This window comes from Erythrobacter sp. (genome assembly GCF_035194505.1).
Taxonomy (GTDB): domain Bacteria; phylum Pseudomonadota; class Alphaproteobacteria; order Sphingomonadales; family Sphingomonadaceae; genus Erythrobacter.
Genome location: NZ_CP136573.1, coordinates 506901 through 563264, shown reverse-complemented (window position 1 = coordinate 563264; position 56364 = coordinate 506901). Strand labels below are relative to the sequence as shown.

The following is a 56364-nucleotide window of genomic DNA, read 5'->3' as shown; positions in this document are numbered from 1 at the left end:
CTTGCGGGTCCCCTTCCGCCAGAGCGCGGAAGGCCGCGGCGACGGCGCGGTGATACTCCGCCGGCCGGCCTTCGATGGCATCGGCGTCATTGCCGCGTGCGGCAAGGCGTGCGGCGAGTGCTTCCTCGCTGCCTTCGAGCAGGATGACCGCATCGGGCCTCATCCCCTCGCTGCCGAACTCGTGGAGCGCAAGGATCGCGTCGTCCCCCAGTCCGCCAGCCCCGCCCTGATAGGCGCGGCTTGAATCGACGAAGCGGTCGCAGACCACCCATGTGCCGCGGGCGAGCGCCGGACGGATCAGGTGCGCGAGGTGATCGGCCCGGGCGGCAGCGAACAGCAGGGCTTCGGCCTGCGGCATCCAGCCTTCGGCACCTGGCGGGGCGAGCAGAAGCGATCGGATCGCCTCGGCCCCCGGGGTGCCGCCCGGCTCGCGCGTGACGACGACATCGATCCCGCGCGCACGCAAGGCTTCGGCCAGCAGCCGTGCCTGCGTGGACTTGCCCGCCCCCTCCCCGCCCTCGAAGGCGATAAAGCGACCCCGCGCGCTGCTCACGAGAACAGACCTGCCACAGCATTGATGACCCGGTCAAACGGCCCGGCCACGCCCACCGCTTCGGCCGCGTAGAGCGGGATGCGCGCTGGCGATAGGCCGGGGGCGGTCACTTCCAGCACCGCGACTTCCTGACCGGCAGCGATGGGCGCGCGCAGCGGCCCGTCATAGCGGATGCGAGCTGCGAGCTTTCCCGAGGCATCGCGCGGCAGGTTGATCGCCACCGCGCCCTTGCCGACCAGCGCCACGCTGCGCGCATCGCCGTTCTGCACCCGCGCCGCGCCGACTTCGGCACCCGGATCATACAGCCGCCGCCGCTCGAAGGCGGAAAAGCCCCATTCCATATAGGCCCTGGCGACTTTCGCACGCAGTCGCCCGTTGTCGACCCCGCCCAGCACCAGAACGAGCCGTTTCCCGTCGCGCCGCGCAGTGCCGAGGTAGGAGAAGCCGGATTCATTGGTGAAGCCGGTCTTGATCCCGTCCGCTCCCGCAAGGCGGCCCAGCAAGGGATCGTGATTGACCTGCGCGATGCCTTTGTAGTCGAAGCCCGGGCGGCCGATGTAATAGGCGAACTTGTCCGGATGGCGGGCGATCATCGCGCGCGCCAAGGTCACCAGATCGCGGGCGGTGGTGAAGGTTCGCCCCTCGTCGGGAAAGCCGTTGGGGGTGCCGAAATGGCTACCGCTCATGCCGATCCCGCGCGCGGTCGCATTCATCTTCGCCGTCCATGCCGCAACCGATCCGGCCTGTCCTTCGGCCAGCACCGCCGCGCCATCATTGGCCGAGACATTGGCGATGCCGAGCAGGAGATCATCCACCCGCACCCGCTCGCCCTGCACAAGGAACATGGTCGAACCCTTGCGCCGCCATTCACGCGCGACAACCGGGCTCATGCTGAAGATCTGCGCCGGATCGAGCTTGCCCTCTTCGATCAGATCGAAGGCGAGATAGAGCGTCATCACCTTCGTCACCGAGGCGGGCATGAAGCGCCGATCGGGATTACGGGCGTGGAGCACCTGCCCGCTGGTGATGTCGACCAGCATCGCCACCGGCGCTTCTTCCGGCGTGGGAACTGCCGGAATCACCCGCTCGCCAAACCGCTGCGCATGGGCAGGGCTGGCCAACAGACCGAGAAGAATCAGGGGCAGCAGCAAGCGGTGTTTCAGAGCCATCATCACGCGCGCGGCTATACCCGTGCACCTGTCCCTTGGCGAGGCGCGCAAGGGGCTCAGTTCACGATTTCGTCGGCCAGCAGCCCCACGCTCAGGGCATAGTAGCTGGAGCAGTTATATTCGAGGATGACGCGGTAATTGCCGGTCACCAGCCAGGCGGGCGAGCCGGGGCCATCGGGCTGGAACAGCGAGACCATCACGTCATCGGCGAGGCCTCGCTGCGCCACAACGCCAAGGCTGCGCCATTCGGCCACGGTCTTCCACATGGACAACCGCTCGTGCACGCGCGGACACTGGGGTGCGGCAATGCGGGTCTTGTAGGCTGCGGCATTGAACCCGTCCGGCACCGCCGCGCGCACGCCCCAGGGCTGGCCAGCGCGCCATCCGGCATCGCGGAAGTAATTGGCGACCGAGGCGAAGGTATCGGCGCGGTTGGCGAAGATATCGGCCCGCCCGTCTCCGTCCCCATCCACTGCAAGCCGCAGATAGACGGTGGGGAGGAACTGCGGATTACCGAAAGCCCCGGCATAGCTGCCCACGAGGCTGGCGCGCGGGTAGCCCTTGTCCGCAATCTTGAGCAGCGCGACGAATTCGCCGGCGAAAAGCTCGCGCCGCCGCCCTTCCCATGCCAGCGTGGCGAGGCTGCGGGCGAGATCGAAGTCGCCCTTGACACGGCCATAGCTGGTCTCGTGCCCGAAGATCGCGATGATAATCGCACCCGGCACGCCGGTCTCGGCCTCGATCCGGGCAAGCTGGTCGCGATGCTGGGCATAGACAGAGCGTCCGCCGCCGATCCGCGCAGCATCGACATGGGTGGCGATATAGCCCGACATCGGCGGATAGCCGCGGGTGGTGGCACTGCCGGGCTGGTTCTGGTCAAGCGCGATCACGCGCATATTGGGCGTGAGACCCGCCGTCATCCGCTCGATCGTACCCGGGCTCACGCCTTCGCCCCGCGCGCGGGCCTTGAGGAGTTCGAGATAGGCCACAAAGTCGATCCCGTCGCTCGGCGATGCTTGCGCGGCCGCAGGCGCGCTCGCGGGCGGCAGAGCGCCCAGCACCAGCGCGGCAAGGCCAAGCACAAGGGCAGAAGAGATGCGGGGAATCATCTGCCTAGGGATGTCACACCTTGGCCGAATCCCCAACAACCGGATCGGCGTTCTCCCCCTCTGGCGGGGTGAACTGATGACAAGAGTGGTGACAATGGCCTCGTCTGGCGCTAGCCGCTTGGCACAAGGACAGGTGGCCGAGTGGTTTAAGGCAGCGGTCTTGAAAACCGCCGTAGGTGCAAGCCTACCGTGGGTTCGAATCCCACCCTGTCCGCCAATCTCATCTGTAACTCTTGGGCTTTTTCTCTCAACCGCCGCCTGTTACCATAACCGCTCCCCGATAGGGAGCTGACTTGAATGGGCCGCCGCCTTCACGGTTCTATGGTTAGGCCGATGGGCCGCATAGGATCCCAGCCAATTGCTTCGTTTCTCGATTTAGCCCGCGCCATACCCCCCCGGGGGTGGGGCCGAGCGCATCGTGACTGTCACGGGCTACCCCAGCGCGAAATTTTTTTTAGATGAACTGGAAAAATCCGAGCCGGCCGAACGCATGACCGCGCCGGTCCATCGAAATGCTTGATCAGGAGCGCGACAGGCTCGCAATTCTGACCCCAGCGCTACGCCCGTGGAAATGTCGTGTTTGCCTCAGGGCGCCCGATGCATTGTGTGGTGTTCGTTGGCGACAAAGCGCACCTCTTCGGAATGTTCACCTAGCTTTGGCGCGTGATCGAGAACCGGACGCTCATAGTCGTCGAAGCGGATCGGTGGCTGTGTCTCGAAATAGTCACCTTCCGTCGGATGGGTGCGGCGTTTAAAGAAGCCGGTAGCTTCGAGATGGGGATCATTCTTGATTTCGGAGATATCACGCGCTGCTTGAGCTGGTATCTGTGCTCCGTGGCAAAGCACGAGTAACTCCGCTGTAGTGAAGTTCTGCGTTAGTCGCGCAATCTCCTGATAGAGAGCCGCTATATTGATGGACCGCAGCTTAAAGGTTGCGAACCGCTCATCCGAGAGAAAGCTCGGATTCCCAAGCATCTCAAAGATGCGCGGCCACGCTTCATCGGTATAAGCGACGATACTGATATAGCCGTCTGAGGTAGGAAAAGGCTGCCGATCGGGATCGACCTGACGGCCATAGCAGGTCGGAGCATTCGGCGGGTCGAATGTTTCACCCGCAAGGTGCTCAAGCAGCATGAAGCTGGTGAATGCCTCGAACATCGGGACTTCGACACGTTGGCCGTGACCGGTGCGTAGCTTATGTATAATTGCTGCTAAAACGGCATAGGCTCCATGCAGGCCAGCAACCTTGTCCGCAATGAGCGAAGGAAGGTAACGCGCACGCGGATCGCCATCTACCCGACTCAGCAAACTCGTGGTGCCGCTAGCTGCCTGGATCACGTCGTCGTAGGCCTGTAGATCGGCATAAGGCCCATCTTGAGCGAAGCCGAGGCAATGGACGTAGATGATCTCCGGATTGATCGCCTTCACACTGGCGTAGTCGAGTCCTAACCGCTCGGCTGCCTTGCCGCGGATGTTCAGTATGAAAACGTCTGTGACGCGCAGGAGGCCCTTCAAGATTGCATTATCATCAGGCTCTTTGAGGTTCAGGACCGCAGATTTCTTGCCGCGGTTGATCGTCATGAACCCCGGGCTCATCCCCTTAGTCGCGACCGCCTTGCCGGACCATCTGAACGAATCCCCGCTTCCAGGTGCTTCGATCTTCGTCACTTCAGCCCCAAGGTCGGCGAGCAATTGGGTGCAGTAGGGCCCGAATACCACGCTGGTCAGGTCGAGGACCTTAACCCCTTCGAGCATTGCTTTTCCGTCTGATGTAGCGATCATGAGCCTGTTCACCTCGTTTTGCGCTTTTCGACTAATGCGGTGACCCCTAGCGCTGTCCCCCGTCAGCACCAATGGCACAGATTTGAGGTTGTGATTTAAGGAGGGTTGGGGCTTCGTCGTAGTGACGAAGGAACGAAGATGAAGACCCAATCCTCCTTGAAAAAATCGGCACCCAAAAAGCCCCCCGCTGAGCGGGTTGTGAAGGACATCCGGCGGCAGACCTGTCGTCATTTCTCGGCTGAAGACAAGATCCGGATCGTGCTCGATGGGCTACGCGGTGAAGACAGCATCGCCGAGCTCTGCCGCAAGGAAGGCATCGCCCAGAGCTTGTATTACACCTGGTCGAAGGAGTTCATGGAAGCGGGCAAGCGCCGACTTGCCGGTGATACTGCTCGTGCCGCAACCACCGGCGAAGTGCAGGATCTGCGCCGCGAGGCCCGTGCCCTCAAAGAATGCGTTGCGGACCTGACGCTCGAAAACCGTCTGCTGAAAAAAAGCATGATCGCGGATGGGGAGGGCGAAGAATGAGGTATCCCGCATCCGAGAAGCTTGAGATCATCAGGGTCGTCGAGCAGTCCCACCTGCCCGCCAAGCGGACGCTCGACAAGCTGGGCATCGCCCGTCGGACCTTCTACCGCTGGTATGACCGCTATCTCGAGGGCGGGCCGGAGGCGCTGGAAGATCGCCCTCCGCGCCGAGCCGGGTGTGGAACCGCATCGCGCCTGAGGTGCAGGATCAGATCGTCGGACTCGCGCTGGATTACAGCGAGCTGTCCCCACGCGAACTGGCCGTGCGATTTACCGATGAACGCCAATACTTTGTGTCCGAAGCCACGGTTTACCGCCTGCTGAAAGCACACGACCTAATCACCAGCCCGGCCTATGTCGTGGTGAAAGCGGCTGATGCGTTCCATACCAAGACCACCCGGCCAAACGAGATGTGGCAGACCGATTTTACCTACTTCAAGATCATCGGGTGGGGCTGGATGTATCTCTCCACCGTGCTCGACGACTTCTCGCGCTATATCATCGCCTGGAAGCTGTGCACCAACATGCGGGCCGAGGATGTGACCGACACGCTGGACCTCGCCCTGGCAGCTTCCGGCTGCGACAGCGCCACGGTGCTGCACAAGCCAAGGCTGCTCAGCGATAATGGTCCCAGTTACATCGCGGGAGAACTGGCGGAATACATCGAGGCCAACAAGATGAGCCACGTGCGCGGCGCCCCGATGCACCCGCAAACCCAGGGCAAGATCGAGCGCTGGCACCAGACCCTGAAAAACCGCATCCTGCTGGAGAACTACTTCCTGCCCGGCGACCTCGAGGCCCAGATCGAGGCCTTCGTCGAGCACTATAACCACCAGCGTTATCACGAAGCGCTGTCCAACGTGACACCCGCCGACGCCTACTTCGGCAGGGCCCCAGCCATCATCAAACAGCGTGAAAGGATCAAGCGACAGACCATCGAACATCGGCGCTTGCAACACCGCAACCTCGCCGCGTAACATCAACCCCCGGACGAGGCCCGCACTCCGCTAATTTACGCCCCGTGTTGTGCCGAATGTTCTGACGACGGACAGACGCGCACAGTAACGGTGTTGGAATTGATCGTGCGCGGCCCTGCACCATCATCGTAGCTGGCAACCGCCGTATTCTCGATCAGCGTGCCGGCCGAAACACCTGCCGCCAAGGCAGCGTTGTGGGACAAAGCAAGCATGCCGTAACGGCAAGCGAGGCTGCGAAGGGGCGGCGCGAGAGAAACTGCGTAGTCATACGCAGGGTGAGTTAGGCGTTAATGGTTAATTCTAGGTAGTTTGCCGGAGGCTTAAGCCCTCAAATGCGCCACATTCGTCCCCGGGCGCGTTAACCAGGGGAGTTGCCGCGGTGCTAGACGCGCTTCGCAATGCGTCTGGCTGGAGCGAGATATTCAAACGTTTGCACGCACCAACCACGCCTTTGCGCCCATCATCACGCCTTCGCCTTCAATGTGGCGATCGGTGAAGAGGGCGATGAGATCGGCGCGCGCTGCGTCCCGCACATCCGCGCCCGCCTCATCAAGGACGCGTCCGACCGCCATGGCTGCAAGGACGAAATCGGTCGCCGCCACCGGCGAAGTTCCGGGCCCACCGATTGGTTGCAGACCTTCGTATGCGGTCACATCCATGCTGCCGAACCCCGCGCCCGTCAGCACTTCTTCGAGATAGCCGAGATCCTCGAAAGCGAAGGGCCCGGGCGCACGCGGCACCGCCGGCGGTATCTCGACATGACGGCGGGCGACGCCCATCACTTCCATCATCCAGAGGTTGTCACGCGGGTTGGCCCAGACGGCGAGATCGATCCGCGCGCCCGGCTTCAGCATCGTCTTGAGGTTGGCAAAGGCGGGCACGGGCGCATCGAAGAACATCGAGCCGAAGCGCGAGAACAGCCGGTCGAAGGGCGGCGTGTCGAGGTGCGCCGTTGCGGCATCGGCGCAGACGAAGCGCGCAGAGCTGGCGGCGGCGCTGGCCCGGTGGCGCGCTCGCTCGATCAGCATCGGCGCAACATCGAGCCCGAGCGCAGCGCCCTGCGGGCCGACCCTTTCGGCAATCGCCAGTGTGGTCGCCCCGCCGCCGCAGCCGAGATCGAGCACCCGCTCGCCCGCGTGATACTCAGCCCGGGCCAGCAGGGCCGCGCCAATCGGGGCAATCATGCCTTCGAAGCGATCGAGACTGGCGAGCCACCGCGCGCCCATCTCGCCGGCCCAATCCTCGCCCTTCAGCGCCTCGGGTGCAGGCCCGGCCATCAGAAGTGCAGCGCCCGCCCGTACGCGTCGAGCACGCTTTCATGCATCATCTCGGACAGCGTCGGGTGCGGGAAAACGGTCTGCATCAGCTCGGCCTCGGTGGTCTCCAGCGTCTTGCCGACGGTGTAGCCCTGGATCAGTTCGGTCACTTCCGCGCCGACCATGTGCGCGCCGAGCAATTCGCCGGTCTTCGCATCGAAGATCGTCTTGATGAAGCCCTCGGCCTCGCCAAGTGCGATGGCCTTGCCATTGCCGATGAAGGGGAAGTTGCCGACCTTGATGTCGTAACCTGCCTCTTTCGCCTTGGCTTCGGTAAGGCCGACCGACGCGATCTGCGGGTGGCAGTAGGTGCAGCCCGGGATGTTGTTGCGATTGAGCGGGTGCGGGTGAACCTCGGTGTTGCCGAGATCTGCCGCAATCGCCTCGGCACAGGTGACGCCCTCGTGGCTCGCCTTGTGCGCCAGCCACGGCCCGGGTGTGCAGTCGCCGATCGCCCACAGGCCGGGTGTCTTGGTACGGCCATAGGGATCGATCTGGATGAAACCGCGATCCATCTCGGCAAGGCCCTCAAGCCCGACATTCTCGGTGTTGGGCACGATCCCGATGGCGACGATCACATGGGTGAAGTCGTGGCTCGCGCTGGTGCCCGCCTTGTCCTTGATGGTGGCCTGAATGCCGCTTTCCGAGACCTTGATCGCCTCGACACCCGCACCGGTCATGATGGTGATGCCCTGCTTCTTCAGTGACTTTTCGAGGAAGCTGGAGACGTCGGCGTCCTCCACCGGCACGATCCGGTCGAGCATTTCGACGACAGTCACTTCGCTGCCGAGATCATTGTAGAAGCTAGCGAACTCGATCCCGATCGCGCCCGAGCCGATCACCAGCAGCTTGGCGGGCAGTTCCGAAGGGGTCATGGCGTGGCGATAGGTCCACACGCGTTTGCCGTCGGCGGGCGCAAAGGGCAGGTCGCGTGCGCGCGCACCGGTGGCGACGATGATGTGCTTGGCGGTGAGGGCCTCGGTGCACTTCTCGCCTGTGACGGTGAGGCTGTTCGCCCCCGTCAGCGTGCCGGTGCCCATGTGCACGGTGATCTTGTTCTTCTTCATCAGGTGGCCGATGCCCTGATTGAGCTGCTTGGCGACCCCGCGGCTGCGCTTGACGATGGCGGCTAGGTCGGCCTCGATCCCCTGCGCCACAAGGCCGTAATCGCCCGCGTGCTGCATGTAGTGGAAAATCTCGGCCGAGCGCAGCATTGCCTTGGTCGGGATGCAGCCCCAGTTGAGACAGATGCCGCCGAGGTTCTCGCGCTCCACGATGGCGGTCTTGAGGCCGAGCTGCGCGCAGCGGATCGCCGCTACATAGCCGCCGGGGCCGGAGCCTAGCACGATCACGTCATAGTCATTTGCCATTGGTATCATCCTTGGGGAGGAGGAGTTGGGGATTGGCGACCAGCGCCCGCGGGCGGCCGTCCTCGCCGATCAACACGAATTTGAAGGTGCCGCGCGCGACAGTCTGCGTTGCCTCGCCATTGCGCTCGCGGGCGATGGCCTCGGCCGCGATGGTGAGCGAGGTGGTGCCGGTGGCTAGACACTCGCAGTAAACGCTGAGTTCGTCCCCCACCGCCATTGCGCCGGGGAAGGCGAAGTCGTTCGCCGAGACGACCACCGCCTTACTCTGCCCTACGCGGCTCGCAAGGGAGCCCGCACCCAGCGCCATCTGCGCCATCAGCCAACCGCCAAACACCCCACCATAGGGGTTGGTATCGGCGGGCATCGCCGTGGCGCGGATCGTCAATTCACCCGATGGCATCGGGCTAGACCACCAGCCCCATCGGGTTCTCGCACAGCTGCTTCAGCGCTTCCATCAGCTGCGCCCCGTCAGCGCCGTCGATGGCGCGGTGGTCGAAGCTGCCGGTGGCGCTCATGACCGTGGCGGGGACGATCTGGCCGTCCTCGACCCACGGACGCTGCTCGCCCGCACCGACGGCGAGGATCATCGCTTGCGGCGGGTTGATCACTGCGTCGAACTGCTTGGTGCCGAACATGCCGAGGTTGGAGAGGCTCGCCGTGCCGCCCTGGAATTCGTGCGGTTGCAGCTTGCCGTCCTTGGCCTTGTTCGCGAGCGCCTTCATCTCGGTGCTGATCTCGGCAAGGCCCTTGCGGCCAGCGTCGCGGATGATCGGCGTGATGAGGCCCGAAGGCGCTGCCACCGCGACCGAGATATCCTGCCGCGTGAATTGCAGCAGCGTATCGCCCTGGAAGCTGACATTGCACTTGGGCACGCGCTGCAATGCGCGGGCGAGCGCCTTGATCAGCAGATCGTTGACCGACAGCTTCACTCCGTCCGCCTCAAGGCTCTTGTTCAGTTCGCCGCGCAGCTTGAGCAGCGCATCGAGGCGGATGTCGACCGTGAGGTAGATGTGCGGGATGGTCTGCTTGGCTTCGGTCAGGCGGCGGGCGATGACCTTGCGGACATTGTTGAGCTTCTGCACCTCGTAAGGCGCATCGAGATCGCCGCCGAGGCTGGGGACGGCCACCGGAGCGGCGGGCGCAACGGGTGCAGCGGGTGCCGGAGCAGCAGCAGGCGCGGGAGCCGCAGCGCCGGGGGTGAAGGCCTCGACATCTTCCTTGACGATCCGGCCATTGGGGCCAGTGCCCTTCACCAACGCCAGATCAATGCCCTTGTCCGCCGCGATCCGCTTGGCGAGCGGCGAGGCGACAATGCGCGCGCCGGAGGCCGCAACGGGCGCTGCCGCAGGCGCGGGAGCCGGTGCCGCTGCCGGTGCCGCAACCACCGCAGCGCCGCCCTTGAGGATTGCAGCCTCGACATCTTCCTTGGTGATCTTGCCCTTGGGGCCGGTGCCGGTGACGCCGGCGAGATCGATCCCGTTCACCTCGGCGAGCTTCTTGGCGGTCGGAGTCGCGGCAGGGCCATCGGCGGCAGCGACCGGTGCAGCCGCAGCGGGCGCTGCTGCCGGAGCAGCCTCCTCGCCTTCCACCGTCAGCCGCGCGATCACCGCGCCGACCTTCACGCCCTCGCTGCCTTCCGCGATCAGGATTTCGGCGATCACGCCTTCATCGACCGCCTCGAACTCCATTGTCGCCTTGTCGGTCTCGATCTCGGCCATCACGTCGCCCGAGGAGACCGTGTCGCCAACCTTCACCAGCCAGCGTGCGAGCGTGCCCTCTTCCATGGTGGGCGACAATGCCGGCATCTTGATGTCGAGGGCCATGATCCGTTGAAACTCCCGTAAACGATCCTTGGCTTTCCTCTGGCCAATTCCCTTACGTCGGGCAAGGCCCAGATTGGCGGAAGCTTGCGGGGACTTGCCAATCCATACGAATGCATTGATATCCTCAAGGCCAACGGGGCTGAGACAATGCGCACATTTCTGGTCATCATCGACGAGAGCGAAGAGGCGCTGGCCGCCTTGCGTTATGCCGCGCGCCGGGCCGCCAATGTCGGCGGTGCGGTGCATCTGCTGGCGCTGGTGCCGCAGCAGAATTTCAGCGCTTTCGGCGCGGTGCAGGCGACGATCGAGGCCGAGGCGCGTGACCGGGCAGAGATGCTTGCGCATGGCGTTGCGGGCAGCCTGCTGGCCGAAAGCGGGATCATGCCGACCATCTCGGTGAAGATCGGTCAGGGACAGAAGATCGTCAGCGAATTCCTTGCCGACCATGCCGAAGTCGCCGCGCTCGTGCTGGGCGCAGCCAAGGGAGCGGCGCCCGGCCCGCTTGTGACGCACTTCTCGAGCCTCGCCGGCACCCTGCCCTGCCCGGTCTACATCATCCCCGCCGATTACGACGAGACGACGCGCGACCATCAGGCGTAGTGGAACGCTATTTCTTGCGGCCCTGATGGCGGATATTGCCCGGCCGTCCGCGCTTTCCCACGATAAACTTGCCCGCCTTTTTGGGCGGACCACCTGCACCCCGCCGTCGATCTTCCGGTCGGCTCCCACGCGGTTCGATGGCCCCGGCATCGGCATCGGGCAGCACGAATTTCAGCGATCCGGTGAGCGCATTGGCCTCGCCCAGTCGCAACTTCAGCCGGTCGCCGGTCGCATAGACCGTTCCGCTGTCGCTGCCGACCAGCGCCTTGGCCGCCTCGTCATAGCGGAAATATTCGCCCCCCAGCGTCGAGATCGGGACGAGCCCGTCCCCGCCAAGCCCGACGATGGTGGCAAAGAAGCCGAAGCTCTGGACCCCGGTGATGCGGGTGTCGAACACCTCGCCCACGCGGCTCGAAAGCCAGGCCGCGACATAGCGGTCGATGGTGTCGCGCTCGGCCTCCATCGCGCGCCGCTCGGTCTGGCTGATCGCGTCGGAGACCTGTTGCAGGCTCGCGCGGTCGCGGTCCGATAGCCCGCTGGTGGCCGGGATCGAGCCCGGCGGGGCAGGTTGCTCCAGCTTGTAGGCATCGACCAGCGCGCGGTGCACGAGCAAATCGGAATAGCGCCGGATCGGCGAGGTGAAGTGGGCGTATGATCCAAGCGAAAGGCCGAAATGCCCGGCATTGGCGGGGCCGTAATAGGCCTGGGTCTGGCTGCGCAGCACCGCCTCCATCACCAGCGCCTTTTCGGCCTCGTCCGCAATGTCCTTGAGCATCCGGTTGAACAGGCCCGGCGTCACCACCTGTCCCAGCGCCAGCTTCTTGCCCAAGGTTGCAAGGTAGTCTCGCAAGGCAATCAGCTTCTCGCGGTTCGGCGGCTCATGGATGCGGTAGACCACCGGCGCGGTTTTTGCCTCCAGCGCCTTGGCCGCCGCGACATTGGCCGCGATCATGAAATCCTCGACCACGCGGTGCGCATCGAGCCGCTCGCGAATGGCGATCGAGGCGATCCGGCCCTGTTCGTCGAGCACCACGCGGCGTTCGGGCAGTTCGAGCTCAAGCGGATCGCGGGCATGGCGCGCGGCTGCCAGCGCCTTCCACGCCGCCCACAGGTTGGCGAGGAATTCGGGCGGATTGCCCTCGTCCACCGCCTTCTGCGCGTCCTCGTAGGCGATGTTGTGCGCGATGCGCACAGTTGCGCGCGTGAAACGGAAACTCGAAACCTTGCCATCAGCGTTGATGTGCAGGTGGCAGGCCATGGCCGCGCGGTCCTCGCCCTCTTTCAGCGAGCAGACATCGGCCGAGAGCACTTCGGGCAGCATCGGCACCACCCGGTCGGGGAAATAGACCGAATTGCCGCGCTTTCTCGCCTCGCGGTCAAGCGCGGAGCCGGGGCGGACGTAGAAGCTGACGTCAGCGATCGCGACGAGCGCATTGAAGCCGCCCTGCCCGTCCGGCTCTGCCCAGATCGCATCGTCATGATCGCGCGCGTCAGCGGGGTCGATCGCAACGATCGGCAGATGGCGCAGGTCCTCGCGCGCCTTTTCGGAGAGCTTCAATTTGGCCGCGCGCGGGGCTTCCTCAAGCACCTCTTCAGGGAAGATGTGCGGGATGCCGTGCTTGGCAATGGCGATCAGGCTGAAGGAGCGCGGGGCGAGCGGATCGCCGACCACCTCGACCACTTTGACCCCGGCCCGTTCGGACCGGCCGACCCTTTCGGCGATCACCAGCTGGCCTGCCTCGGCAGAGCCACGATCCGCGATTGGAGCGGACTGGCGCACGCGCTTGTCCACCGGCGCGAGCCAGGCCTTGCCGGTCTTGTCGATCTCGACAATCCCCATCAGCCCTTCGGTGCGCGCCGGGAGCTTTTTCATCACATGGGCGATCCAGCCCCGCTCGGTCTCCTCGGTACGGGCCAGCACGCGGTCCCCGCGCTTGAGCGCAGGCGGACGTTTTGCACCCCGCATCTTGGGTTCACGAATGATGAGGCGCGGCGGCTTGCCGGGAGCCTCCGGGTCCCAATTGTCCGGTTCGGCAACCAGATCGCCCTCGTCGAGATCGACGATCTTGAGGGTGGTCACTTTGGGCACTCCGCCCATACGGTGGAAGGCGCTTTTCGAGCCGTCGATCAGCCCTTCTTCGGCCATGTCCTTGAGCAGGGCCTTGAGCTTGATCTTCTCCTGCCCCTTCAGCCCGAAAGCCTTGGCGATCTCGCGCTTTCCGGCGGGGATGTCGGAGGACTGGATGAAATCGAGCACCTGAGCAGGCGTCGGCATGCCCTGCGGCAGCTTGGGTGGTTTGGCCATGGACATGGCCCTAACCCATAAGCCTCGTCATTGCGAGTGGAGCGAAGCAATCCATGGACAGACATTCGCCTTAGCCACTAGGCCGGATCATGGATTGCCGCGGCCCTGACGGGCCTCGCAATGACGAATGGCTACTCCTTCGCCACCGGTTCGAACGCCCCGCCCGGGACCGCGCTGGAGACAGGCGAGCAGAACATGCCCGCGCAGGCTGCAACGCCAAACATCCAGTCATCGCCGCGCAACTTGCGGACATTGGTGAACTCACGGCCCTCGGCTGCGGCTGCCGCGTTGTCGGCCTGCGAGCCGTCGATATAGACGAGCACCATGTCCTTGCTCCATTCCGGCGCATCGGTTGCCCGCGTGGCGACCGAATAGACCTGCGCGCCCGGAACGGCTTTCCACTTCAATTCGGTATCCACCCGCACCGCCGCGTCCACCGTCACCTTGGGCGGCATCGGCGCGCGGGCGAGCGCATCGAGCGCGCGGACGTTGAGCTTCGTCACTCCGGCGAGATAGGCGAAGTCCATCTCCTCGATCGTGTCACCATAGAACACGCCGCCTTCGGTGCGCAGATCCTGATGCTGGTGATCGTAATCCTCGACCCCGACGGTAAAGCGGATCGCGGGGAAGCCCTTTTGCAGGAACGGCACCTGATCCCCGCCGCGGCCCATGCGGTCGGTGCGCCAGATCTGGCGGACCTGCATTTCCTCGGGGTGCTTGGCCGAAAGCGCTGCCACCCAGCGCGAGAGATTGCGCGAGGGCGTGTCATTCTCGCCGCCAAAGCGGGTTCCCGCCGCACGCAGGGCATCGGTCAGATCGGCGCGCGGGCCTTCTGAAAAGACGCGCACGACCCTAGGCTCGCAATAGCCGTCCTTGCCGCAGGAATTGCCGACGATGTCGTTGTTGAGCACGGCCTTGACGGTGTAGCCCTGTGCCGCCGCCCAATCGGCGAGGATGCGCCCGCCAAACAGCCCCTGCTCCTCGCCCGAAAGCAGGGCGTAGATGATGGTGGTGGGATATTTCGTGCCGCTAAGCACCCGCGCCGCTTCCAGCACCAGCGCGGTACCGCTGCCGTCGTCATTCGCGCCCGGCGCATCGCGGGTGAAATCGAGCGGATCGGAGACGCGGCTGTCGATGTGGCCCTGGACGATCACGACTTCATTGGGCCGCTCGGTGCCGCGCTGGATCGCGACCGCATTGCGCACCAGGGTGGCGACCGGAATGCGGCGCGCATCGGGCTGGATCACCTCGCCCACCGGAAGAACCTCAAGGCAGCCGCCGCACTTGGCGCCAATGCGCTTGAATTCGGCCAGCCCCCAATCGACTGCCGCGCCGATGCCGCGCTTGGGATCGGTCTGGGAGGAGAGGGTGTGGCGCGTGCCGAAGCTCACCAGCTTTTCGACATCGCCCTTGAGCCGCTCGGCCGAGACAGCATCGGCAGCGTGGTCTTGAGCGGCGAGCGGAGCGGCGGCGACGAGCGCAGCCAGCAGGAGGGCAGGTTTGATCATGCGCCCTGTCTGCCCGCGCCTTAGCCTTGGTGCAAGTCTAGTAAGAGCGGGCGATCAGGATCCGCTCGGTCGCCGGCGCGCCGGTGAAGATGCAGGTGCCGCTCGCCGGCTCGGCGCCGCGCGGCACGTTGCGGATGGTAAGCTTCACCGCCTTGAGCTTCTCGACCACGGCTTCGAGCGCCGCGCCGGTGGGCTTGGACCATTCGACCTCGACCCAGCCCGGATACTTGCCGCCCTGCTCGAAGTGATCGACCACCGCCTGCCACTCGGTCACCCCGCGGGTGATATTGGCATCGCGGCGCGCGCGGGCTTCCTCGAACAGGGCCGATTGGATGGCTTCGATAACCGAGCCCGCCTGAGCCACGAAATCGCCGTGGGCCGGATAGGTGAAGGCAGGCTTGCCGTTGGCAGCATTCCACAGCTGATCGCGGCGCAGGACCGCGAGCTTGCCTTCGGCCATGTCGCGCGGGCCAACCTCGATGATGACGGGCGCACCCTTGCGGACCCAGTCCCAGCGCTTGGCCGCGGCCTTGCCGGGCTTCACATCGAGCAGCACGCGCACCCGTTCGCCCAGCGCGGTTTGTGCGGCCAGCGCGGCACGCACGCTTTCGCAATAGGCAATGAGGTCCGCATCCTCCGGTGCCTCACGCAGCATCGGGATGATGACGATCTGCTGCGGCGCGATGGCGGGCGGGACGCGAAGGCCATCGTCATCGCCGTGGGTCATGATCACCCCGCCGATCAGCCGCGTGGAGACACCCCAGCTGGTGGTGTGGCAATACTGCTGCGAGCCTTCACGGTCCTGATACTGGATGCCAGCCGCATGGGCGAAATTGGTGCCGAGATAGTGCGAGGTGCCGGCTTGCAGCGCCTTGCCGTCCTGCATCATCGCCTCGATCGACCAGGTCTCGACCGCGCCGGGAAAACGCTCGTTCTCCGGCTTCTCGCCCGCGATCACGGGGAGCGCGAGATCATCTTCCGCACACGCCCGATACATTTCGAGGGCGCGGTGGGTTTCCACCAGCGCATCCTCGCGCGTTTCGTGGGCGGTGTGGCCTTCCTGCCAGAGGAATTCGCTGGTGCGCAGGAACATCCGCGTGCGCATTTCCCAGCGCACGACATTGGCCCACTGGTTGGTGAGCAGCGGCAGATCGCGCCAAGATTGCACCCAGCGCGCCATGGCATCGCCGATGATCGTCTCGGACGTCGGGCGGACGACCAGCGGCTCTTCCAGCTTTGCGGCGGGATCGGGGATCAATCCGCCCTTGCCATCCGCAATCAGGCGGTGGTGGGTGACGACCGCCATTTCCTTGGCAAAGCCTTCAACGTGCTCGGCCTCGCGAGTGAAATTGGCGAGCGGGATGAACAGCGGGAAATAGCAGTTCGAAACGCCCGCAGCCTTGATCCGGTCGTCCATCAGGCGCTGGATGCGTTCCCAGATGCCATAGCCCCAGGGCTTGATCACCATGCAGCCGCGCACCCCCGATTCCTCGGCGAGATCGGCGGCGGAGATGACCTCCTGATACCACTTGGCAAAGTCGTCTTCGCGCTTGACGGTGAGCGCGTGGCGGATCTGGGACACGAAGCGAATTCCTGAAATGTGAAGAGCGGCGCGCCCTATCGGCGCTATTTGCCCAATTCGTCCAGCTTCTTTTGCATCGCCGCCATCTGTTCGCGCAGAGCGGCGATCTCGTCGCGGCTGTCGGCCGGAGCAGCGGGGGCGGAAGGCTTGGCCTTGGCCTTGCCGATGCCCGGCATCAGCACGTCGGCCGCAGCCCGCATCATCGCCATGTTGGTTTCATGGATCGCGGCAAAGGGCGTGGCGCTGATGCCCTTTTCGAAGGCTTCGCGGATCTTCGACTGGTTATCGCGGAAATTGGCCATGCTGGCTTCGAGATAGGACGGCATCAGCGCCTGCATCGAATTGCCGTACATTCCGATCAGCTGCCTGAGGAAGCTGACCGGGAGCATCTGCCCGCCATTGGCCTCTTCATCCATGATGATCTGGGTGAGGATCGAATGGGTGATATCGTCCCCGGTCTTGGCATCGAGCACCTGGAAATCGACATTCTCGCGCACCATCCGGGCGAGATCCTCGAGCGTGATGTAGCTGGAGGATGCGGTGTTGTAGAGCCGCCGGTTGGCGTATTTCTTGATGATTACCGCATCGCCTGCTGCGCCCGATGCCGTCTTCGATCTGCCGACCATTGTTCTATCCCGGATGTTGACCCCTGCGGCCTCTTAGCACCTGCACAATGTGCAGCGCAATATGAGCCGCAAAGGCCTATCCCCGGTGGCGTAAACGGCCCCCGATCACGGTCAGCAATTCGTAAGGCGACAGCGTGTTTTGCTGCGCACAATCATTGATGTCCCATGGCACATCCACCCAGTCGCCCGCAGCCAGATCCGGGGCCTCGGCCAGATCGATCACGACCATGTCCATCGATACCTTGCCGAGGATCGGCAGGCGGCGACCTTGCGCAAACAGCGCATTGCCCGGACCGCGCAGCCGCAGGAAGCCGTCGGCATAGCCGATCGAGACCGTGCCCACCCGCATATGCGTGGGAGCCATGAAGGTGGCGTTATAGCCCACCCCCTCCCCCGGCGCGAGGTGTCGGGTCTGGAGCACCTGAGCCTGCACCTGCGCAACGGGCTGGATGTGATCAGCCAGCTCGCTGCGCGGGATGCCGCCGTAAAGCGCAAGGCCGGGACGGGTGAGATCGAAGGCAAAGCTGGCCCCCAGCGCAATCCCGGCGCTGTTGGCAAGGCTTACGCGCTGATGCGGGATCGCTTCGGCGGCTTCCTCCAGCAATTCGGCCTGCATCCGGTTCATTGCGGTCTTCTCGTCCGCGCTGGCGAGGTGGCTCATGAGGATGTCGATATCGAGCGCGGCGATGCGCGGATCGCCTGCTTCGGCAAGAGCAATGCCGAGCCGGTTGATGCCGGTATCGACCATCAGGTGGCAGCGTCCACCGCCACTCGCGCTCCACAAAGCCGCCTGTTCGAGCGAATTGATCACCGGCACCGCGCCGCTTGCCTTGGCATAGGCGCAATCGGCTTCGCTCAAAGGCCCGTGCAGCACAGCAATCTGCGCAGCCGGAACATGAGCCGCGACCGCCGCCACCTCGCTCCAGTGTGCGACGAAGAAATTGGTGCAGCCCGCATCGCGCAGCACCGAAACGCAGGTATCGACCCCGAGGCCGTAGCAATCCGCCTTGACCGCCGCCCCGGCAGCCGCAGCGCCCGAGAGGCGATCAAGCGCCTGCCAGTTAGCGGCGAGCGCAGCCCTGTCGACCGTCAGCCGCAGGCTCGGCGGCGGCAGCGCAATCTCAGTCATCCGCGAAGTCTTTCGGCGGCCCGCCGGGGATCCCCCACCATGCCACCAGCAGCCCGAAGGCGACCACGCCCCACGTGTACCACAGCCCGGCGTAGATATCCCCGGTGCTCGCCACGATCACGCCCGCAATCAGCGGCAGGAACCCGCCGAGATAGCCCGCGCCGATGTGATAGGGGATCGACATCGAGGAATAGCGGATGCGCGGCGGGAACATCTCGGACAAGAGCGCCGCAACTGATCCGTAGGTCAGCGCGGAGAGCATGCCCAGCGCCAGCAGCACAGCGACAATGCCCGCGAGATTGGCTCCGCTCGGGCTCTGCTTGGAAAAGTCGAAGCCATACTGCCCGAGCGCGCCGAGAACGCCAGCCTTGCGCGCCGCGCCATCGGCGAACCACGCGGGGTCGATCGCCACCGCCTCGCCGCCGACCTTGAGCGACAGGTCCGCCCCCGGCGTCAGGCTGTAGGGCACGCCTGCCGCAGTCAGGGTTTCAAGCAGCTTGCCGCAATCGGTCTGCTCGCGCTTGAACATCTCGGCAAAGGGATCGGTCTCGCACCGGGGGCCGCTGATCGTCACCGGATTGGCCTCGGCGGCGGCGGCAATGCCGGGGTTGGCAAAACTGCCCATCGCCCAGAACAGCGGGAACAGCAGTGCCAACGTCAGCGCCGCGCCGATGATGATCGGCAGCTTGCGTCCGACCCGGTCAGACCATTTGCCGATGATGAGATAGAACCCCATCACGATCAGGCCCGATCCGAGCAGCACCAGCTCCACCGTGAGATCATCGACATGCATCGGCCCGCGCAGGAAGCTCATCGCCGAAAAGAAGCCGGTGTACCACACCGTCGTCAGGATGCCGGTGATCCCGAACAGGGCGACGAACAATCGCTTGGGGTTGCCGGGATAGGTCATGCTTTCGACAAAGGGATTGCCGCTTGTCTCGCCCGCTGCCTTCATCGCTTGAAATACCGGGCTTTCGGACAGCTTGAGGCGCATCCACAGCGAGATTGCGAGAAGCGCGATCGACAGCAGGAACGGCACGCGCCAGCCCCATGCGGCAAAGGCCTCGGCCGGGATCAGCGCGCGGCAAGCCAGCACCACGATGATCGAGAGCACGAAGCCCCCGGCCACACTCGCCTGAATGAAGCTGGTGTAGAACCCGCGCTTTTCGGGTGGGGCATGCTCGGCGACATAGATCGCCGCCCCGCCATATTCGCCCCCGAGCGCAAGGCCCTGGATCACCCGCAGCAAGATGACGATGATCGGCGCCGCCATGCCGATGGTATCGACCGTGGGGATCAGGCCCACACCCGCCGTGGCGATGCCCATCAGGGTGACAGTGACAAGGAAGGTATATTTGCGCCCCAACCTGTCGCCCAGAAAGCCGAACAGCACCGCGCCAAGCGGCCGGAAGGCAAAGCCCACCGCAAAGGTCGACCACACCAGCAGCAGGCCGAGCGTCTCGTTATCGGTGGCGTAGAAGGCATCCTTGAGGATGTAGGCGAGCGTTCCGTAGATGAAGAAATCGTACCATTCGAAGATCGTGCCAGCGCTCGACGCGCCGATGACCAGACGGATTTCCTTATCGCTCGGCTCGCGGTCCGCGAGCGCCTGCGCCTCTGCCATTTCGCTCTATCCCCATGCATCACCGCCAGCTGGCAGCGCTGTCTCTGGCTGCACCCCTAGCGGGCGATTGCGCCGCTTGAAAGCGCCTTGCTGGCCGCCGTCCACGGCAAGAGCAAGGCCCCGTGGCGGGCGGTGTGCGCGCGGGCTGGTACGATCAGAGCGAGATCGGGCCAATCGGGCAGTTCGCCTGTCCCTGCGAGCCAGCTTTCCAACCCTTCATGCACCCGCGCCAGATCCTGCGCGCTACGCCCGCATGCAGCCTGCGCCAGAAGCGCGGCCGACGCCTGCCCGATGGCGCAGGCCCGCACCTGCATTCCGATGCGGGCGATCATGCCCGCAGGGTCAATCGCGATCCCGACCGCGATATCGCTGCCGCAGGTGCGCGAGCGGGCCTCGGCGCGCAGCGGCAGGCTGTCATCGAGCGGGAAAGCTGCCAGCCCTGTCGCCAGCGCCAGCACTTGCGGCGTGTAAAGCCTGGTCGGTCCTGCGCCGCTCACGAAGGTTCAGTCAACGGCCTTGCGCACGGCCGCATCGCGCGCTTCGGAAGCGCGGCGCAGCTGATCGCGCCGCACCGCAATCATCGGCACCAACTGGCGCGAGGAGGCATCAATAGCCGGATAGGTGCGCGCTTCGGTGATCCACAAGGGCCGTCCCTTGTAGCCCCACGACTCGTCATACCCGAGCGCCACCACCGAAAAGGCAAAGACCGCGATCAGCGCGCCCTTCACGCCGCCAAAGCCGAAACCCAGCACCCGGTCGATCGGGCCAAGGATCGCGCCGTCGGATGCAGCGCTGACATTGTCGGCAATCAGCTTCATTGCCGCATAGGGAATGAGCAGCAGCAGCACGAAGGCGAAGGTCGGCGTGTAGCGTTCGGAATTGAGAAAGCCGCTGATCGAAGGCGAGAGCACCGGATGAAGGAAATGCACCGCCAGCGCCGCGAAGATCCATGCGGCAAGGCTCAGCACTTCCTGCACCAGCCCGCGCAGAAAGCCGCCGATCGCGGCGATCGCAACAATCACGAGAACGATAAGGTCGAGCAGAGCCATCAGCGCTAAATCTATGCGCTGCCCATCACCTGGTCAACGAGGTTCGCAAGTGCAGCAAGTCCGCGATAGCCGCGCGCGTCCTCCATCCCCGCCGCACCCGCCGGGCCATAGGCGCGCGCAAAGCCGAGTTTGGCCGCCTCGCGCAGCCGCAAGGGCGCGTGGGCGACGGGGCGGATCTCTCCGGCAAGGCTGACCTCGCCGAACCATGAGGCCTTGTCGGGCAGGGGCTTGTCCGCCAGCGCAGAGACCAGCGCAGCTGCCACGGCAAGGTCTGCCGCCGGATCGGTCAGACGGTATCCGCCTGCGACATTGAGATAGACCTCCGCCGAGGAGAAATTGAGCCCGCAGCGTGATTCCAGCACCGCGAGCAGCATCGCGAGCCGCCCCGAATCCCAGCCCACCACCGCGCGCCGCGGCGTTGCGCCCGATTGCAGCCGCACGATGAGCGCCTGGATCTCGACCAGAACGGGGCGCGTGCCCTCAAGCGCGGGGAACACTGCCGAGCCCGCCAGCGGCTGCTCGCGCCCCGAAAGGAACAGCAACGAAGGGTTGGCGACCTCCTCCAGCCCCTCGGCTGCCATGGCGAAGACCCCGATTTCATCAACCGCACCAAAGCGGTTCTTCAAGGCACGCAGGATGCGGTACTGGTGACTGCGCTCGCCCTCGAAGCTCATCACCACGTCGACCATGTGTTCGAGCACGCGGGGGCCAGCGATGGTGCCGTCCTTGGTGACATGGCCGACCAGCACCAGCGCACAGCCGCTCTCCTTGGCGTAGCGGATGAGCTCCAGCGCGCAGCCGCGCACTTGGCTAACCGTGCCGGGCGCGCCTTCGATCATGTCCGAATGCATGGTTTGGATCGAATCGATCACTAGCAGCGCGGGCGGATCACCCTGCCCCAAGGTTGTGAGAATATCGCGCACCGAAGTTTCGGACGCGAGCCTGATCGGTGCGTCAGCCACGCCCATGCGTGCTGCCCGCAGGCGGACCTGGCCTGCCGCTTCCTCGCCGCTGACATAAACAACATCATTGCCGCCGCGCGCAATGGTGGCGGCGGTTTGCAGCAGAAGGGTCGACTTGCCGATCCCGGGATCGCCCCCCATCAGCACGGCCGAGCCGGGCACCAGCCCGCCGCCCAGAGCGCGGTCAAACTCGGCAAGGCCGGTCGACTTCCTCACCGGCAATTGCGTGGGCGCATTGAGCGGCTCGAAAGCGACCGCGCGCCCGCCGCTGGAAAGATCATGCTTTTGCGAGTAAACCGTCGCCGGTGCGTCCTCGACCAGCGTGTTCCACTCGCCGCAATCCGCGCATTGGCCCTGCCAGCGTGGCGACACCGACCCGCAGGCCTGACACACATAACGGCGCTTCGACTTTGCCATAGATCCCGGCCATAATCGGAACGGAAATAGAACGCAATTGCATTTCCCTCGTTATGCGCGCTACACATTCCCAATGCGCCAGAAGGAACTGCGCCTTGCCCTTGTCTGCTACGGCGGCGTCAGCCTTGCGGTCTACATGCATGGCATCACCAAGGAAATCTGGCATCTGGCCCGGGCGAGCCGCGCCTTCCACCATCCCGGCGAGACCCGTCTGGACGCTGTGGCCGAGGCCTATCGCGCATTCCTTGGCGAGATCGAGGCGGCCCACGGATATCGCCTGCGGGTCCTGCCCGATGTGCTGACCGGGGCGAGCGCCGGGGGCATCAATGCCGTGTTCCTCGCCCAGGCGATCCATTCCGGGCACAGCCTCGAACCGCTCACCGATCTGTGGCTCGAGAATGCCGATGTCGCCGAGCTCACCGATCCCGAGGCCGAACCCGTGTGGCGCTATGCCAAGCTGTGGGCGCAGCCGATTGCCGAGTGGTTCCTGAGCCGCCCGGGCAATGCGGTGAGCGCGACAGTCTCGCCCGAAACCCGCGCCGAGGTGCGGCACAAGGTCTCGCGGCTCGTGCGCGGCCGCTGGTTCAGCCCGCCCTTTTCGGGCTCGCGCTTCTCCGCGATGCTGTTCGAGGCGCTCACCAAGATGGAGACCGAGGGCGACGGGATTCCGCTGCTGCCGCCGGGCTATCCGATCGACCTTGCCGTGACCGCCACCGATTTTCGCGGCCACCCGCAGGCGCTGCGGCTCAATTCGCCGGCCCGGATCGAGGAGATGGAGCACCGCCTGCCGCTCGCCTTCCGCGCGCGGGTGGGCTGCTCGCCCGGCGAACCGCTGGCCGACCGGCTCGAACTGGTGCTGGCCGCGCGGGCGACGGCGAGCTTTCCAGGGGCCTTCCCGCCGCTCACGCTGGCCGAAATCGGCAATCTCGCTCTGGCCGAGGGGCATCACTGGGCCACCCGCGGCGCCTTTCTCCAGCGCACCATGCCGGTGCATGTCGCCAATGGCACGGTGGACAAGGTCGCGCTGATCGACGGGGCGGTGCTGGTCAATGCGCCTTTCGGAGCAGCCCATGCCGCGCTCCACGGCCGCCCCGCCCAGCGCGAGGTCGACCGGCGCTTTGTCTATATCGATCCGCGTCCCGACGCAGGAGCGATGGCGGCGGAGAACAGGCTGCGGGACATCGGCTTTGTCGGCGCGATCTTCGGCTCGCTCTCGACCATTCCGCGGGAACAGCCGATCCGCGACAATCTCGAACGGATCGAACAGCAATCGCGCGATGCCGCGCGCCTCAAGCGCATCGTGATGGACCTGCAAGGCGATATCGACCGTGCGGTCGAAAAGCTGTTCGGCTACACCTTCCTGCTCGACCGGCCCACCCCTGCACGGCTCGCAGGCTGGCGCGCCAAGGCCCAGCAGGCCGCAGCCGAACGTTCAGGCTATGCCTTTGGCGCCTATGCGCTGGCAAAGTTCGACGCGATCCTTGAACAGCTCGCGCGCCTGACGCTCAAGGCTGCAGGCACGCCGACGGCCGAGCCGGGGGAGCTGATCGAAGCCTTCCGTGCCGTGCTGTCCGCGCGCGGGGTGGAAAACATGACCGATATCCAAGGCGGCGCGAGCGCGGCGGCCGTCGCCTTCTTCCGCGCGCATGACACCGGATTTCGTATCCGCCGCTTGCAACTCCTCGCCCGCAAGCTGTCGCGTGACTGGGAGCAGGACGCGGACATTCCCGAGGCCGCGCTCGATCTGGCGCGCGACCGGCTCTACGCAATCCTTGCGCTCTATTACCGCGCGGACGAGCAGGTGCTGCAATCGGCCCATTTTGCGAACCTTGCCGCCCGCGCCGCCGATGCGCCGGGCGCAGTGCTCGATTTCCTCGCCACCGAGCGCCTGCTGCCGACCACGGATCTGGCCGCCGAACAGCTGCTGATCGATGCGCTGGAAAGCATGCCGAAAACCTTGAGGCGGCGCATCCTCCTCACCTATCTGGGCTTTCCCTTCTACGATGTCGCCACCCTGCCGCTCACCCGGCGCGAGGGGTTGGACGAATACAACCCGGTGCGGATCGACCGGATTTCGCCCGATGACGCGCGCTCGATCCGCGATGGCGGAACAGCGGCAACCCTGCGGGGCATCGAGTTCTACAATTTCGGTGCCTTCTTCAGCCGCGACTACCGCGAGAACGATTATCTGTGGGGTCGGCTGCACGGCGCGGAGCGAATGATCGATCTCATCGCCTCGACCGCCAATAGCGGGATGCCGACCGAGCGCCTGCAGGCGGCCAAGCGCGCGGTGTTCCTCGCGGTGCTGGAGGAAGAGGAGATCGCGGGCCGGTGCCAGCGCGGGCTGGTCGACCGGATCCGGTTGGAAGTGCACGAGCGGATGGGCTAGGCAAATACCCGTTCGCCTCGAGCCAAGTCGAGAGGCCGTGCCATGGTGTCTCGACTTCGCTCGACACGAACGGTGTCAGCCCTGCACCACCCCGAAAAACAGCAGCATCACCAGACGCGAGTCCTCTGCCGTCGTGCCAAAGCCGGGCGCGGCATTGTGGAACTGCCAGGGCGAGAACAGTAGCAGCCGGTTGAAGCGCACCGGCACGCGCATGGTGCGCTCCCACTTGGCCGGGTTGGTGGTGTCCTTGTTGACCACATCCTCGACCAGCGCGTTGATATCATCATAGCCCGTCGCGGCGATCTTCGCGGGATCGGTGGGCACGGCTTCGAGACCGGTGCGCTTGTGGCGGAAGAAATCCGTGCCGCCCGCCAGCGGCCCGGTGCAATCTTCCGGGCGCGAGAGATAGAGGATGCCCGAATAGGCTGCGGGATCGATATGGACGCCGCTTTTGCCCTTGTCACCCTTGCGGGTCAGGCGGCAATGCCCGTGCTGGGTGCCCGGCGCAGGGCCGAGCTTCAGGCCGAGCAGGCGCGAGACCGCTGCATCGATCGCCGCCGTATCAAGCGCGCCGGTCGAATTGCGTCCGGGGAAATTGCCGTGCTGGGCGGCCGGATCATAGTCCAGCCCCAGCGCCGCGCGCCGCGCGGCCCACGGGTCTTTGAGGAAATCGTCGATGATGAGGAGCGAGGGAAGCACCGCGCCCTAGTTTCCGAAGACGTCCTTGAGCTTGTCGAAGAAGCCGCGGCTTTCGGGGCATTCCTCGCCCGTCTCGGTGCTGCGGAATTCCTCAAGCAGCTCCTTCTGGCGTCGCGACAGCTTGGTCGGTGTTTCGACAACGATTTCCGCCACCAGATCGCCGCGCCCGCGCCCTTGCAGCACGGGCATGCCCGCTCCGCGCACGCGCAGTTGCTTGCCCGACTGGATACCGGCCGGGATTTCGAGCCGGTTGGTCGAGCCGTCGAGATCGGGGATTTCCACGCAGCCGCCGAGCGCTGCCGTGGTGAAGCTCACCGGAACGCGGGTGGCGAGCGTCGTGCCCTCACGCTCGAACACCGGGTGCGGCTTCACGTGGAGGAAGATGTAGAGATCGCCCGCCGGCGCGCCGCGCTGGCCTGCCTCGCCCTTGCCGGCGAGACGTATGCGGGTGCCGGTATCGACGCCCGCCGGAATCTCGACCTTCAGCGCCTGCGGCTTGTCGACCCGGCCTTCGCCGCGACAGGACTTGCAGGGGTTCTCGATCACGCGCCCGCGCCCGCTGCAGGTGGGGCATGGCCGCTCGACCACGAACAGGCCCTGCTTGGCGCGCACGCTCCCCATGCCGTTGCACAGGTTGCAGGTGCGCTCGGAGGTGCCGGGCGTCGCGCCCGTACCATCGCAGGTATCGCAGGACTGGCTGACTTCGATCTCGATTTCTGTGGTCTTGCCGTCGAACGCCTCTTCGAGGCTGACCTGCATGTCATAGCGCAGGTCCGCGCCGCGGCGGTTCTGGGCGCGCTGCGCACCGCCGCCGCCGCCAAAGGCACTGCCGAAGATCGTCTCGAAGATATCGCCGATATCGGCAAAATCGCCGCGCCCGCCCCCGAAGCCGCCGCCGAAGGGGCCGCCCCCGCCTCCGCCATTCATCCCTTGGGTGAAGGCTTCGTGGCCATAGCGATCATAGGCCGCGCGCTTCTGCGGGTCCTTGAGGCAGTCATAGGCCTCGTTGATCGCCTTGAACTTGGCCTCGCAGGAGGCATCGCCCGGATTGCGATCCGGGTGATACTTCATCGCGAGCTTGCGATAGGCGCTCTTGAGCACCGCGCCGTCCGCATCGCGGGCGACTTCGAGCGTGGCGTAATAGTCGATCTGGGCGCTGGACATGTCGGTGACCTAATCCCCGTGACCAGGCACCGCCGATATTCCGAAAAGGGGGACCGGAAATATCGACGGCGCGCTGGGTGGCATCGGGGCCTTAGCCCTTCTTGTCTTCGTCGACCTCGGAGAATTCGGCGTCGACGACGTCCTCTTCGGCCGGCTTTTCCTCTGCGCCTTCAGCACCGGCATCGGCACCGGCGGCCTGCTGGCCTTCGTAGATCTGCTGGCCCATCTTCATCGCCGCCTCGGTCAGGGCTTGCGCCTTGGCATTGATGTCATCGGCATCCCCGCCTTCGAGCGCAGTCTTGGTGGCGGCGAGCGCGTCCTCGACCGCCGACTTGGTGGCGGCATCGATCTTGTCGGCATGCTCTGCGAGCTGCTTTTCGGTCGCGTGGACAAGGCTGTCGGCCTGGTTGCGCGCTTCCGCGGCCGCCCGGCGCTTCTTGTCCTCTTCGGCGAACTTCTCGGCGTCCTTCACCATCTGGTCGATGTCGGCATCATTGAGACCGCCCGAGGCCTGGATCTTGATCGTCTGTTCCTTGCCCGTGCCCTTGTCGCGCGCGGCCACCGAGACGATGCCGTTGGCGTCGATATCGAAGGTCACCTCGATCTGCGGCACGCCGCGCGGCGCGGGGGGAATGCCGATCAGGTCGAAATTGCCGAGCAGCTTGTTGTCCGCCGCCATCTCGCGCTCGCCCTGATAGACCTTGATCGTCACCGCGTTCTGGTTGTCCTCGGCGGTCGAGTAGGTCTGGGTCTTCTTGGTCGGGATGGTGGTGTTGCGATCGATCATGCGGGTGAACACGCCGCCCAACGTCTCGATACCGAGCGAGAGCGGGGTCACGTCGAGCAGCAGCACGTCCTTGACGTCGCCCTGCAGCACGCCAGCCTGAATGGCCGCGCCCATGGCGACGACTTCATCCGGGTTGACGCCCGTGTGCGGCTTGGCGCCGAAGAAGCTTTCGACCACTTCGCGCACCTTGGGCATGCGGGTCATCCCGCCGACAAGGATCACCTCGTCGACCTGATCCTTGCTGATGCCGGCGTCCGCGAGAGCCTTCTTGCAGGGCTCCAGCGTGCGCTGGATCAGCGTGTCGACCATCTTTTCGAGATCGGCGCGGGTGATCGTCTCCACCAGGTGCAGCGGGGTGGTGGTGCCACCTTCCATGCGCGCGGTGATGAAGGGCAGGTTGATTTCCGTGGTTGCCGCGCTCGAAAGCTCGATCTTGGCCTTTTCGGCGGCTTCCTTGAGGCGCTGGAGGGCGAGCTTGTCGGCCTTCAGGTCCATGGCTTCCTTCTTCTTGAAGGCATCGGCGAGATATTCGACGATCGCATTGTCGAAGTCCTCACCGCCGAGGAAGGTGTCGCCGTTGGTCGACTTCACTTCGAACACGCCGTCCCCGATTTCGAGGATCGAGACGTCGAAGGTGCCGCCGCCAAGGTCATAGACGGCGATGGTCTTGCCGTCTTCCTTGTCCATGCCATAGGCGAGCGCGGCCGCAGTCGGCTCGTTGATGATGCGCAGCACTTCAAGGCCGGCGATCTGGCCGGCATCCTTGGTCGCCTGACGCTGGGCGTCGTTGAAATAGGCGGGCACGGTGATGACGGCCTGCGTCACGGTCTCGCCGAGATAGCTCTCGGCGGTTTCCTTCATCTTCTGGAGGATGAAGGCCGAAACCTGCGAGGGGCTGTAATCCTCACCACCGGCATTCACCCAGGCATCGCCATTCTTGCCCTTGGTGATCTGGTAAGGGACGAGGCCCATGTCCTTCTTGGTCAGCGGATCGTCGAAACGGCGGCCGATCAGACGCTTGATCGCGAACAGGGTGTTGTCGGGATTGGTCACGGCCTGACGCTTGGCCGGCTGGCCAATGAGACGCTCGCCATCCTTGGTGAAGGCGACGATTGAGGGCGTGGTGCGCGCGCCTTCGGAATTTTCGATGACCTTGGGCTTGCCGCCGTCCATCACGGCGACGCAGGAATTGGTGGTGCCGAGGTCGATACCGATTACTTTACCCATTTTTACCCCATCCATCTGGACATTGTTGGACGCCGCAAACCTGCGCTTCCCGGGAGTGGCAAAGCGCCTCGGCGGCTCGTTTATGACGGCGATATAGGTGCGGTTTTGCTTGGCACAAGACGTCCCAGTCCCTAGTTTTGTGTGCGTTTCACACAGGAGCAACACAACGTGAAAATCATTGAGGGATCGGTTCGGGGGTTGGCCAAGGGCCTGATGGGTGCCGCGCTGGGGCTTGCGATGCTGGGGCTGGCAGCCTGCGGCGGCGAGGCTGAAGCGCCCGCAGCCGAGGCTGTCGCAGGCCAGGTGCCGGGCATGACCATCACCAATGCCCGCCTCGTGCTCGCGCCGGTCTCCGGCAATCCGGCGGCGGTCTATTTCGATCTCACCTATGATGGCGATCAGGGCCTCACCATCCGCAAGGCCGACGTCGAAGGCGCCGGCATGACGATGATGCACGAATATGGCGAGTGGGATAACAAGGTGCAGATGATGGAGGCGCTGCCGATCGCACTGACCAAGGGCAAAAAGGTCGAATTCAAGCCCGGCGCGCTGCACGTGATGGCGATGGAACCGCCTGCAACGTGGAAGGCGGGCGACAAGGTCAAAGTGACGCTCACCATGTCTGGTGGCACCACGCAGGTGTTTGATGCCGAAGTGCGTGCGGCGGGCGAGGAACGCTGAAGGACTGGGATGACGGACCAGCGGCAGGAGCGGCGCCAAGCAAAGCGCCGCTCCCCCACGCCTGTCCGGCCGGCGGAACCCGGCCGCTAACAGCGGGCGAAATGGCGCTGGCGCGGTCGGTGTTCGGGGACGCCATCGATTACGCCGCAGTCACCATCCGGCGGCGCAAATTCTTTCCCCTGCAGCCGCGCAGCGTGACGATGGCGCCGATGGGCCATATCCACTTCCATCCGCTCGCCGATCACTATTGCGACGATTTCGCCGCCGCGCCTTTGGGAGCGCAGGGCCATTTCCTGCACGAAATGACGCACGTGTGGCAGGCGCAGACCCATGGCCGCTGGCATCTTGTGCTGCGCCGCCACCCCTGGTGCCGCTATGACTATGCCTTGAAACCGGGTCTGAACCTTGGGCAGTACGGGCTTGAACAACAGGCCGAAATCGTCCGCCATGCGTTCCTGTTGCGCGAGGGTGCAAGGGTCGCCGGGGTTTCCGGCCTGTCCGCCTATGACGGCCTGATCGACTTCACGGGAACCGGTGCATGAGCGAATTCGAATTTGTCTTTGCGCTCTACAGCCTGATCCTCGGCCTCTCGCTGGTCGAGCTGCTGACCGGGCTTGGCCGCACGCTCGAATTCAAACTCGCCCGCGATGCCGAGCACCGCGCCTTTCGGATCGGTTGGCTCACACCGCTGCTGGCGGTGTTCGTGATCCTTGATCTCTTGTCCTTCTGGATGTTCGCATGGCTGGTGCGCGAAAGCATCATCGCGAGCACCGCGATGATCCTTGGGGTGGTGGTGTTTGCGAGCGCCTATTTCCTCGCCAGCAGACTGGTGTTTCCTTCCGAGCCGCAAAACTTTGTCGATCTCGACACCCATTACCTGCGGGTCCACCGCATCGTCTTTGCGATGCTGATCGTGATGGTGGTGGTGCAGTGGATGTTCGTGGCAACGGTGCCCGCGCTTGTCGATCGCCTGACCTCGCCGGTCTCGCTGGGGACGACGGGCCTGCTGCTCGCTCTGATGATCGGCGCAGGCGTAACGCGCAATCGCACAGCCGGCATTGTCCTGCTGGCCCTGCTGATTGCGCGCTATCTCGCCATCTATCTGCTGCGATAAATCAGTCCGGCTTCTTCGCCACCGCCACCATCGCGGCGCGCAGCAGGCGGTCCTTGATCATCCATCCGGCCTGCATCTCGGACACCACCGTGCCCGGTTCGTGATCATTGCTGGGCACTTCGAGCATCGCCTGATGCTGGTTGGGATCGAGCGGCAGGCCCATCGAGGCGATGCGGGTGATGCCATGCCCGGCGAAGACCTTCTCCAGCTCGCGCTGGGTCGCTTCGAGGCCGATGACGAGGCCCTTCATGCTGTCATCTTCGCGCAAGGACTGCGGGATCGCGTCGATCGCGCGGGAGAGGTTGTCGGCGACTGACAGGATATCGCGGGCAAAGCCGGTCGCGGCATAGGCGCGCGCCTCGTCCTTCTCTCGCTCCAGGCGGCGGCGCACGTTCTGGGTTTCGGCCTGGGCATAGAGCACGGCCTGCTTGGCCTCGTCGAGATCACGCTTCAGTGCTTCCAGCGCTTCGGCCAGCGGCGAGGCATCATCCCCGCCCTCACGCAGGTGCTCGGGCACGCCCTTCAATTCGTCTTCAGCCGCCTGATCCAGCGGCTTTTCATTCTCGGTCATGTCGGTTTGGCTTTCCATTCAAGCGATGAGCTTGCCCAGCGAACGGGCTGTCAGATCCACCATGGGGACAACCCGGGCGTAATTCAACCTTACAGGGCCGATCACGCCGAGCACGCCGACCACCCGCCCCTCGCGGTCGCGATAGGGCGAGGCGATGACGCTGGAGCCGGACAGGGCGAAGAGGCGGTTCTCGGAGCCGATGAAAATGCGGGTCGCTTCCGCATCGCGCGCCGAATCGAGCAGGCTTGCGACCGATTGCTTGTTTTCGAGGTCTTCCAGCAGCATCCGCACCCGCTCGATATCGCCCAATGCGGTTTCATCGAGGAGGTTTGCCGCCCCCCGCACGATCAGCACAGGGCGCGCGGCGGCATCCTCGGACCACACGGCAAGCCCGCGCTCGACCAGATCGCGGCTGGCATCATCGAGCTGCGAGCGCCCGGTGGAAATCTCGGAGCGCATAGCGAGCGCTGCCTCGGCGAGCGTGCGGCCCGCGAGCCGCGCGGTGATATAGTTCGACGCCCGGTCCAGCGCCCCGGGATCAAGCGCGCCGCCAATGGTGACGACGCGGTTCTCGACGCCCCCGTCCTCGCCCACCAGTACCGCAAGCGCCCGGCCCTGCCCGAGATCGACGAGGGAGAATTGCGCAAGGCGTTGTTCGCGCGGGGCCACGAGCACCATCCCCGCCGCGCCCGAAAGATCGGAAAGGATAGCCGAGGCCTGCTTCAACGCCGCTTCCACCGGCCCCGCTTCGGCCAGACGCGCCTCGATCGCGGCCTGTTCCTCGCGCGTCGGCTCGGCCACCCGCATCATCCCGTCGACGAAGATCCTGAGGCCCGCATCGGTCGGCAGGCGCCCCGCGCTCGTATGCGGCGCGGCAAGCAGGCCTGCGGTCTCCAGATCGGCCAGCACCGAACGGATCGAGGCGGGCGAGAGATTGAGCGTGCCATCGGCTGCCAGCGTCTTCGAGCCGACCGGTTGCCCGCTCTCGATATATTCCTCCACCACGCGCCGGAAAATCTCGCGCGCACGCGCTGTGAGTTCGGTGACAGGGAGCGAGGTCATGGGGAATTGCTAACCGCTATCGCCAACTTTCTCAATTTCCGTTCGGCTCAAGCTTGTCGAAGCACCGCAATTTCTTCTAGCGCCCTTCTCAACCATCAAAGGAACACCTCATGCGCCCTTCAGGACGCGCGCCCGATGAAATGCGCGCCATCACCATCGAGACCGGTTTCACCAAGCACGCCGAAGGCTCCTGCCTGATCGGCTTTGGCGATACCAAGGTGCTGTGCACCGCGAGCGTTGAAAAGGGCGTTCCGCCGTGGCTGCGCGGCAAGGGCGAAGGTTGGGTGACGGGCGAATACTCGATGCTCCCCCGCGCCACCCACACCCGCGGCGCGCGCGAGGCAGCCAAGGGCAAGCAATCGGGTCGTACACAGGAAATCCAGCGCCTTATCGGACGCTCCTTGCGCGCTGTCGTCGATCTCCAGAAGCTCGGCGAACGGCAGATCACCCTGGATTGCGACGTGATTCAGGCCGATGGCGGCACGCGCACCGCCGCGATTTCCGGCGCGTGGATCGCGCTGCGTCTGGCGGTCAACGGCCTGATGGCCTCGGGCGATATCAAGCATGATCCGATCGCTGCGCAGGTCGCCGGCATCTCCTGCGGCATCTTCAAGGGCACCCCGGTGCTCGACCTCGATTATGACGAGGATTCGAACGCCGAGGCGGACGGCAATTTCGTGCTGCTCTCGGGCGGCCAGATCGCCGAGGTACAGGCCACCGCAGAAGGCGCGACCTATGACGAGGAAGGCCTGCTGCGCCTCCTGCGCCTCGCCCGCATCGGCGCGGACCGCATCTTTGCCGCGCAGTTGGACGCCGTGAAATGACACGGCGTCTGGGCTCCGGCAGCCTTGTCATTGCCACGCATAACGCGGGCAAGTTGAAGGAGATCGCAGCCCTGCTCGATCCCTATGGCGTCACCTGCCTGTCGGCCGGTTCGCTGGGCCTGCCTGAACCTGCCGAGACCGGCACCACATTCGTCCAGAACGCGCTGCTGAAGGCGCGCGCGGCGGCGGAGGCTGCGGGCCTGCCCGCACTCGCGGATGACAGTGGGCTTAGCGTTGCCGCGCTCGATGGCCGCCCCGGGGTCTACACCGCCGACTGGGCCGAACGGCAGTGGTTCGAAGGCGCGCCGGGCCGCGACTGGTATATGGCTATGGGCAAGGTCGAAGGGATGCTCGCGGAAAAGGGCGCTGGCGTGGACCGCTCCGCCGCCTTCCACTGCGTGCTGGCGCTTGCATGGCCCGACGGCGACTATGCGATCTACGAGGGCGCCTGTCATGGCGCGCTTACCTGGCCGCCGCGCGGGGCGCTGGGTTTCGGCTATGATCCGGTTTTCGTACCCGCCGGCAGCGCCCTCACCTTTGCCGAGATCGCGCCTGAAGAAAAGCACGCCATCAGCCACCGCGCCGATGCCTTTGCCAAGCTGGTCGCCGAGCAGTTCCCGAAGGCCTAGCGCCGCGCGATATGTTCGGCCGGGTCGATCCGGTGGCCCCAGATATTCCCCGCCGGGAAATAGCGGCAAACAAGCACCTCCTCCTCAGGCGTATGGGCGAGCGCACAGCCGACCTCGCGGGTCTGGGGCCAGATCACCTGGGTGTAATGCGCCACATCATTCCAGCGCCCGGTCGCCGAAACATCGGGGAACTGGCCGGGCCGGAAGTGGCGCTTCTCCTCGACGAAAAAGCCGACCTTGTCCCACGTGTCCCAATATCCCCTAGGACCGCGCCACAGGTTCTCGCCCTGCCCTTGCCGCTGCATCGGCGAGGCGTGATCATAGCGACCGGTCGCAGCGAGATGATCCGCCCAGTCCTGCGCATCACGGGCAAGCCGATCGCTCCACACCAGCGGCGCAATTCCGGCCTCGGCGCGCGCTTCGTTATGGGCGTCGAGCCAGTCGCCGGTCCGGTGCCCGTCATGGCGAGGGCCTTGCGGCTGTGCTGGCGCGGCTGCCATAAAAAGGGCAAGACCGGCGAGCTTGACGAGTGTGGTCACGAGAGGAAGGCTCCGCATGGCATCGAACTATCCCGCAACGATTAAGCGAGGCTGAAAATTCCCCCTGTGGCGCGCGCGCTTTATATCCACTGGCCCTTCTGTGCGAAGAAATGCCCCTATTGCGATTTCAACTCGCATGTCCGCGAGCGCGTCGATGTGGCGCGCTGGCAGGATGCGCTGATCGCCGACATGCGCGCCGAGGCAGAGCTTGCCGGGGGCGAGACGCTGACCTCGATCTTCTTCGGCGGCGGCACGCCCTCGCTGATGCCGCCCGCGCTGGTGGGCACGCTGCTAGAGGAAGCGGCGCGGCTGTGGGGTTTCGATCCGGCCATCGAAATCACGCTGGAGGCCAATCCCTCGTCCGTGGAGGCGGCCAATTTCGCCGCCCTTGCCAGCGCCGGGATCAACCGCGTGTCGCTGGGCGTGCAATCGCTGGATGATGCGGAACTGCGCTTTCTCGGGCGGCTGCACGGGGCCGAAGAAGCGCTCGCCGCAATCGCCACGGCGCAGGCGCATTTTGCCCGCGTCAGCTTCGACATGATCTACGCCATGCCCGGCCATACGCTCGATCTGTGGGAGGAGCGGCTCAGCCGTGCCCTGTCTTTCGGCACCGGGCACATGTCGCTCTACCAGCTGACCATCGAGGCCGGCACGCGCTTTGCGAGCGACGTGCGGCGCGGGCGGCTTGTGCCGCTTGACGACGACGAGGCTGCAGGGCTTTTCAGCATCACCCAAAGCCTCACCGAAGCCGCCGGATTGCCTGCCTACGAAACGAGCAACCATGCGCGCAGCGGAGAGGAGGGCCGCCACAATCTCGCCTATTGGCGCTATCAGGATTACGCCGGGATCGGCCCCGGCGCCCATGGCCGGCGCGGCGGTTTGGCGACGGTGCGGCACAAGAAGCCCGAGAACTTCCTGAAAGCCGTCAGCGCGCAGGGCAACGGCATTGCCGAGGCGCGGCCGCTTGCCCTGGCAGAACAGGCGACCGAGGCGCTGCTGATGGGCCTGCGCCTGGCCGAGGGGCTGGATCTCGCAGCACTGTCGCAGCGCTTTGCCATTCCTCGTGATGGCCTTGTGGATGAGGCTGCGCTCGCCCGCCTGCGCAGTCTCGGGCTGGTGTGGACGGAAGGCACGCGCATCGGCGTCGCGCCCGAGGGCCGCTCGCTGCTCGATGCGCTGCTGGCCGAGATCGTGGCCGAGGCGCTGGTGGTGGCATGAGCGCAGGCGACCTCGTGGCGCAGTGGCGCGCGCATCTCGCCGACAACCGCCGCCGCTCGCCTCATACGGTGCGCGCCTATGCCAGCGCGGCAGAGCGGTTGGTGGCGGCGAACGGCCTAGCGGACTGGGCAGCTGTGGCGCGGACCGAGGCACATGGGTTGCGCGCGTTTCTGGCAGCGCGCCGCGCGGAAGGCATCGGCAATGCCAGCACCGCGCGCGAGCTTTCTGCGCTCAAGGCCTTCATCGCCTTTGCCCGCGAGCAGGCGGGCGATCCCGATCCCCTGCCCCCGCGCCTGCGCGGCCCGCGCCTCAAGAAGGGTCTCCCCCGCCCTGTTACCCCCGACGAGGCCGTGAACCTTGCGTCACTGGTCGATGGCATTGCCGGCGAGGACTGGATTGGCGCGCGCGACCGGGCGGTGCTGCTGCTGATGTATGGATCGGGCCTGCGGATTGCCGAGGCGCTCTCGCTGACGGGGCGCGATGCAGTGCTTGGCGAGGTGTTGCAGGTGACCGGCAAGGGCGGCAAGCAGCGGCTTGTCCCGGTCCTGCCGATCACGCGGGCAGCGGTGGCGGACTATGTGCGACAATGCCCTTGGCCGCTCACCCCTGCCGAACCCCTTTTTCGCGGGGCGAAAGGTGGCCCGCTGTCGCCCGGCATGGTGCAGAAGGCGATGGCGCAGGCGCGCCGCGCATTGGGCCTGCCTGATACGGCCACGCCCCATGCGCTGCGCCATTCTTTTGCCACGCATTTGCTCAGCGCCGGGGCGGACCTGCGCTCCTTGCAAGAACTGCTCGGTCATGCCTCATTGGGATCGACCCAGATCTACACCCGTGTCGATGCCGCAAGCCTCTTGGAGAATTACCGCAAGGCCCACCCTAGGGGTTAGCGGTCAGTCTTGTTTCGCGGCGGGCTTCCAGGTCACCACGCGGTAGAGATAGAGCGCCACCACGCCCGCGATCATCACCACCGCGACCCATCCGTAGTAATCGTCGAACTGGCTGAACTCATTGCGCAGGATATAGCCCGCGCCGATCAGCACCGAATTCCACACCCCCGTGCCGAGCAGGGTCCAGATCACAAACCGCAGTTGCGACATGATCAGCATCCCTGCGGGCAGCGAGATCATGGTGCGCACCTGCGGCAGGAACCGCGCCCAGAACACGATCGCGCTGTCGAAGCGCTTGAAGATGTCGACGATCTTCTCGACCTCGGCCCAGTCGAGCGTCAGCCAGCGGCCGAAGCGGTCGATCAGCGGGCGGAAGCGCTCGTAGCCGACCACCCGGCCGATCCAGTACCACACCCAGTTGCCCAGCACCGCGCCCGCCGTGCCCGAGGCGACCGCGCCGGCAAAGGTGAGCTTGCCATCGGCCACCGCCATGCCGGTGAGGCCCATGATCACCTCGGAAGGGATCGGCGGAAACACGTTTTCGAGGAACATCGCGATGGCCACGCCAAGGTAGCCCCAAGCGTCGACCAGTTCGATCAGCCGATCAGTCATGTAAAGTTGTGTCCGTTGCCAGAGGTGTCAGACGCCCACGCCGCGCTGTTCCAAACGCCGCGCGATCGCATCCCAGATCATCCCTGCCGTATCAGTGTTGTTGAAACGGTCAATCGCGACGATGCCGGTGGGCGAGGTGACGTTGATTTCGGTGAGCCACTTGCCTCCGATCACGTCGATACCGACAAAGGTGAGGCCAAGCCGCTTGAGGTCCGGGCCGAGCGCCTCGCAGATTTCCTGCTCGCGCGGGCTGAGTTCGGTCGGCTGGGCGGAGCCGCCCATTGCGAGGTTCGAGCGGAACTCGCCCTCGCCCGGCAGGCGGTTGATCGCACCTGCCACCACGCCATCGATCAGCACGATGCGCTTGTCGCCGGTCGCGACCTCGGGGAGGAAAGGCTGCACCATATGCGGCTCGGGCCAGGTCTGGTTGAACACCTCGAACAGGGCCGAGAGGTTCTCCGCGTTCTCGCCGATACGGAAGATCGCCTTGCCGCCATTGCCGTGGATCGGCTTGACCACAATCGCGCCGTGCTGCGCCATGAAGCGCCGCACCTCGTCCACCGAGCGCGTCACCAGTGTCGGCGGCATGAAGCGGCGATAGTTCAGCACCATCACCTTTTCCGGCGAATTGCGGACATTGGCCGGATCATTCACCACAAGCGTTTCATGAGCGATGCGTTCGAGCATGTGGGTGGCGGTGATATAGCCCATGTGAAACGGCGGATCCTGCCGCATCAGCACCACGTCCACGTCCTTGCCGAGATCGAGCCGCACCTGCTCGCCCCGCGTGAAATGATCGCCCTCCACGCGCTGCACCGTCACCGGAAAGGCATGGGCGAACAGGCGGTCATCCTCGTCTAGGGTCAGGCTTTCGACGTGATATTCATAGACCGCATAGCCCCGCGCCTGCGCCGCCAGCATCAGCGCAAAGGAACTGTCGCCCGCGATATTGATCCGGTCGATGGGGTCCATCTGGACGGCGATACGCAAGGTCATTCATTGGGCTCCTGAGGGATCACCAGATCGGCATCCACGCATTTTCGATGTGGGTGGGCTTTTGTCCGGGCGCAAGCAGGATGACGTCGATGCGCACATCCTCGCCCTCGCTCGCATAGAGGTGCATCACCATTTCCGCTGCGGCTGCCACGCGGGCAAGCCGCCGCTCGTCGATCGCATCGGCGAGGCTGGCGGCGCGGGCGCGCCACTTGACCTCGACAAAGGCAACCAGGCCGGGGCGCCGCACGATGAGATCAATCTCGCCCGCCTTGGTCTTCACCCGCTCGGCCAGCACCCGCCAGCCTTGCGCGGCAAGCCACATGGCCGCTTCCGCCTCGCCCTCGCGCCCGCGCCGGTCGGCCTCGTGGCGCTGCTCTGGCGAGCGCGGCTCGCTCATTCGCCCTTGAGTTCCAGCGCGCGGGCATAGAGCACCGCCCGGTCGATCCCGCTGGCCTTGGCGACCTGCCCTGCGGCCTTGCCCGGCCCGGCATCAGCCAGAGCGGCGCGCAGCATCGCATCGATATCGAGCACGGGGGCCTCTTCCTCGGTGGGCGGACCGATCAACAGCACGATCTCCCCTTTGGGCGGGTGCGTGGCGTAGTGATCCGCCAGAGCCGCGGCCGTGCCGGAGCGACATTCCTCGTGCATTTTGGTGATTTCGCGCGCCACGGCCACCTCGCGGCCCGGCCACAAGGTGGCAATCGCGCGAAGCGACTTTTCGAGCCGCGGGGCGGTTTCGTAGAACACCAGTGTCGCCGCAACGCCCGCAAGGCCTGCAAGTGCTTCCTCGCGCGCCTTGTCCTTCACGGGCAGAAAGCCTGCGAACAGGAAGCGGTCGGACGGCAGGCCCGAAATCGCAAGGCCCGCTATCGCCGCACAGGCACCCGGTACGGCGACGACATTGACCCCCGCATCGCGGGCCTCGCGCACCAGGCGATAGCCCGGGTCCGAGATGAGCGGGGTGCCCGCATCCGACACCAGCACAACCGGCGCATCGCACGCTTCGGCGATGATCCGCGCGCGCACTTGCGGCGAGGCGTGATCGTCAAGCCGCTGCAGCCGCGCCTTGATGCCGAGATGTTTCAGGAGCTTGCCCGTCACCCGCGTATCCTCGCAGGCGATCAGCGCCGCGCCTTGCAGCACCGCGATGGCGCGCAGGGTGATGTCGGCAAGATTGCCAATCGGGGTCGCCACGATGTAGAGCCCCGGTTCGGGAATCTCTGCGGGAATTCGGGCGGGGATATGGGTCTGCGCGCCTGTCATGACGCGCCAAGCATTGAAGCACCAACGAGGGGTCGGCAAGGATGAACCACGTAAAAGCGCCGAATTGGGCAGGCTGGCTGGCGTCCGCCACCGCCCGGCTGCTGCGTCCGCGCCATCTTGTGATGGCAAGCGCGGCGCTGCTGGCGGCGGGCTGTCAGGTCATCCCCAAGAGCGATGCACCCACCGCCCCGCCCCCGCCGCCGACAGTCACCGAGCCTTCGGCGACCGCTCTCCCCACCGATTCCGGCCGCCACCGTATCGCCCTGCTGGTGCCGACCAGCGGCGAGGCTGCAGCCGTCGGCCAGGCGATTGCCAATGCCACCACCATGGCGCTGCTCGATACCAATGCCGATAATCTGCGCATCACCAGCTATGACACCAGCACCGGTGCCGCCGCTGCCGCCGCCCAGGCGATTGCCGATGGCAACAAGCTGATCCTCGGCCCGCTCGCCGGTGACGAGGTGGCGCAGGTCTCCGCCGCAGCCAAGGCGGCAGGCGTGCCGGTGATCGCCTTTTCCAACGACACCAAGCTCGCCAGCAGCGATGTCTTCGTGATGGGCAACACGCCCGAACAATCGATCCGGCGCTCGGTGCAATTCGTGCGGACGCGGGGCGCAGGACGCTTTGCCGCGCTGGTGCCCGAGGGCGAGTATGGTGCAAGGGCGCTCGCGGCGCTCGACCGGGCGATTGTCGAATTCGGCGGCACGCTGGTGCGGCGCGAGACCTATGCACGCGGCAATACCTCGGTGGTGAGCGCGGCGGCGCGGCTGCGGGCAGCGGGCGGCTTCGACACCGTGCTGATCGCCGATAGCGCCCGCCTCGGCCTTGAGGCAGCGGACGAATTGCAGCGGGGCCGGGCGCCCAAACCGCGCCTTGTCGGCACCGAATTGTGGAGCGGCGATCCGGTTCTGGCCCGCGCCCCGGCAATGCAGGGCGCGCTCTTCTCGGCCGTGTCCGACCAGCGTTACAAGCGCTTTGCCGACAGCTACGAGACCCGCTTCGGCGCCAAGCCCTATCGCATCGCCACGCTGGGCTATGACGCAGTGCTGCTGACCCTACGGATCGCGCGCGAGTGGAAGGTGGGCAACCCCTTCCCCAAGGGCGAGCTCTATGATCGCGGCGGTTTTCTGGGGGTCGATGGCCCGTTCCGCTTCACCCGCGCAGGGATTGCCGAAAGGGCATTGGAAGTGCGCGAGGTCAAGGGAACCGAGGTGATCGCGGCGGATCCCGCGCCCACCGGCTTTGGCGGCTGAGTAAAACCACCGGGGGGTGCTTGTGAGCGCCGCTTGCGCGCGCCTATAGCAGGGCCATGTCTGACACCGCCCCCGACGATCTGTTTGCCAACACCCCCACTTCGAGCGGGGATTACAACGCCTCCGCGATCGAGGTGCTGGAGGGGCTTGAGCCGGTCCGCCGCCGCCCCGGCATGTATATCGGCGGCACGGATGACCGCGCGCTGCACCACCTCGCTGCCGAAGTGCTCGACAATGCGATGGACGAGGCGGTCGCAGGCCATGCCACGCGGATCGAGATGCGGCTGGAGGAAGGCGAGCCTGGCACGGCGGGGCGACTGGTGATCTCCGACAACGGCCGCGGCATTCCGGTGGACGAGCATCCCAAGTTCCCCGGCAAATCGACGCTGGAGGTGATCCTCTCCACCCTGCACTCGGGCGGCAAGTTCTCCGGCAAGGCCTATGCCACCAGCGGCGGCCTCCACGGCGTCGGCGTGAGCGTGGTCAATGCGCTCTCGGTCCACACCCGCGTCGAAGTGGCGCGCGACAAGCAGCTTTACGCGCAGGATTTCGCGCGCGGGATCACGCAGGGGCCGATCCAGAACCTTGGCCCGACGCCCAACCGGCGCGGGACGACCGTGGCCTTCACCCCCGATCCGGAAATCTTCGGCGACCGCAAGTTCAATCCCAAGCGGCTGTTCAAGCTGGCCCGCTCCAAGGCCTATCTGTTCGCCGGGGTCGAGATCCGCTGGAAATGCGTCCCATCGCTGGTGAGCGAGGATGTGCCGGCCGAAGCGACCTTCAAGTTTCCGGGCGGGCTCGCCGATCACCTCGCCGAACAGATCGGCACGCGCGAATGCGTCACGTCACAGCCCTTCACCGGCAATCAGGACTTTCCGGTGGCAGACGGTGTGCAGCAAGGGCGCGTCGAATGGGCGATCGCCTGGCCGCTCTATGCCGACAGCGTGTTCAGCTGGTACTGCAACACCGTGCCCACGCCTGATGGCGGCACCCACGAACAAGGCCTGCGCATGGCGCTCACCCGGGGGCTTCGGGCCTTTGGCGAGCTGGTCGGGGCGAAGAAGGCCAAGGACATCACCGCTGACGACGTGATGACGGGGGCGGAAGTGATGCTCTCGGTCTTCATCCGCGATCCGCAGTTCCAGTCGCAGACCAAGGACCGCCTGACCTCGCCCGAGGCTGCGCGTCTGGTCGAGAACGCGGTGCGCGACCATTTCGACCACTTCCTCACCGACAATATGGAGCGCGGCAAGGCGCTGCTCGGCGAGGTGATGGAGCGCATGGACGAGCGCCTCAAGCGCAAGCAGGAGCGCGAGATCAAGCGCAAGAGCGCGACCAATGCCAAGAAGCTGCGCCTGCCGGGCAAGCTTACCGATTGTTCGGGTGAAGGCGGGCGCGAGACCGAGCTGTTCATCGTCGAAGGTGACAGCGCTGGCGGCAGCGCCAAGCAGGCGCGCGACCGCAAATCGCAGGCGATCCTGCCGATCCGCGGCAAGATACTGAACGTCGCCAGCGCCACCAACGACAAGATCCGCGCCAACAGCGAAATCGCCGATCTGGCGCTCGCGCTGGGCTGCGGCACGCGCAAGGACTGCGATCCCGATCAGCTGCGCTATGACCGCATCATCATCATGACCGACGCGGATGTCGACGGCGCCCATATCGCGACGCTCTTGATGACCTTCTTCTTCCAGGAAATGCCCGAAGTGGTGCGCAAGGGCCACCTGTTCCTCGCCCAGCCCCCGCTCTACCGGCTCACCGCAGGCAAGGAGAGCCACTACGCCCGCGACGATGCCCACCGCGCGGAGCTGGAAGCGACTGTGTTCAAGAACCGCAAGGTCGAAGTCAGCCGCTTCAAGGGCCTTGGCGAGATGAACCCGCAGCAATTGCGCGAGACCACCATGGCGCCCGAAACGCGCGGGCTGATCCGCATCACCCTGCCGCAGGAATTCGAAGGCCGGGCAGGCGTGGCGCGGCTCGTCGACGAGCTGATGGGCCGCAATCCGGAACACCGCTTCAACTTCATCCAGAACCGCGCCGGCGAAGTCGACCGCGATCTGATCGACGCCTAACCCCGCACCCGCCGCCACACGCAGCAGAACAGCGCGACCAGCAGCAGCGGCATGATCGGCACACCGAGGCCGAGCGCAATCGGGCGGGCGAAGGCCGCGCCGGCAAAGACGCCCGCGATGGTGATCCGCTCCCAATCATCAAAGCCGTTCTCGCGCGCGCTCGCGAACAGGTAGGCGAGCGGGAAGGCGGTCAGCAGCAGATCGTAGTCGAGCACGAAAGGCGTGGCGAGCGGCGCGCCCGCCAGCACCAGTGCGGCGAGCCCCGGGCTAAAGCCGCGCTTCCAACTCGCTCTCACCACCATCGCCGCCACCGCAAGGCTAAGCGCTCCCTGCACCGCAAAGGCAATCCCCCCCGGCACGCCCAGCAGGCGCAGGCCCGCAAAGGGGCTCACCATCTTGCCGAAGCCGATCACCCCGCTGTCGGTCGCGCTCCCGGCCTCGCTGGTGATCGCCAGCCAGTCGCTCCACACCTGCGGGCCGAAGGCGAACGCGGACAGAGCCGCCAGCGCCAGCGCAGCCGCCCCTGCCCCTGCTATGGTGCGCCACTGGCCGCTCGCCAGCAGCGCCAGCGGCACCAGCAGGCCGAACTGCGGCTTGATCGTCGCAAACCCGATGAGAACGCCCGCAAGCCACGGGCGCTTCTCCACCAGCAGCAGCCCACCGCCCAGCAGCGCCGCCACCAGAAAGGATGTCTGCCCGTGTGTCAGGGTCACGATCACCGGCGGGAAGGCGAGCACCAGCAGCAGCGCAGGCCCCTTCAGCCCCAGCGAACCGAACCACCCCCGCACCGCCGCCAGCCATGCTGCCCCCGTCACCACCAGCCAACCGGCCAATGCGGGGAAATAGCCCATCAGACCAAGCGGCCAGACAAAGGGCAGGAAAGAGGGCGGATAGAAGAAGGCGGCATATTGCCCCGGCTGCGCATAGAATTCGCGCTGCGCGGCGGTGTGGGCGGCGCTGTCATAGGCATTGGCGCCGTCTGCCAGCATCGTCCCTGCCGTCCAGAAGCTGATGAAGTCGGTGCCGATCAGAAAGCCGTTGCGATCAATCCCGTCTTTTGCGGTGACGAGCAGAAAGGCCAGCATCGCGCAATTGACCAGCGCGAGCAGCACCAGATAGCCGCGCGCACGGCTTTCCCCCAGCCACGCGGCCTCGCGGATGAAGCGCAAATCCATACCGCCTGACTGCCGCGCGCGGGCGTGCAAGTCCATCCGCGCTTGCTGCTGGCATGTGGGCAAAAAGCATGGCACCCCATGCGCCAGCGCGCCGCTCCACCACCGGCGCGCGACGGGAGAGAGGGATGATCCGCCACCTTGCCGCCGCCGCCGCGCTGGCCCTGCTGCTGCCCCCGGCTCTTGCAGCCGCGCAGGAACCTGCCGCCGCAACCCCCGCCGCACGCACCCCGCTGGAGGCTCGCGCCGATGAGGTGCTCGCGCTCTTCAACGGCAACGCCCAGCCCTCGGCGCTGTTCACCAAGGGCTTCCTTGCCGCCGTGCCCGAAGCCCAGCTCAAAGCCGTGGCCGCCAGCCTCACCGCGCAGTTCGGCCCGGCCGAGGCCGTCGCCCTGCTCGAACCCAGGCAGGGCACCCGCGCCGCACTCCACATCCGTTTCGCCCGCGGGATCGCCAAGGGCGGCATCGCGATCGATCCGGCAGAGGACAACCGGATCAGCGAGCTGGTCTTCACCAGCGCGGACTCGCTCGCGGTGGCAGGCGACACGCCGCAAGCCATTTCGCAGGAGCTTGCCGCCCTGCCCGGCAGCGTCAACGCATGGTTCGCACCCGTCGGCGGCGCGCCGGTGATTGCCATCGGTGCCGATACACCGCTGGCGCTGGGCTCCACCTTCAAGCTTTATGTGCTCGCCGCGCTGGCCGAGGATGTGAAAGCGGGCCGCCGCAAGTGGACCGATGTCGTCCCCCTTACCGAAAAGAGCTATCCCAGTGGGCAGATGCAGACCTGGCCCAAAGGCTCTCCGGTGACGCTCCACACGCTCGCCAGCCTGATGATTTCGATCAGCGACAACACCGCGACCGACCAGCTCATCACAGTGCTGGGCCGCAAGCGCATCCTCAAGCTGATGCGGGATAGCGGCCACAGCAATCCGGCGGCCAATGATCCCTTCCTCACCACCCGCGAACTGTTCATCCTCAAGACGATGGACCCGATGTTCCTCGATCGCTGGCGCCAGCGCGCGCCTGATGCGATCGCTGCCGCCGAAGTGCTGATCACAGTCGACAATCCCACGCTCGACGAGATCAACGCCGCCTTTGCGCAAGGCCCCAAGGCGATCGACATCGAATGGTTCGCGACCCCCGCCGATCTGGCCCGGCTCTTCGCCCATATGCGCAAGACCGCCGATCCCAAGGTGTTCGAGATCATGGCGATCAACCCCTCGGCGACGCCCGCGATCAAGGACAAGTGGAGCTATATCGGCTTCAAGGGCGGCAGCGAGCCCGGGGTGATCAACCTCACCTGGCTGCTCACCGACAAGGCGGGGCGCGACTGGGTGCTGACGATGGGCTGGAACAACCCCAAGGCGGTGGTCGAAGAGGGCAAGTTCGAAGGTCTCGCCCAGCGTATACTCTTGCTGCCTCGCTGATTTGACCCATCCAAAATGGTGGGTCCCTCCCCCCTTGCGCAGGCCGATGTGGCCCCTTATCGCTGACGGCGAAATTCAGTCTCACAGGAAAACCCATGACCGATCAGCCCAATGGCCAGCAACGTTTTGAAGGCACCCAGTCCTATATTGCGACCGAGGATCTGAAGGTCGCGGTGAACGCCGCTGTCACGCTGCGCCGCCCGCTGCTGGTGAAGGGCGAGCCCGGCACCGGCAAGACCGTGCTGGCGCATGAAATCTCCAAGGCGCTGAACGCACCGCTGATCGAGTGGAACATCAAGTCCACCACCAAGGCGCAGCAGGGCCTCTATGAATATGACGCGGTGGCGCGCCTGCGCGATGGCCAGCTGGGTGACGAGCGCGTCCACGACATCCGCAACTACATCAAGAAGGGCAAGCTGTGGGAGGCCTTCACCTCCGAGCAGCTCCCCGTGCTGCTGATCGACGAGATCGACAAGGCCGATATCGAGTTTCCGAACGACCTGTTGCAGGAACTCGATCGCATGAGCTTCGACGTCTACGAGACACAGGAGCGGATCGAGGCCAAGGAACGCCCGATCGTCGTCATCACCTCGAACAACGAGAAGGAGCTGCCCGACGCCTTCCTGCGCCGCTGCTTCTTCCACTACATCAAGTTCCCCGATCGCGAGACGATGCAGGAGATCATCGACGTCCACTTCCCCGGCATCCAGAAGGTGCTGGTCAAGAAGGCGATGGATATCTTCTACGATCTGCGCGAGGTGCCGGGCCTGAAGAAGAAGCCCTCGACCAGCGAGCTGCTCGACTGGCTGAAGCTGCTGCTGAATGAGGACATGCCGCTCGACGTTCTGCAAAGCAGCAATCCGGCCAGCGCGATCCCGCCGCTGCACGGCGCGCTGCTCAAGAACGAGCAGGATATCATGCTGTTCGAACGACTGGCCTTCATGGCCCGCCGCAATCCGACCTAGAAATGGGGTCGCGGTGAAGCGACACTTCCGGTCCGCCCTGAGAGCCTGAATTTAGAGAGAATGACATGTTTTTAATGTCTTATGCAGCTTTGCTACAGGCGGCCGCAACCCCGGTCGCAATATCGAAGCAGCAGTTTTTGGCAGATCCGATTGCCGCTATCCAGGGTGACTGGGAAACATACACCCAGTCACGAAATGCGGAGGTGTATGCGCGTCTCAGGATCGACCAATCGAAGATGACGGTGACCTATCTCAACCAGACCGTCGATCCCTACATGATCCGCAGCTATGCTCCGGTCGGAGGGGTGCAAATCGAATTTCAAGGGCAGCGTTCGGTGGAAGAATACGGTGATGGTCGCACTTTTGTCACTTACTGGAATAGATATTACCTGAAGTCCCAGAATGCGATGCAAGAGCGTTACACTTGCCAGATCATCTATAACGAAGCCTATTATGCTGCCCCAAAGGGCTCAATCCAGATCACTTGCAGCGGGCTGAATTTCGTCCGGGCTGAGCACAACAAGAAAATCGCCGCATCGATGTCACCCGGCTTCCGGAGCTGGGATTATTGATCGGATGTGAGACCCTGCCTCATGGCGACCTGAGGCGTCGATTCCGCCCCTTCCAGGGGTGTTCCAGGGTCGGATTGACCCCCGGTTAGCCCCGCTTTGACCCCCTGGTGGGGGGCCATTTTCAATGTTTCACGTGAAACATTTAAGGAACGCACTAGGCTCAGTCGAAGCTGTAGGCCAGTTCGAAATCGCCCCAGCGCCGTCCGCCGATCACCAGCGGGACGTAGACATTGCGCACCACGACATAGGAATCGCCGTCGCCTTCCTGACGGTAGACCGCCATCATGTAAGGCGCACTCGAGACCTTGGCCTTGCGGTCGATCGCCTCGAGCATGATGCGCCCGTTGCGGCAGAACTGGGTGTCGTGATTGATGTCGCCCGTGGGCGTGCGGCTGCGCTCGGTCAGGTGGGTCGGCAGGAAGCCGTTCATGTCGGTGCAGGCCGCCGCCAGCACGCGGGTGTCGCCGGCCTTGGCGCGGTCGAGGAAGGGGCGCCATTCGGCGTGCGCCCAGTCGGTCAGACGGGTGCGGAACAGCTGCGGATTGGTGCCCGGAACGGGGACGTAATCGGTGTCGAACACAGCCGCCATGGTGATCGCGCCGCTCGCCAGCGCGGCCTCGGTGTGCGCGACAAGCGCCTGCATCATCGCCTGCGCCTGTGCGACCATCGCGCTGTCCTGCGGGCTGAGGCCGGCCTGGACGATACGGTCGAACATCTCGCTGGCGGTGATCTCCAGCTCTTCCATCTTGCGATGCGCGCCGTGGAGCCGGTCCTCGTTCTTGCGCGAGGCGGCATCATAGCTGGTCAGCACGCGCTGCACCTTGTCGACATGGCCCGAGATGGTGCCGGTCGAACGCGCGATGACGTCGTTCTGCTTGTCGACTTCCTCCACCAGGCTGCCGACATTGGCCATGGTGCTCTCGATCCGCGCGACCGAGGCTTTCGCATCGCCGCTGGCCTTGGCACCGGCCTCGATCCGGCCGATCACCATCTCCGCCTCGCCGCCGAGGGCATCGATGGTCTGGGCGATCTCCTCGGTCGCCTTGCGGGTGTCGCTGGCGAGGCTCTTCACCTCGCTTGCCACCACGGCAAAGGTGCGGCCCGCATCGCCTGCACGCATCGCCTCGATCGTCGCGTTGAGGGCGAGGATGTTGGTGGTCTCGGCGATATTGTCGATGTCCTGCGCGGAGCGGCGGACCTGCTCCATCGCGGCCGAAAAGCTGGTGACGTGCTGGCCCAAAGTCTCGACCAGTTCGATCAGCGAGGCGATCTGGCCCAGCGAGGACTGGATCAGCGCCGTGCCCTCGGCAAGCCGGTCGATCGCGCGTTCGGAGAGCAGCCGCGCCTCGTCGCTCGCTTCGGCCACCTTGGTCTGGTCAGCCTCCAGCGCGCGGACGGTCTCGGCCAGCGCCTCGTGTTCGGAACGCAAGGTGCGCGAGGAGGCGATCACCGCCTCGACCACGCCCGCCACATCGGTGCAGCCCACCGTCACCGCTCCGCAGCTTTCGGGAATCATCCCCAGCGCATGAGCATTGGCGGTGTCGATGGCGATCTGATGCATGATGGTTCGCGGCCCCTTGTTTGGTGGCGGTTTCCTAGCGCCGGGATGGTAAGCGAAGCGTTAAGTGAGGCCCCTCAACTCGCAAGAAAGAGGGCTGGCGCGTGGGCGCAGCGCGGGTTAAGCAGTCGCCCATGTTCTTCAATTTCGTCGACGAGTTGCGGGCGGCCGGCATCGGTGCCTCGTTCAAGGAGCACCTCACGCTGCTGGAGGCGCTCGACAAGGACGTCATCGAGCAGACACCCGAGGCGTTTTACTATCTCTCCCGCGCCACCTTCGTGAAAGATGAAGGCCTGCTCGATCGCTTCGATCAGGTGTTCCACAAGGTGTTCAAGGGGATCATGACCGATTACGGGCAGAACCCCGTCGACATCCCCGAAGACTGGCTGAAGGCGGTTGCCGAGAAGTTCCTCACGCCGGAAGAGATGGAGAAGATCAAGTCACTGGGCGACTGGGACGAGATCATGGAGACGCTCAAGAAGCGTCTGGAAGAACAGGAAAAGCGCCACCAGGGCGGCAACAAGTGGATCGGCACGGGCGGCACCTCGCCTTTCGGCAATGCGGGCTACAACCCCGAAGGCGTGCGGATTGGCGGCGAGGCCAAGCACGGCAAGGCTATCAAGGTCTGGGAAAAGCGCGAGTTCAAGAACCTCGACAACACCAAGGAACTTGGCACCCGCAACATCAAGATGGCTTTGCGCCGCCTGCGTCGTTTCGCCCGCGAAGGCGCGCAGGACCAGCTTGATATCGACGAGACCATCCGCGGCACCGCCAAGCAGGGCTGGCTCGACATCCACATGCGCGCCGAGCGCCGCAATGCGGTGAAACTGCTGCTGTTCCTCGATGTCGGCGGGTCGATGGACCCCTTCATCAAGCTGGTCGAGGAGCTGTTCAGCGCCGCGACGACCGAGTTCAAGAACATGGAGTTCTTCTACTTCCACAACTGCCTCTACGAAGGCGTGTGGAAGGACAACAAGCGCCGCTGGCAGGAACGCACCAAGACCTGGGACGTGCTCCACAAATATGGCCACGACTACAAGATCGTCTTCGTGGGCGATGCCGCAATGAGCCCCTACGAGATTTCGCATCCGGGCGGCTCGGTGGAGCACATGAACGAGGAAGCAGGCGCGGTGTGGCTGAAGCGCGTGGCCGACACCTATCCGGCTACCGTGTGGCTCAACCCCGTGCCGGAAAAGCAGTGGGGCTATTCGCAGTCGACCAAGATGATCAAGCAGCTGGTGGGGGACAGGATGTACCCGCTGACGCTTGAAGGTCTGGACGATGCGATGCGGGAGCTCTCTCGCAAGCACGGCGCGTAAACCAACGCTTTATCAATGGAAATGACGCCAGAACGGCGCTGCTTTACGGGCCTCAGTAAAGCAGACGCCCGCGCACGTCCGCGACCCATGCGGCCTCGTCGTGTGACGTCATGACGTCAAGATCATGCGGGGTGGCGGCGGCATCATCGACCCATTCGCGCAAGGCTGGGCCGCCGTTAATGACGTCAATCGCAAGCCGGGTGAGCTCGTATTCGTAAGGGAAATCGCGCCACAGCGGGTAATCGCGGTAGAGCCTGCGGATCGCCTTGAAGGCCAGCGCTTGCAAGCGCCAGGGACGGAAGGCATGATGCGTGTAAAACGCGCTTTCCGCATGGATTATCAGTGCATTGCAAAGCTTTCCTGCATGTTTGTGGAAAGTCGGCTCGAACCAGCATTCGCGGATTGCGCAGCCTGCCAGCCACTCGGGAGCAAGCTTGTGCATCTCCGCCAGCACCGCCGTGGCGTCAATATCGGGGGCGCCGAACAGCACTTCGAGCGGGCGGGTGGTGCCGCGACCTTCTGACAGCGTGGTGCCTTCCAGCATAACGGTGCCGGCGTAGCACCGCGCCATGTTCACGTTGGCGGCATTTGGCGACGGGTTGATCCACAAGCGCGAGGAAGGCCAACCCCACTCGCCCGGCGCATCGGGGTTCCAGCCCTCCATCGCCACCACCCTGTAAGCGACGTCGAGCCCGAAATGCTCGATGAACCAGTGCCCCATCTCGCCCATGGTGAGCCCGTGGCGCATCGGCATGGGCGCCGCGCCGACGAAGCTTTCCTGCCCGGGCACCAGCAGCGTCCCCTCCACCGGCCGTCCGGCGGGATTGGGGCGATCGAGCACCCAGACTTCCTTGCCAGCCTTGGCAGCTTCCTCCAGCAGGTAGAGCAAGGTTGTGACAAAGGTGTAGATCCGGCAGCCAAGGTCCTGAAGATCGAACAGAAATACGTCCGCGCTCGTCATCATCTGCCCCGTCGGGCGGCGCACTTCGCCATAGAGCGAGAAGATCGGAATGCCGTAGCGCGGATCCATCTCGTCCGCGGTCTCGACCATGTTGTCCTGCTTGTCGCCCTTGAGGCCATGCTGCGGGCCAAAGGCGCTCGACACATTCACCCCCGCCGCAATCAGCGCATCGAGGCTGTGGGTGAGATTGGCTGTCACGCTTGCCGGATGGGCCACCAGCGCGACGCGGCGACCATCGAGTTGGCGGAGCAAAGCAGGGTCGGCAAGCAGCCGGTCGATACCATTTTTCATGGGGTGTGCCTGACAAAGCCGCGGGGCAAAGGCAATGGCATTTGCGCGGACGCTCCCTATATGGGTGGACATGGATTGGACCAACGCCCTCATCGCCGCCGCATGGGCACTCATCCTCGGCGGCGCGGGCGGCGCGCTGACCGAGATCGGCCAGTGGTATCGCGACTTGCGAAAGCCCCCGTGGCAGCCGCCCGACTGGCTGTTTGGCCCGGCCTGGACGCTGATCCTCGGGCTGGCCGGATGGAGCTTCTATATCGGGCTTGAACATGCCCCAACACCCGAAGCACGCATCGGGGTCTGGGCGCTGTTTGCGGTGAATTTCGTCGTGCATTTCGCCTGGTCACCGCTGTTCTTCAAATGGCGGCGGCCGGACTGGGCCTTGGGCGAGAACGTGTTTCTGTGGCTATCGGTGCTGGGACAGATGACGATCCTGCCGCGACTCGTGGGTGACAGCTTCGCCGGATGGCTCAACGTGCCCTACTTCATCTGGGTGAGCTTCGCCTTCGTGCTCAACTGGGAAATCGTGAAGCGCAACCGGCCCTTCGGCACAGCCTAGCGCTCGATAATCACCGCACGGCAGGCCTCCGAGTGGAACTCCGGCTTGCCCGGCGGGAAAGCGAGCGCCCAGAACTGGATCGCGCCGCCCGGATGATCGACAATCGCGTTGAGGGCGACCTGCGCGGGATCAGGAAGTTCAGCCGCGATACTGGCCTTCAGCACCAAGCCGTTTTCGTCATGCGAACAGGTGATCTCCACCCGCTCGACCGGCGCATCGCGCATCCCTTCGCGGAAGGAATCGAAGTCATAGGCCGCCCAGCGGCCCGAGGGCGAGAGGTTGAACTCGCGGTAACACGTATCGCCCAGCGGCTGCCAGAATATCTCGAAACAGGTGGTCTTCCAGAGATTGTCCATCCGTTCGGGCATCGCCGGCTCGGGGACGATGATCGCAGGGATAAGCCCGTCGAGCCGGAACTCGGCCTCGCAGCCATCGGGCGTGGCGGTGATGGTGGCGGTGACAGCGCGGATCGGGCCCAGATCACAGGTCTGGTGGAGCATGAGCGGTTGCATGGCCCATCCATGCCTCGCAGGCCTCACGCGGGCAAGTCTCTTCCCGTCCCCCTTCCCCCCTGTTAAGCGCTGCGCCCATGACGACCTACGACTCTGCCCTTCTCAAGCTGCTCGACGAGCGCGGCTACATCCACCAGCTGACCGATGCTGCGGGGCTTGATGCCCTTGCGGCCAAGCAGATCGTGCCGGGTTATATCGGCTTTGATGCGACCGCGCCCTCGCTGCATATCGGCAGCCTTGTGCAGATCATGATGCTGCGGCGGCTCCAGCAGGCGGGGCACAAGCCGATCGTGCTGATGGGCGGCGGCACCACGCGGATCGGCGATCCCACCGGGCGCGACGAAAGCCGCAAGATGCTGACTGACGAGACGATCGAGGCGAACGTCCGGTCAATCTTCACGGTCTTCAGCAAGCTTCTGACATTCGGCGATGGGCCGACCGACGCGGTGATGGTCAACAACCACGACTGGCTGGGCCAGCTCGGCTATATTCAGCTGCTGCAGGAAGTCGGCACGCACTTCACTGTCAACCGTATGCTGACCTTCGATTCGGTGCGGCTGCGGCTTGAGCGCGAACAGCCGATGACCTTCCTCGAATTCAATTACATGATCCTCCAAGGTTACGATTTCAGGTACTTGTCCAAGGAACTTGGCGTACGCTTGCAGATGGGCGGCTCAGACCAGTGGGGCAATATCGTCAACGGGATCGAACTTGGCCGGCGGATGGACGGGACCGAACTATTCGGCCTCACCACGCCGCTGCTCACCACCGCGAGCGGCGCCAAGATGGGCAAGACCGCGGCGGGCGCGGTGTGGCTCAACGAAGAACAGCTGCCCGCCTATGACTTCTGGCAATATTGGCGCAATGTCGATGATGCCGATGTCGGCAAGTTCCTGCGCCTCTTCACCGATCTGCCGCTGGACGAGATCGCCCGCCTCGAGGCCCTCGAGGGCGCGGAGATCAACGCCGCCAAGGTGGTGCTCGCCAACGAAGTGACCAAACTGGTGCGCGGTGAGGATGCCGCAATCCGAGCCGAGGCGACTGCGCGCGAGACCTTTGCCGGCAGCGGTGCGGGCGAGGATTTGCCGACCCTTGCCACCGGCCCGGAAGGCATGCGCATCGCCGCGCTCCTCACCGAGATCGGCCTCACCGCTTCCAATGGCGAGGCCAAGCGCAAGCTGACCGAGAACGCGGTGAAGCTGGAAGGCGAGACCATCACCGACCCTGCCTATCTGGTGCTGCCGGGCGAAGGCGAGACCCTTCGCCTCAGCCTCGGAAAAAAACGTCATGCGCTGGTCAGGCGATAGGCGTTTTTACCAAATCTAAGCCTTTATCGCCCATTCACTCTGCTTCGAAGGATGCAAGACGAAAGGGTCGCGAGGCGTGATTGGTGGAGCAAGTCTGAGCGTAACCGATATGCGGCGCGCCGCGCGGCATCCGGTCGATTATCCGGTAATCGTCGAGCATTTCGAGCACGGTGATCTCAAGCTGCACGTCTGCAACCTTTCGGCCCATGGCTTCATGGTCGATGATGCGCACCAGCTTTCCCGCGGTGATCGCGTCATCATCCGGATGCCGGTGGTGGGCCGGATCGAGGCCTACGTGATCTGGACCCGCGACAACCGCGCCGGGTTCCAGTTCGAGCGGATCATCCGTCTCGACGATTTCATCGCGATCATCGACGAGCTTCAGCCCAACCCCCGCCTGCGCCGTCCGCGCTAAGCGGATTGCGGGCACAAAAGCCCGGCTGAACTCTCGCAAACATTCCCCTGCTTGGCAGGCGCGCGGGTCCCTGCCATGGGCATGGCGCAATGGAACCCGCCAGCCCCCTCGCGATAGCCGATTTCCGGCGATACTGGTGCGCGCGGTTCATCGCCGTGTTCGCCACCATGTCGATGGTGGTGCTGATCGGCTACCAGCTCTACGACGTGGCGCGCGAGGATTACGGGATGAGCGTGGCCGAGGCCTCGTTCCAGCTCGGCCTGCTAGGCCTTGCGCAGTTCATCCCGCTGTTCCTCCTGACCCCTGTCGCAGGGCTCGCGGCTGACCGGTTTGACCGGCGTTATGTCGCCGCCTTTGCCAATGGATTGGACGGGCTGATCGCCGCGTTGCTGGCGCTGCTGACCTGGGCCGATGCACTCAATCTGCCGATCCTCTTCACCCTTGCCGCGGCCCACGGCGCGGCGCGGGTCTTCGTCAATCCGGCGATGAGCGCGATTGCACCCAATATCGTGCCTGCCCCCTTGCTGCCGCGCGCGATCGCGATGTCCTCGATGGCGTGGCAGACCGCGAGCGTCATCGCCCCGGCGGTCGGCGGGCTGGTATTTGCACGTTACGACTGGCTGCCCCACGCCATGTCCGCGCTGATGCTGGGCGGTGCGATGCTGCTGGTGATCGGCATCCGCCCGATCAAGGCCAACCATACCGGTCAGCGCCTGAAGCCGCTGCGCCAGATCATCGAGGGAATGGTCTATGTCTGGCGCGAGCGCTTCCTGCTCGGCTGCATCACGCTCGATCTGTTCGCCGTGCTGCTGGCCGGAGCGACCGCGCTGCTGCCGGTGTTTGCGCGCGATATCCTCTTTGTCGGTCCCGAGGGGCTCGGCCTGATGCGTGCCGCCCCGGCGCTCGGCGCATCGAGCGTTGCCCTGTATCTCGCTTTCCGTCCGCTGGAGCGCAAGGTGGGGATGAAGATGCTCTATGCGGTCGCCGCTTTCGGTGCGCTCACCATTGCTTTCGGCTTTTCGCGCAGCTTCCTGCTGTCGCTCGCGATCCTTGCGATGATGGGCGCGGTGGACATGATTTCGGTGTTCATCCGGAGTTCGCTGGTCCAGCTCTTCACCCCCGATGACAAGCGCGGGCGTGTCTCGGCCATTTCGGGCCTCGCGATCTCGGCCTCGAACGAATTGGGAGAGATGCAGTCCGGCATCGCCGCCGCGATACTCGGCGCCACCGGCGCGGTTGTGTTCGGCGGGGCGGGTGCGATACTCGTAACGCTGGTCTGGGCGTGGTATTTCCCCGAATTGCGCCGCGCGAACAGTTTTGAGCCGCAGGAACTCAAGAGAGAGGTAACGACATGAAGGCCGACTCCATTCTCGCCACCATCGGCAGCACGCCGCATATTCGCCTTGCGCGGATGTTCCCTGATCACGAAGTCTGGGTGAAGTCCGAAAGGGGCAATCCGGGCGGTTCGATCAAGGATCGTATCGCGCTCGCGATGGTCGAGGATGCAGAGGCGCGCGGCGCGCTCAAGGCGAGCGGCACGATTGTCGAGCCGACTTCGGGCAACACCGGCATCGGCCTTGCGATGGTTGCCGCGGTCAAGGGCTACAAGCTGGTGCTGGTCATGCCCGAATCCATGTCGATCGAGCGGCGGCGTCTGATGCTGGCCTATGGCGCGAGCTTCGACCTTACCCCGCGCGAACGCGGCATGAAGGGTGCGATCGAGCGAGCGCAGGAACTGGTCGAGCAGACCCCCGGCGCGTGGATGCCGAGCCAGTTCGACAATGCCGCCAACCCGGCCGTTCACGCCCGCACCACCGCGCAGGAAATCCTCGCCGACTTCGCTGACGCACCGATCGATGTGATGATCACCGGGGTCGGCACGGGCGGGCACCTCACCGGCTGCGCGGAGGAGTTGAAGAAGCACTGGGCAGGCTTCAAGGCCTATGGCGTGGAGCCGGAGCTTTCGCCGGTGATCAACGGCGGCCAGCCCGGCCCGCACCCGATCCAGGGCATCGGCGCTGGCTTCATCCCCGGCAACCTCCACACCAACGCCATCGACGGGGCAATCACCGTGGGCGCGGAAGAGGCCAAGGAGATGGCCCGCCGCGCCGCCCGCGAGGAAGGGATGCTGGTGGGCATTTCCAGCGGTGCGACCCTCGCCGCCATCGCCAAGAAGCTGAAGGAATTGCCCGCAGGCAGCCGCGTGCTCGGCTTCAACTATGACACTGGCGAGCGCTATCTTTCGGTGCCGGATTTCCTGCCGGTCGAATGAGCCTTCAGCCCCTCGCCTATGCCGATGGAGACACCGCGCTAACCGGATTGCTGGCGCGGCCCTCCGGCTCGCCGCGCGCAGCTGTGGCAGTGTTTCCGACCTTTATGAACACGTCGCCGGGGGTCGAGGCCAAGGCGCTGGCGCTCGCGCAGGCTGGGTGCGTGGCATTGGTCACGGATTTCTACGGCCCCGATGCGCCGCATGATGCCGCCAGTGCCTTTGGTGCGGTGGAGCGGCTGCGCGCCGATCCGCTCGCCATGCGCCGCCGATTGCGTGCAAGCCTTGCCGCGCTCGAACAGGCGGCGCCCGGACTGCCGATGATTGCGATCGGATTTTGTCTGGGCGGAATGGCGGTGCTGGAACTGGCGCGGGACGGAGCCGATCTGGCGCTGGCGGCTAGCTTCCACGGCCTGCTTGCCACCCCCCTGCCCGCCGCCGCGCCCATCGCCCCGCGCCTGCTGGTGTGCCACGGCGATGCCGACACACTGGTGCCGCGCGCCGATGTGACTGGTTTCTGGGAGGAAATGGACCGCGTTGGCGCGCAGTGGCAGTTGATGTCCTTTGCAGGGGTGGAGCACGGCTTCACCAACCCGCTCACGCCGGACCGGAAACCCAATCCCGC

General features: G+C 65.0%; 52 protein-coding genes, 1 tRNA gene and 1 pseudogene (2 of these 54 running past the window's edge). 23 read left to right on the top strand and 31 right to left on the bottom strand.

Annotated features, from left to right (window positions below; genetic code table 11):
- The 3 genes in view from tmk to RSE14_RS02845 are tightly spaced (at most 53 nt apart) and all read right to left on the bottom strand, a layout consistent with a single transcriptional unit that may run on beyond the window.
- Window positions 1-553, bottom strand: the 5' portion of a protein-coding gene (gene tmk, locus RSE14_RS02855; RefSeq protein ID WP_324075733.1) for a dTMP kinase. 83 nt of this gene lie to the left of the window's left edge; 553 of the gene's 636 nt are visible here — the first part of the coding sequence; the start codon lies at window positions 551-553; the stop codon falls past the left edge of the window.
- Window positions 550-1725 carry a D-alanyl-D-alanine carboxypeptidase family protein gene (locus tag RSE14_RS02850; RefSeq protein WP_324075732.1) on the bottom strand — a complete coding sequence of 392 codons (1176 nt, stop codon included), beginning with the start codon at window positions 1723-1725 and terminating at the stop codon, window positions 550-552. The genes tmk and RSE14_RS02850 overlap by 4 nt, the downstream gene beginning before the upstream one ends.
- A gap of 53 nt (window positions 1726-1778) precedes the next feature.
- Window positions 1779-2831 (bottom strand): lytic murein transglycosylase, encoded by a 1053-nt coding sequence (locus RSE14_RS02845; RefSeq protein WP_324075731.1) that lies wholly within the window; start codon window positions 2829-2831, stop codon window positions 1779-1781.
- A gap of 127 nt (window positions 2832-2958) precedes the next feature.
- On the opposite strand from RSE14_RS02845, the gene RSE14_RS02840 reads away from it, so the two are divergent.
- Window positions 2959-3048: transfer RNA gene (locus tag RSE14_RS02840), tRNA-Ser, on the top strand.
- A 368-nt stretch (window positions 3049-3416) separates the two neighbouring features.
- Here RSE14_RS02840 and RSE14_RS02835 read toward each other — a convergent pair.
- Entirely contained in the window at window positions 3417-4613 is a 1197-nt protein-coding gene (locus tag RSE14_RS02835; protein ID WP_324075730.1) for a CaiB/BaiF CoA transferase family protein, read from the bottom strand.
- A gap of 138 nt (window positions 4614-4751) precedes the next feature.
- Between RSE14_RS02835 and RSE14_RS02830 the strand changes: the two are divergent.
- Window positions 4752-6117, top strand: a pseudogene (locus RSE14_RS02830) (IS3 family transposase).
- A 422-nt stretch (window positions 6118-6539) separates the two neighbouring features.
- Here the strand turns inward: RSE14_RS02830 and RSE14_RS02825 are convergent.
- Genes RSE14_RS02825 through RSE14_RS02810 form a run of 4 tightly spaced genes read right to left on the bottom strand, consistent with a single transcriptional unit; the run spans window position 6540 to window position 10626 of the window.
- Window positions 6540-7394: a class I SAM-dependent methyltransferase gene (locus RSE14_RS02825; RefSeq protein WP_324075729.1), complete on the bottom strand. Its 855-nt coding sequence runs from the start codon at window positions 7392-7394 to the stop codon at window positions 6540-6542.
- Complete coding sequence (gene lpdA, locus RSE14_RS02820; protein ID WP_324075728.1) at window positions 7394-8803, bottom strand: dihydrolipoyl dehydrogenase; 1410 nt, start codon at window positions 8801-8803, stop codon at window positions 7394-7396. The genes RSE14_RS02825 and lpdA overlap by 1 nt, the downstream gene beginning before the upstream one ends.
- Complete coding sequence (locus RSE14_RS02815; RefSeq protein WP_324075727.1) at window positions 8793-9203, bottom strand: acyl-CoA thioesterase; 411 nt, start codon at window positions 9201-9203, stop codon at window positions 8793-8795. The genes lpdA and RSE14_RS02815 overlap by 11 nt, the downstream gene beginning before the upstream one ends.
- A 4-nt stretch (window positions 9204-9207) precedes the next feature.
- Window positions 9208-10626 carry a 2-oxo acid dehydrogenase subunit E2 gene (locus tag RSE14_RS02810; protein ID WP_324075726.1) on the bottom strand — a complete coding sequence of 473 codons (1419 nt, stop codon included), beginning with the start codon at window positions 10624-10626 and terminating at the stop codon, window positions 9208-9210.
- 147 nt (window positions 10627-10773) lie between these two features.
- On the opposite strand from RSE14_RS02810, the gene RSE14_RS02805 reads away from it, so the two are divergent.
- The gene (locus RSE14_RS02805; protein WP_324075725.1) at window positions 10774-11226 is read left to right on the top strand and encodes a universal stress protein; all 453 of its coding nucleotides are present in this window, start codon (window positions 10774-10776) and stop codon (window positions 11224-11226) included.
- A gap of 7 nt (window positions 11227-11233) precedes the next feature.
- Here the strand turns inward: RSE14_RS02805 and rnr are convergent, their stop codons facing one another.
- The 9 genes from rnr to radA form a co-directional block, all read right to left on the bottom strand.
- Entirely contained in the window at window positions 11234-13531 is a 2298-nt protein-coding gene (gene rnr, locus RSE14_RS02800; RefSeq protein WP_324075724.1) for a ribonuclease R, read from the bottom strand.
- Window positions 13532-13662: 131 nt separating this feature from the next.
- Entirely contained in the window at window positions 13663-15039 is a 1377-nt protein-coding gene (locus RSE14_RS02795) for a M20/M25/M40 family metallo-hydrolase (RefSeq protein WP_324075723.1), read from the bottom strand.
- A gap of 37 nt (window positions 15040-15076) precedes the next feature.
- The gene (locus tag RSE14_RS02790) at window positions 15077-16621 is read right to left on the bottom strand and encodes an aminoacyl--tRNA ligase-related protein (RefSeq protein WP_324075722.1); all 1545 of its coding nucleotides are present in this window, start codon (window positions 16619-16621) and stop codon (window positions 15077-15079) included.
- Between the two features lie 44 nt (window positions 16622-16665).
- Entirely contained in the window at window positions 16666-17247 is a 582-nt protein-coding gene (phaR, locus tag RSE14_RS02785; protein ID WP_324075721.1) for a polyhydroxyalkanoate synthesis repressor PhaR, read from the bottom strand.
- Between the two features lie 76 nt (window positions 17248-17323).
- Complete coding sequence (gene alr, locus RSE14_RS02780; protein WP_324075720.1) at window positions 17324-18376, bottom strand: alanine racemase; 1053 nt, start codon at window positions 18374-18376, stop codon at window positions 17324-17326.
- On the bottom strand, window positions 18369-20000 hold the full coding sequence (locus RSE14_RS02775; RefSeq protein ID WP_324075719.1) for an MFS transporter: 1632 nt from the start codon (window positions 19998-20000) through the stop codon (window positions 18369-18371). The genes alr and RSE14_RS02775 overlap by 8 nt, the downstream gene beginning before the upstream one ends.
- Window positions 20001-20056: 56 nt before the next feature.
- Window positions 20057-20497 carry an iron-sulfur cluster assembly scaffold protein gene (locus RSE14_RS02770; protein ID WP_324075718.1) on the bottom strand — a complete coding sequence of 147 codons (441 nt, stop codon included), beginning with the start codon at window positions 20495-20497 and terminating at the stop codon, window positions 20057-20059.
- A 6-nt stretch (window positions 20498-20503) separates the two neighbouring features.
- Window positions 20504-21049, bottom strand: coding sequence for a CvpA family protein (locus RSE14_RS02765; RefSeq protein WP_324075717.1), 546 nt, complete (start codon window positions 21047-21049; stop codon window positions 20504-20506).
- Between the two features lie 11 nt (window positions 21050-21060).
- Window positions 21061-22428 carry a DNA repair protein RadA gene (radA, locus tag RSE14_RS02760; protein ID WP_324075716.1) on the bottom strand — a complete coding sequence of 456 codons (1368 nt, stop codon included), beginning with the start codon at window positions 22426-22428 and terminating at the stop codon, window positions 21061-21063.
- Window positions 22429-22501: 73 nt separating this feature from the next.
- Between radA and RSE14_RS02755 the strand changes: the two genes are divergently transcribed.
- On the top strand, window positions 22502-24817 hold the full coding sequence (locus tag RSE14_RS02755) for a patatin-like protein (RefSeq protein ID WP_324075715.1): 2316 nt from the start codon (window positions 22502-22504) through the stop codon (window positions 24815-24817).
- 75 nt (window positions 24818-24892) lie between these two features.
- Here RSE14_RS02755 and RSE14_RS02750 read toward each other — a convergent pair whose 3' ends face one another.
- From RSE14_RS02750 to dnaK, 3 genes are all read right to left on the bottom strand, one after another.
- Window positions 24893-25516, bottom strand: coding sequence for a DUF6445 family protein (locus RSE14_RS02750; RefSeq protein ID WP_324075714.1), 624 nt, complete (start codon window positions 25514-25516; stop codon window positions 24893-24895).
- 6 nt (window positions 25517-25522) lie between these two features.
- Window positions 25523-26680: a molecular chaperone DnaJ gene (dnaJ, locus tag RSE14_RS02745; RefSeq protein ID WP_324075713.1), complete on the bottom strand. Its 1158-nt coding sequence runs from the start codon at window positions 26678-26680 to the stop codon at window positions 25523-25525.
- A 91-nt stretch (window positions 26681-26771) separates the two neighbouring features.
- Window positions 26772-28694: a molecular chaperone DnaK gene (gene dnaK / locus RSE14_RS02740; protein ID WP_324075712.1), complete on the bottom strand. Its 1923-nt coding sequence runs from the start codon at window positions 28692-28694 to the stop codon at window positions 26772-26774.
- A 168-nt stretch (window positions 28695-28862) separates the two neighbouring features.
- Here dnaK and RSE14_RS02735 point away from each other — a divergent pair, with 168 nt between their 5' ends.
- The 3 genes from RSE14_RS02735 (at window position 28863) to RSE14_RS02725 (ending at window position 30489) form a co-directional block, all read left to right on the top strand.
- Complete coding sequence (locus RSE14_RS02735) at window positions 28863-29375, top strand: copper chaperone PCu(A)C (RefSeq protein WP_324075711.1); 513 nt, start codon at window positions 28863-28865, stop codon at window positions 29373-29375.
- A 101-nt stretch (window positions 29376-29476) separates the two neighbouring features.
- Entirely contained in the window at window positions 29477-29917 is a 441-nt protein-coding gene (locus RSE14_RS02730; RefSeq protein WP_324075710.1) for a vgr related protein, read from the top strand.
- Window positions 29914-30489, top strand: coding sequence for a hypothetical protein (locus tag RSE14_RS02725; RefSeq protein ID WP_324075709.1), 576 nt, complete (start codon window positions 29914-29916; stop codon window positions 30487-30489). Before RSE14_RS02730 ends, RSE14_RS02725 begins: the two co-directional genes overlap by 4 nt.
- Before the next feature lies 1 nt (window position 30490).
- On the opposite strand, the gene RSE14_RS02720 is transcribed toward RSE14_RS02725, so the two are convergent.
- Together RSE14_RS02720 and hrcA are read right to left on the bottom strand one after the other, a co-directional pair.
- On the bottom strand, window positions 30491-31060 hold the full coding sequence (locus RSE14_RS02720; protein WP_324075708.1) for a nucleotide exchange factor GrpE: 570 nt from the start codon (window positions 31058-31060) through the stop codon (window positions 30491-30493).
- An 18-nt stretch (window positions 31061-31078) separates the two neighbouring features.
- Window positions 31079-32122, bottom strand: coding sequence for a heat-inducible transcriptional repressor HrcA (gene hrcA, locus RSE14_RS02715; RefSeq protein WP_324075707.1), 1044 nt, complete (start codon window positions 32120-32122; stop codon window positions 31079-31081).
- 110 nt (window positions 32123-32232) lie between these two features.
- Between hrcA and rph the strand changes: the two genes are divergently transcribed.
- Entirely contained in the window at window positions 32233-32946 is a 714-nt protein-coding gene (gene rph / locus RSE14_RS02710) for a ribonuclease PH (RefSeq protein ID WP_324075706.1), read from the top strand.
- Window positions 32943-33575 (top strand): RdgB/HAM1 family non-canonical purine NTP pyrophosphatase, encoded by a 633-nt coding sequence (rdgB, locus tag RSE14_RS02705; RefSeq protein WP_324075705.1) that lies wholly within the window; start codon window positions 32943-32945, stop codon window positions 33573-33575. Before rph ends, rdgB begins: the two co-directional genes overlap by 4 nt.
- Here the strand turns inward: rdgB and RSE14_RS02700 are convergent.
- Complete coding sequence (locus RSE14_RS02700; protein ID WP_324075704.1) at window positions 33572-34114, bottom strand: CAP domain-containing protein; 543 nt, start codon at window positions 34112-34114, stop codon at window positions 33572-33574. The genes rdgB and RSE14_RS02700 overlap by 4 nt on opposite strands.
- Before the next feature lie 66 nt (window positions 34115-34180).
- On the opposite strand from RSE14_RS02700, the gene hemW reads away from it, so the two are divergent.
- Together hemW and RSE14_RS02690 are read left to right on the top strand one after the other, a co-directional pair.
- Entirely contained in the window at window positions 34181-35332 is a 1152-nt protein-coding gene (gene hemW, locus RSE14_RS02695; RefSeq protein ID WP_324075703.1) for a radical SAM family heme chaperone HemW, read from the top strand.
- Window positions 35329-36219 (top strand): tyrosine recombinase XerC, encoded by an 891-nt coding sequence (locus tag RSE14_RS02690; RefSeq protein ID WP_324075702.1) that lies wholly within the window; start codon window positions 35329-35331, stop codon window positions 36217-36219. Before hemW ends, RSE14_RS02690 begins: the two co-directional genes overlap by 4 nt.
- Window positions 36220-36222: 3 nt before the next feature.
- On the opposite strand, the gene RSE14_RS02685 is transcribed toward RSE14_RS02690, so the two are convergent.
- The 4 genes from RSE14_RS02685 to rsmI are packed head-to-tail and all read right to left on the bottom strand — an operon-like array spanning window position 36223 to window position 39090.
- Complete coding sequence (locus RSE14_RS02685) at window positions 36223-36831, bottom strand: DedA family protein (protein WP_324075701.1); 609 nt, start codon at window positions 36829-36831, stop codon at window positions 36223-36225.
- 27 nt (window positions 36832-36858) lie between these two features.
- Window positions 36859-37827 carry a glutathione synthase gene (gene gshB / locus RSE14_RS02680; protein ID WP_324075700.1) on the bottom strand — a complete coding sequence of 323 codons (969 nt, stop codon included), beginning with the start codon at window positions 37825-37827 and terminating at the stop codon, window positions 36859-36861.
- 19 nt (window positions 37828-37846) lie between these two features.
- On the bottom strand, window positions 37847-38224 hold the full coding sequence (locus RSE14_RS02675) for a YraN family protein (protein WP_324075699.1): 378 nt from the start codon (window positions 38222-38224) through the stop codon (window positions 37847-37849).
- Window positions 38221-39090, bottom strand: coding sequence for a 16S rRNA (cytidine(1402)-2'-O)-methyltransferase (rsmI, locus tag RSE14_RS02670; RefSeq protein WP_324075698.1), 870 nt, complete (start codon window positions 39088-39090; stop codon window positions 38221-38223). The genes RSE14_RS02675 and rsmI overlap by 4 nt, the downstream gene beginning before the upstream one ends.
- Before the next feature lie 41 nt (window positions 39091-39131).
- Between rsmI and RSE14_RS02665 the strand changes: the two genes are divergently transcribed.
- Together RSE14_RS02665 and parE are read left to right on the top strand one after the other, a co-directional pair.
- Window positions 39132-40343 (top strand): penicillin-binding protein activator, encoded by a 1212-nt coding sequence (locus tag RSE14_RS02665; protein ID WP_324075697.1) that lies wholly within the window; start codon window positions 39132-39134, stop codon window positions 40341-40343.
- A gap of 56 nt (window positions 40344-40399) precedes the next feature.
- The gene (gene parE, locus RSE14_RS02660; protein ID WP_324075696.1) at window positions 40400-42415 is read left to right on the top strand and encodes a DNA topoisomerase IV subunit B; all 2016 of its coding nucleotides are present in this window, start codon (window positions 40400-40402) and stop codon (window positions 42413-42415) included.
- Here parE and RSE14_RS02655 read toward each other — a convergent pair.
- Window positions 42412-43626: a glycosyltransferase family 87 protein gene (locus RSE14_RS02655; protein ID WP_324075695.1), complete on the bottom strand. Its 1215-nt coding sequence runs from the start codon at window positions 43624-43626 to the stop codon at window positions 42412-42414. The two genes, parE and RSE14_RS02655, sit on opposite strands and share 4 nt — an antisense overlap.
- A gap of 89 nt (window positions 43627-43715) precedes the next feature.
- Here RSE14_RS02655 and RSE14_RS02650 point away from each other — a divergent pair, with 89 nt between their 5' ends.
- The 3 genes from RSE14_RS02650 (at window position 43716) to RSE14_RS02640 (ending at window position 46551) form a co-directional block, all read left to right on the top strand.
- Window positions 43716-45014, top strand: a complete 1299-nt coding sequence (locus RSE14_RS02650) for a serine hydrolase (RefSeq protein ID WP_324075694.1) — start codon at window positions 43716-43718, stop codon at window positions 45012-45014.
- Between the two features lie 95 nt (window positions 45015-45109).
- On the top strand, window positions 45110-45979 hold the full coding sequence (locus tag RSE14_RS02645; protein ID WP_324075693.1) for an AAA family ATPase: 870 nt from the start codon (window positions 45110-45112) through the stop codon (window positions 45977-45979).
- 74 nt (window positions 45980-46053) lie between these two features.
- On the top strand, window positions 46054-46551 hold the full coding sequence (locus RSE14_RS02640) for a hypothetical protein (RefSeq protein ID WP_324075692.1): 498 nt from the start codon (window positions 46054-46056) through the stop codon (window positions 46549-46551).
- Window positions 46552-46711: 160 nt separating this feature from the next.
- Here the strand turns inward: RSE14_RS02640 and RSE14_RS02635 are convergent, their stop codons facing one another.
- On the bottom strand, window positions 46712-48112 hold the full coding sequence (locus tag RSE14_RS02635; protein WP_324075691.1) for a methyl-accepting chemotaxis protein: 1401 nt from the start codon (window positions 48110-48112) through the stop codon (window positions 46712-46714).
- 131 nt (window positions 48113-48243) lie between these two features.
- Here RSE14_RS02635 and RSE14_RS02630 point away from each other — a divergent pair, with 131 nt between their 5' ends.
- Window positions 48244-49428, top strand: coding sequence for a vWA domain-containing protein (locus RSE14_RS02630; protein ID WP_324075690.1), 1185 nt, complete (start codon window positions 48244-48246; stop codon window positions 49426-49428).
- Window positions 49429-49480: 52 nt separating this feature from the next.
- On the opposite strand, the gene RSE14_RS02625 is transcribed toward RSE14_RS02630, so the two are convergent.
- A complete protein-coding gene (locus RSE14_RS02625) occupies window positions 49481-50680 on the bottom strand; it encodes an exo-beta-N-acetylmuramidase NamZ family protein (protein ID WP_324075689.1) in 1200 nt (399 codons plus the stop codon).
- A gap of 70 nt (window positions 50681-50750) precedes the next feature.
- On the opposite strand from RSE14_RS02625, the gene RSE14_RS02620 reads away from it, so the two are divergent.
- Window positions 50751-51236: a TspO/MBR family protein gene (locus tag RSE14_RS02620; protein WP_324075688.1), complete on the top strand. Its 486-nt coding sequence runs from the start codon at window positions 50751-50753 to the stop codon at window positions 51234-51236.
- Here the strand turns inward: RSE14_RS02620 and RSE14_RS02615 are convergent.
- Complete coding sequence (locus RSE14_RS02615) at window positions 51233-51748, bottom strand: DOMON domain-containing protein (protein WP_324075687.1); 516 nt, start codon at window positions 51746-51748, stop codon at window positions 51233-51235. The two genes, RSE14_RS02620 and RSE14_RS02615, sit on opposite strands and share 4 nt — an antisense overlap.
- A gap of 77 nt (window positions 51749-51825) precedes the next feature.
- On the opposite strand from RSE14_RS02615, the gene tyrS reads away from it, so the two are divergent.
- The 5 genes from tyrS to RSE14_RS02590 all read left to right on the top strand — a co-directional run.
- Entirely contained in the window at window positions 51826-53055 is a 1230-nt protein-coding gene (gene tyrS / locus RSE14_RS02610; RefSeq protein ID WP_324075686.1) for a tyrosine--tRNA ligase, read from the top strand.
- A 76-nt stretch (window positions 53056-53131) separates the two neighbouring features.
- Window positions 53132-53470 carry a PilZ domain-containing protein gene (locus RSE14_RS02605; RefSeq protein ID WP_324075685.1) on the top strand — a complete coding sequence of 113 codons (339 nt, stop codon included), beginning with the start codon at window positions 53132-53134 and terminating at the stop codon, window positions 53468-53470.
- A gap of 89 nt (window positions 53471-53559) precedes the next feature.
- Complete coding sequence (locus RSE14_RS02600; RefSeq protein ID WP_324075684.1) at window positions 53560-54825, top strand: MFS transporter; 1266 nt, start codon at window positions 53560-53562, stop codon at window positions 54823-54825.
- Window positions 54822-55742 carry a cysteine synthase A gene (gene cysK / locus RSE14_RS02595; protein ID WP_324075683.1) on the top strand — a complete coding sequence of 307 codons (921 nt, stop codon included), beginning with the start codon at window positions 54822-54824 and terminating at the stop codon, window positions 55740-55742. The genes RSE14_RS02600 and cysK overlap by 4 nt, the downstream gene beginning before the upstream one ends.
- Window positions 55739-56364 carry the 5' portion of a dienelactone hydrolase family protein gene (locus RSE14_RS02590; protein WP_324075682.1) on the top strand. It continues 79 nt past the right edge of the window, so the window shows 626 of its 705 coding nt (coding positions 1-626); the start codon lies at window positions 55739-55741; the stop codon falls past the right edge of the window. The genes cysK and RSE14_RS02590 overlap by 4 nt, the downstream gene beginning before the upstream one ends.

Excerpts from the sequence above, each read along its gene's own strand:
- RSE14_RS02815 (WP_324075727.1), bottom strand. The coding sequence starts at position 9,203 with ATGCCATCGGGTGAATTGACGATCCGCGCCACGGCGATGCCCGCCGAT.
- RSE14_RS02850 (WP_324075732.1), bottom strand. The coding sequence starts at position 1,725 with ATGATGGCTCTGAAACACCGCTTGCTGCTGCCCCTGATTCTTCTCGGT.
- RSE14_RS02835 (WP_324075730.1), bottom strand. The coding sequence starts at position 4,613 with ATGATCGCTACATCAGACGGAAAAGCAATGCTCGAAGGGGTTAAGGTC.
- rdgB (WP_324075705.1), top strand. The coding sequence starts at position 32,943 with ATGACACGGCGTCTGGGCTCCGGCAGCCTTGTCATTGCCACGCATAAC.
- RSE14_RS02635 (WP_324075691.1), bottom strand. The coding sequence starts at position 48,112 with ATGCATCAGATCGCCATCGACACCGCCAATGCTCATGCGCTGGGGATG.
- RSE14_RS02685 (WP_324075701.1), bottom strand. The coding sequence starts at position 36,831 with ATGACTGATCGGCTGATCGAACTGGTCGACGCTTGGGGCTACCTTGGC.
- RSE14_RS02810 (WP_324075726.1), bottom strand. The coding sequence starts at position 10,626 with ATGGCCCTCGACATCAAGATGCCGGCATTGTCGCCCACCATGGAAGAG.
- RSE14_RS02665 (WP_324075697.1), top strand. The coding sequence starts at position 39,132 with ATGAACCACGTAAAAGCGCCGAATTGGGCAGGCTGGCTGGCGTCCGCC.
- RSE14_RS02650 (WP_324075694.1), top strand. The coding sequence starts at position 43,716 with ATGATCCGCCACCTTGCCGCCGCCGCCGCGCTGGCCCTGCTGCTGCCC.
- RSE14_RS02655 (WP_324075695.1), bottom strand. The coding sequence starts at position 43,626 with ATGGACTTGCACGCCCGCGCGCGGCAGTCAGGCGGTATGGATTTGCGC.
- RSE14_RS02645 (WP_324075693.1), top strand. The coding sequence starts at position 45,110 with ATGACCGATCAGCCCAATGGCCAGCAACGTTTTGAAGGCACCCAGTCC.
- RSE14_RS02805 (WP_324075725.1), top strand. The coding sequence starts at position 10,774 with ATGCGCACATTTCTGGTCATCATCGACGAGAGCGAAGAGGCGCTGGCC.
- RSE14_RS02825 (WP_324075729.1), bottom strand. The coding sequence starts at position 7,394 with ATGGCCGGGCCTGCACCCGAGGCGCTGAAGGGCGAGGATTGGGCCGGC.
- RSE14_RS02640 (WP_324075692.1), top strand. The coding sequence starts at position 46,054 with ATGTCTTATGCAGCTTTGCTACAGGCGGCCGCAACCCCGGTCGCAATA.
- RSE14_RS02620 (WP_324075688.1), top strand. The coding sequence starts at position 50,751 with ATGGATTGGACCAACGCCCTCATCGCCGCCGCATGGGCACTCATCCTC.
- phaR (WP_324075721.1), bottom strand. The coding sequence starts at position 17,247 with ATGGTCGGCAGATCGAAGACGGCATCGGGCGCAGCAGGCGATGCGGTA.
- RSE14_RS02625 (WP_324075689.1), bottom strand. The coding sequence starts at position 50,680 with ATGAAAAATGGTATCGACCGGCTGCTTGCCGACCCTGCTTTGCTCCGC.
- RSE14_RS02765 (WP_324075717.1), bottom strand. The coding sequence starts at position 21,049 with ATGGCTCTGCTCGACCTTATCGTTCTCGTGATTGTTGCGATCGCCGCG.
- RSE14_RS02725 (WP_324075709.1), top strand. The coding sequence starts at position 29,914 with ATGAGCGAATTCGAATTTGTCTTTGCGCTCTACAGCCTGATCCTCGGC.
- rnr (WP_324075724.1), bottom strand. The coding sequence starts at position 13,531 with ATGGCCAAACCACCCAAGCTGCCGCAGGGCATGCCGACGCCTGCTCAG.
- dnaJ (WP_324075713.1), bottom strand. The coding sequence starts at position 26,680 with ATGTCCAGCGCCCAGATCGACTATTACGCCACGCTCGAAGTCGCCCGC.
- RSE14_RS02730 (WP_324075710.1), top strand. The coding sequence starts at position 29,477 with ATGGCGCTGGCGCGGTCGGTGTTCGGGGACGCCATCGATTACGCCGCA.
- rph (WP_324075706.1), top strand. The coding sequence starts at position 32,233 with ATGCGCCCTTCAGGACGCGCGCCCGATGAAATGCGCGCCATCACCATC.
- RSE14_RS02845 (WP_324075731.1), bottom strand. The coding sequence starts at position 2,831 with ATGATTCCCCGCATCTCTTCTGCCCTTGTGCTTGGCCTTGCCGCGCTG.
- dnaK (WP_324075712.1), bottom strand. The coding sequence starts at position 28,694 with ATGGGTAAAGTAATCGGTATCGACCTCGGCACCACCAATTCCTGCGTC.
- RSE14_RS02720 (WP_324075708.1), bottom strand. The coding sequence starts at position 31,060 with ATGACCGAGAATGAAAAGCCGCTGGATCAGGCGGCTGAAGACGAATTG.
- parE (WP_324075696.1), top strand. The coding sequence starts at position 40,400 with ATGTCTGACACCGCCCCCGACGATCTGTTTGCCAACACCCCCACTTCG.
- radA (WP_324075716.1), bottom strand. The coding sequence starts at position 22,428 with ATGGCAAAGTCGAAGCGCCGTTATGTGTGTCAGGCCTGCGGGTCGGTG.
- RSE14_RS02675 (WP_324075699.1), bottom strand. The coding sequence starts at position 38,224 with ATGAGCGAGCCGCGCTCGCCAGAGCAGCGCCACGAGGCCGACCGGCGC.
- RSE14_RS02615 (WP_324075687.1), bottom strand. The coding sequence starts at position 51,748 with ATGCAACCGCTCATGCTCCACCAGACCTGTGATCTGGGCCCGATCCGC.
- RSE14_RS02795 (WP_324075723.1), bottom strand. The coding sequence starts at position 15,039 with ATGATCAAACCTGCCCTCCTGCTGGCTGCGCTCGTCGCCGCCGCTCCG.
- lpdA (WP_324075728.1), bottom strand. The coding sequence starts at position 8,803 with ATGGCAAATGACTATGACGTGATCGTGCTAGGCTCCGGCCCCGGCGGC.
- gshB (WP_324075700.1), bottom strand. The coding sequence starts at position 37,827 with ATGACCTTGCGTATCGCCGTCCAGATGGACCCCATCGACCGGATCAAT.
- alr (WP_324075720.1), bottom strand. The coding sequence starts at position 18,376 with ATGACTGAGATTGCGCTGCCGCCGCCGAGCCTGCGGCTGACGGTCGAC.
- cysK (WP_324075683.1), top strand. The coding sequence starts at position 54,822 with ATGAAGGCCGACTCCATTCTCGCCACCATCGGCAGCACGCCGCATATT.
- RSE14_RS02630 (WP_324075690.1), top strand. The coding sequence starts at position 48,244 with ATGTTCTTCAATTTCGTCGACGAGTTGCGGGCGGCCGGCATCGGTGCC.
- RSE14_RS02755 (WP_324075715.1), top strand. The coding sequence starts at position 22,502 with ATGCGCCAGAAGGAACTGCGCCTTGCCCTTGTCTGCTACGGCGGCGTC.
- hrcA (WP_324075707.1), bottom strand. The coding sequence starts at position 32,122 with ATGACCTCGCTCCCTGTCACCGAACTCACAGCGCGTGCGCGCGAGATT.
- RSE14_RS02775 (WP_324075719.1), bottom strand. The coding sequence starts at position 20,000 with ATGGCAGAGGCGCAGGCGCTCGCGGACCGCGAGCCGAGCGATAAGGAA.
- rsmI (WP_324075698.1), bottom strand. The coding sequence starts at position 39,090 with ATGACAGGCGCGCAGACCCATATCCCCGCCCGAATTCCCGCAGAGATT.
- RSE14_RS02600 (WP_324075684.1), top strand. The coding sequence starts at position 53,560 with ATGGAACCCGCCAGCCCCCTCGCGATAGCCGATTTCCGGCGATACTGG.
- tyrS (WP_324075686.1), top strand. The coding sequence starts at position 51,826 with ATGACGACCTACGACTCTGCCCTTCTCAAGCTGCTCGACGAGCGCGGC.
- RSE14_RS02690 (WP_324075702.1), top strand. The coding sequence starts at position 35,329 with ATGAGCGCAGGCGACCTCGTGGCGCAGTGGCGCGCGCATCTCGCCGAC.